Below are 56,272 nucleotides of genomic sequence, written 5' to 3' on the forward strand. Positions count from 1 at the left end.
CAACTTCTCCTTCAACTCGCAGCCACTCGTGCTCTTCAGAATAATACGTCGACATTCCTGTTCTCTCCTGACTTCAACGCTTGTAGTTTTGTTTGACGAAAGGCGTGGCCACGATCTCGGCCGGTTGCGCCTTGCCCCGAATGATCAGGTTCACCTTCTCGCCCGGCTCGCCGTGGCCTGCGGACACATAGCCCATCGCAACCGGGCCGCCGATGGTCGGACCAAAGCCACCCGAAGTGATCTGCCCGATGGTATTTCCTTCGGCACATTGGATCTCGACGCCCTGACGCGCGGGGGCACGACCGGAGGGCAGAATGCCGACCAGTTTGCGCGCGGCACCCTCTGCCAGTTCCCGTTGAACACGCTCAGCGCCAGGGAAACCGCCTTCTTCCTTGCGGCGCTTTTGAATGGCCCAGGCCAGCGACGCCTCGATCGGCGAGGTGGTCTGATCGATGTCGTTCCCATAGAGGCACAGACCGGCTTCGAGCCGCAGACTGTCGCGCGCGCCCAGACCGGCCGCTTCGCAGTCTTCGTGGGCCAGAAACGCCTTGCTGATCTCGATGGCCTTGTCCTCGGGGATCGAGATTTCGTAACCGTCCTCGCCGGTATAGCCCAGACGCGAGATACGGCATTCGACGCCGTTGATCGGGGCCATTGTGGTTTCCATGAACTTCAAATCCCGTGCCGCGGGGCAAAGCGTGCCCACCACATCCTCGGCCTTTGGGCCCTGAACAGCGACCAGAGCACGGTCGAAAATCTCGGTGACTTCGACCCCTTCCAGATGCTCTTTCATGTGCGGGATGTCCTGATGGCGCAGGGCTGCGTTGACCACGACAAAGAAATAGTCACCCGCGTTGGACACGATCAGGTCGTCCATGATCCCGCCTTCCGCGTTTGTGAAAAACCCGTAACGTGCCTTGCCGGGCTTCAGAGTGGCATAGGCCTGAGGGCAGATGGCTTCCAGCTTCTCGCCCACGTTCTCGCCACGCAGGATCACCTGACCCATGTGGCTGACGTCGAACAGCGCGGCTTTTTCCCGGCACTGAACATGTTCACCCATGATACCCAGCGGATACTGAACGGGCATCTCCCATCCGGCAAAATCCACCATCTTTCCGCCCAGTTCGACATGCAGGTCGTATAGCGGCGTACGCTTCGGTTCGGTCATCTTCTCAACCTTTCAATCAGCGGGACTGGTCGCGAACGACCATAACGGTGCAATGCGCATTGCGCACGACACGAGCCAGGTTCGGACCGATTTCATAATTCGGGAAATCGCCTTTGGTCGACGCCATGACGATCAGGTCGAAGCCTTCCTTGTGGGCAAGCTTCAGAATTTCGCGGTAGACGCTGCCTTCCTCGACATGCACGGGCACGTCGGAGGCATTGCCGTGATCCAGAATGGCCTGAACCTTGCCCCGCACGTGGTCTTTTGCGCCCGCGCCATAGTTGGCTGGCAGGTTCGGCAGCTGGATGATCTCGGGGATGACAGCGATCGCGTGCAGCTCGGCACCGTAAAATTTCGCCTGTTCCAACGCGACCGGCAAAGCCAGCTTCCACGAGTGGTCGTCGGTGTGATCAATTGGCAGCAGGATTTTCGTGGCCATCACGTCTCTCCTCGAGATATGGAAATCTGTTTCGAAGGTGGAGGGCCGGGACGGCCCCCCGTTTTTTCTGTTCGAATTACTCGGCAGGAGTGTTGCCGGGTTCTTCCGATTGGCCGCCCGAGGCGAAGAACTCTTTCGTCAGTTTGAAGACGATCGGGCTCAGCAGGACCAGGGCTATCAGGTTCGGAAGCGCCATCATCGCGTTCAGCGTATCCGCCAGCAGCCAGATGAAGCCCAGATCCGCGGTTGCACCGAAGTAGATCATGACAATCCAAAGGATGCGGTAGGGCAGCAGGGATTTGACGCCCAGCAGGAACTCGACGCATTTCTCGCCGTAGAAGGACCAGCCGAGGATGGTGGTGAAGGCAAAGATCGACAGAGCGATGGCGATCAGATACCCACCGATACCAGGCAGGGACAGTTCGAACGCCGCCGAGGTCAGTGCCGCGCCGGATTCACCCGATGTCCATGCACCCGACGAGATGATCGCCAGACCGGTGATCGAGCAGACGATGATGGTGTCGATGAACGTACCCAACATCGCGATCAGGCCCTGGTTGACCGGACCTTTGGTCTCGGCCGCTGCGTGTGCGATCGGAGCTGAACCCAAACCGGCTTCGTTCGAGAAGACACCGCGCGCCACGCCAAACCGGATTGCGGCCCAGACTGCTGCACCGGCGAAACCACCTTCGGCGGCCGACGGAGTAAACGCGTGGGTGAAGACCAGCGACAGGGCGTGACCGATGCTGCCGATGTTAATCAGCAGAACCAGCAGTCCCGCGATGATGTAGGCAATTGCCATGAACGGAACCAGTTTGCCGGCAACCGCACCAATGCGGGTAATACCACCCAGGATCACGGCTGCTGTCAGAACCATCAGGACGACGCCAGTGACCGAAGTGTTCATGCCGAAATTTGATTCCAGAACCTGCGCCACACCGTTGGCCTGCACACCGTTGCCGATTCCGAAAGCGGCCACCGCGCCGAACAGGGCGAAAGCAACACCCAGCCAGGCCCATTTCGCGCCCAAACCGTTCTTGATGTAGTACATCGGACCGCCGACAAAGTTACCCAGCTCGTCCTGCTCGCGGTATTTCACGGCGCAGACAGCTTCGGCGTATTTGGTGGCCATGCCCACCAGGGCGGTCATCCACATCCAGAACAAGGCGCCCGGACCGCCCAGGAAGACAGCAGTGGCCACACCGGCGATGTTACCCGTGCCGATTGTTGCCGACAGCGAGGTCATCAGCGCGTTGAACGGGCTGATCTGCCCTTCGCCCTGACCCTCACGGCCTTTGAACAGCAGGCTGAAGCCTGTGCCAATTCGCAGGATCGGCATGAACTTCAGGCCGACCTGTAGGAAGAAACCAGCGCCGAGGATGAGGACCAGCATTGGTACCCCCCACACGATGCTATTTATTTCCCCTACAAAGTTAGATAACGCTTCCATGGTTTCCCTCCCATTTGCGTCAGGTTTATGCCCCGTTGGCGACGGCCCGCTGGCGGGCCTGCTTAAGAGCAGCGAAATCTTCGTCCGCGTGGAACGACGACCGGGTCAGCGGTGTTGCCGACACGTGCAGAAAGCCCTTGGAACGGGCAATTTGTTCTAGCTTTTCAAACTCTTCCGGTGACCAAAACCGGTCAATCGGATGGTGTTTCGGGGTCGGTTGCAGATATTGTCCGACGGTTAGGAAATCGACATTGGCAGCGCGCAGATCGTCCATCACCTGGCGCACATCATTAATTGTTTCGCCCAACCCTACCATAAGTCCCGATTTTGTGAAGATTTCCGGTTCGGCCCGTTTGGCATCGTCCAGAAGCCGCAAAGAGGCATAATAACGGGCACCCGGCCGCACCGTCGGGTACAAATGCGGCACGGTTTCCAGATTATGGTTAAACACATCCGGCGCCGCTTCGAAGACGACATCCGGGGCTTTGCCCTTGCCCAGAAAATCAGGCGTCAGAACCTCGATTGTCGTCCCGGGGTTCTGATGACGCACGGCGCGGATCGTTTGCGCGATATGCTCGGCCCCACCGTCTTCCAGATCGTCGCGATCCACGGAAGTGATCACCACATGGCGCAAACCCAGCTTTTTGACCGCCGCCGCGACCCGGCCCGGTTCGAACGCATCCAGAGCGTCAGGTCGGCCCGTCGCCACGTTACAGAAGGAACAGCCGCGGGTGCAGACCTCGCCCATGATCATCATGGTTGCGTGGCGTTTGGACCAGCACTCTCCGATGTTGGGGCAGGCGGCTTCTTCGCAAACGGTCGCCAGATCGTGCTCGCGCATCAGGCGGCGGGTTTCGTAATACTCGGATCCTTCGATCTTTTTCTTACGTATCCACTTCGGTTTGCGCGGTATGACACTGTCGGCCTTTTTGGCCTTTTCCGGGTGGCGTGGGCGAAGCTGGATGGTCATCTGGCTGCTCCGGTTCAGGCGTGGATTACGCGGCCCATGGCGTCAAGGCAGGCTTCCTTGACAGCCTCGCCCATCGCCGGGTGCGCGTGGCAGGTTGCGGCGACCTCGGCGACGGTTGCGCCTTTGGTCATGGCCAGCACCAGTTCGGCGATCAGGTCACCGCCATGCGCCCCGCAGATATGGCCCCCCAGTATCTTGCCATCCGCGTCGGCCAGAACCTTGACCGCGCCGTCTGTTTCTCCGGTCGATCGGGCACGGGAATTGGCCATGAAGGCAAATTTTCCGACCGTATATTCCGATCCGGTCTCTTTCAGCGCTTCTTCGGTCAGACCAACGGACGCAACCTCGGGGTCGGTGTAAACCACGCCGGGTACCGTGTTGTAATCCACATGCCCGGCCAACCCGGCCAGCATCTCGACGCAGGCAACACCGTCTTCCTCTGCCTTGTGCGCCAGCATCGGACCGGGCACGCAGTCACCTATGGCGTAGATGCCGGGCACCGATGTCTGGAATGTGCTGTCGACTTCGACAAAGCCGCGCTGATTCACGGCAACACCCAGTTCTTCCAGCCCGAGACCCCGGGTAACGGGACGGCGACCGACTGCGATCAGAACCTTGTCGGCTTCCATCACCTCTTCCTTGTCCTTGCCGACGCGGTCCATGGTTAGGGTCAGGCCTGAACCGGTTTTTTCAACCGACTTCAGGGCGCGGCCCAGTTGGAACTTCAGCCCGCGCTTGGACAAGGCCCGCTGCGCCAGCTTGGCGATCTCGCCGTCAATGCCCGGCAGCACGCGGTCCAGATATTCGACAACAGTGACCTTGGCGCCCAGGCGCGCCCAGACCTGCCCCAGTTCCAGACCGATTACACCCGCACCGATTACGGCCAGATGCTCGGGTACGCTCTCCAGCGCGATCGCGCCGGTCGAACTCAGGATATCCTGCTCATCAATTTCGATACCCGGCAGCGAGGTCGGCTCGGACCCGGTGGCGATCAGGATGTTTTTGGCTTTATGAACCGCGTCGCCGACCTTGACCTGACCTGCGGCAGGGATGCTGGCCCAGCCTTCGATCAGATCGACACCATTCTTCTTGAACAGAAACGCGATGCCCTTGGTCAGATCACCTACGATCTTGTCCTTGCGCTCCATCATCGCGCCAACGTCGATGCTGGCCCCCTCGACTGCAATGCCGTGGGAGGAGAGATGGGAGAGTTCGGCATATTTGGCCGAGGAGGTCAGCAAGGCTTTGGAGGGAATGCACCCCACATTCAGACAGGTTCCGCCCAGTGCCCCGCGTCCTTCCACGCAGGCCACTTTCAGCCCCAGCTGACCTGCGCGGATCGCGGCGACATAGCCGCCGGGTCCGCCACCGATAACGATAAGATCGTAGGTATTCATGGGCTTGCTCTCAGTAGATCGGGTAGCTCGCGCACACGGCGCGGACTTGTTCGCGGGTTGCCTTCTCGACGGTTTCATCCCCATCCGGCGACTGTGCAAGCGCATCCAGAACGTCGCCGATCAGGTGGCCGATCTTCTTGAACTCTTCGGGACCGAAGCCACGGCTGCATCCGGCGGCGGTGCCCAGGCGGACTCCGCTTGTGACCGTCGGCTTTTCCGGGTCTCCGGGCACGCTGTTCTTGTTGCAGGTGAACCCGGCGCGCTCCAGCGCCGCCTCGGCCGCGTTACCCTTCACCCCGATGGGTCGAAGATCGACCAGCATCAGGTGGTTGTCCGTGCCACCCGAAACGATGTCACAGCCGCGCGACATCATCACATTGGACAATGCCTCGGCGCTGTCGACGACGCGTTGCATGTATTCCTTGAATTCCGGCTTCTGAGCTTCGCCAAACGCGACTGCTTTGCCTGCGATGACGTGCATCAGCGGGCCACCCTGAAGGCCTGGGAACACAGCGGAATTGATCTTCTTCGCCAGCGCTTCATCATTGGTCAGGATGATGCCGCCGCGCGGACCGCGCAGCGTTTTATGGGTTGTCGACGTCACGACATGCGCGTGTCCGACAGGCGAAGGGTGCAGACCTGTCGCGACCAGACCCGCGATATGGGCCATGTCGGCCAGCAGCCACGCCCCGACTTCGTCGGCGATTTCGCGGAACCGGGCAAAGTCGATCTTGCGCGAATAGGCCGACGCGCCCGCGATGATCAGTTTGGGTTTCTCTGCGCGCGCCAATTCGGCGACCTGATCGTAGTCGATCAGACCCGCGTCGGTCAGGCCGTACTGAACCGGGCGAAACCATTTGCCCGACTGCGCTGGTTTCGCGCCATGAGTCAGGTGGCCACCAGCATCCAGCGACATGCCCAGGATCGTGTCGCCCGGGCTCAGCAACGCCAGCTTGACGGCACCATTGGCCTGCGCGCCGGAATGCGGCTGCACATTGGCAAATCCGCAGCCGAAAATCGACTTCAGCCGTTCGATGGCTTCAATCTCGACCTCATCCACATATTCGCATCCGCCATAGTAGCGACGACCGGGATAGCCTTCGGCATATTTGTTGGTCAGTACTGAACCCTGCGCTTCGATTACGGCCTGCGAGACAATGTTCTCGGACGCGATAAGCTCAATTTGTTCAGCCTGACGGGAAGCTTCACGCGAAATCGACGCCGCAATAACCGGGTCGGATGCTGCAAGAGACGTTCTGAACATGATTTCCTCCTCCGAAATCCGAATCCTTAACAGGGGATTTTGTTTCCTATAGTGGAGAAAGGATGCTTGAGGCAACATTTTTTTCCGTTTTGTTATGTTGAGGGCTAATCGGGAACTATGTATCCTTGCTGAAAGTGGGGGGATTCAATATGTCAGACGATTTACAGCCTGATGGCGCGGGACTTCAGGACCAGGACGATGGAGCTGCTCTGGGTCGCTCGATCCGGGATGCACGCCGTGAAAAGGGCTGGACGCTGGAAGAGGCCGGCAGAGCCGCCGGCATTGGTCGCTCGACGCTTTCGAAGATAGAAAACAATCAGACCCGCCCCAGTTTCGATATTGTCCGCCGGTTGACTCAGGCGTTGGATATGAACCCTCCGCAGCTGTTCCTACAATCCGGTCAGACGGGGGTCGCCGGGCGGCGGGACTTCACCCCTAAAGGGACGGGCGAGATCAGGCATACCGCCACCTACATGCACGAGTTGCTGTGCCCGGAACTGACCAGCAAGCGCATGCTACCCTATGTAGCGACAATCAAGGCGCGTGAAATATCCGAATTCGACAACTGGATCCGGCATTCCGGGGAAGAGTTCATGTATGTCCTGAAGGGTGAGTTGATCTTTGTTTCGGAGCATTATCGCCCGCTGCCGATGAAGGCGGGGGATTCACTATATTATGACAGCAGCATGGGCCATGGATGCGTATCCACCAGCGAGGAAGACGCGCAGGTTCTGTGGGTGTCGCTGGAGTAGTCCTGCGTTAGACTAGAGCGGTTGAAAACCATGGGAAACGGCTGAGCAGAACCAGGATCGCTGCAACAGCCAGCAAGAAGGGCCAGAGCGATCGCAAAATGCGACCCGGTGAGGCCCCGCTCATGGAAGATGCGATGTAAAGCCCTACACCCACCGGTGGCGTCAGCAGGCCCAGAACTAGGTTCAGGCACATGACAACGCCGAACTGATAGGGGCTGATGTCGTAGTCGTTCATTGCGATGGGCAGCAGGATAGGGGTGATCAGAATGACGGCGGCGATGCCATCGATCAACATTCCGACCCCCAGCAGGATCAGGTTGACGATCAGCAGGAACAGGAATGGATCATCTGTAATGGAGGTGATCAGGACCGCCAGCTTCTGCGGCAGTGCCTCATAGATGATCACCCAGCCGAAAACACTTGCGGCCGAAATCATGAAGATGATCATAGACGCGTTGATTGCCGTGCGCCGGAACATCTGGGGCAGCGCCTTGGGCTTAAGCTCTCCGTAGATCAGCCAGCCAATCAGGAACGCGATCAGGGACGCGATAGCGGCGGATTCCGTGGGCGTGGCAATACCGAACAGAACCCCCCCAATAATGGCCATGGGGATCAATACCGCCGGTAAACAGGCAAGCAGGGCCGAAATCGATTCCTGCCGCGTAAACCAGGCGCCTTTGGGAAATCCCTGCGCGAAACCGATCAGGGCGATCACCACGGCAAACGAGATCGACAGCAACAGTCCGGGCAGGATGCCGGCAAGAAACATGTCACCGATGGGGATCTGCGCCAGAACGCCAAAGATCACGAACATCATGGATGGTGGAATGACCGGTGCCAGCAATCCCCCAGCGGCTGTGGTGGCAGCGGCAAAGCCCTTGTCATAGCCTTCCCGCTCCATCTCAGGCGTCATGGCCCGCGCCATGACGGCAATCTGCGCCGTGGCCGATCCGATGATGGCGGCCATGAACATGTTGGCCAGCAGGTTGATATAGGCCAGCCCGCCGCGAAAGCCGCCGACAAAGACCCGGGCGGCATCGATAAGCCGTCGGGTCATGCCACCTTCGTTCATCATCTCGCCGGTCAGCATGAAAAGAGGAATGGCCAGAAGCCCATAGTTCTCGAGGCCCGAGAACATCTTCTGGGCAAAGCTGTCATACAAAACGGTGTTGCCGCTTTCCCAAATGTACCAGATTGCGGTCAGCGACAGGACCAGCGCAACGGGAACCGCGATCAGCAGCTTGAAGGCAAAAATCAGAGGCGTCATGCATTGGCCTCGGGTAGAGGGGCACGGGGGGCGGTCAGATTTGCGACGCAGTGCAGCGTTGCCCCCAGCGCAAACAGCCACATGACCATCCAGACCAGGTATTTCGGAACGCCCAGCGTTGTTGTCGGTTCCGCGTAGATGAAGTTGAAGGTCGCACCCTGAAACTGCTTGGTGTCGAACCCATGCCGCGCCAGTTCCAGAGGTGAATACCAGCGCCAACAGAACCAGATCATGAACAGGGCAAAGATCAGAACGATCAGGTCAACAAGCCGTGCCGTCAGATCACGAAGCAAAGGGGGCAGGGAGTCTGTCAGGATCGTGACGGCCACCGCGTGACCATAGTGCAGCGCCGCGGATGCGCCGAGAAAGGTCATCCAGGCCATGGCATAGATCGCCAGTTCATCCACCCAGAACAGAGCGGACCCCAGGCTCCGTGTCACGACGTTCAGCAGGATAAGAACCGATATGGCGGCGGCCAGAAAAGACGCGAGCCACAGTTCAGCACGCGCCCATGCTGCAGAAATCCGCCGGATCATTGCGCTCACTCCTCAAAACAAGGGGCGCAAATCACCTGCGCCCCAATTGCATGAGTACCGTATTAGTTGGCGGTTTCCGCAGCAACCTGTCGCAATTGATCCAGCGCACCTGATTTCCCGGCCCAGGTCTGGTTCCATTGATCAATGGCATCACCAAAGAATGAGCTGTCTACCTGAACATAGGTTTTGCCGGTGCCTTTCACCTGATCCAGCCATTCCTGTTCCTTGGCAACATAGGTGTCGATGGTACTGTCCACGTGACGGGCCATCAGTTCACCGATCATGGTGCGGTCTTCTTCGGACAGACCGGCCCAGACCTTGGCCGACACAAGACCAACCATCGGGAACATCATGTGGTCCGACTGCACGACGGTGTCGGCATGTTCGTAATATTTCAGAACCCAGATCAGTTCTGCGTCCATGTCGATGGCATCGACCTGACCGTTGGCCAGCGCATCGTAAACGGCGGGCAGGGGCATCGGGGTCGGGGCCGCACCAACGGCGTTGTAGAAGTCGAGAATAGGCTCGAACGGAGTGATCCGCAGTTTGAGACCGGCCAGGTCCTCTGCCGAGTTCACGTCGCCCCGGGCAACGATCTGGCGCAGGCCGGCCATGCCGTACCCGGTGCCGACGACACCGACCTCGGCAGGAAGTTGATCCAGCATGCTGCGTGCGCCATCGCTGCGCAGGATGCGGCCCGCGTGGCCGATATCGCTGGCCAGATACGGGGCGTAGAACGCGCCGAAATCCTTGGCGCGGTTGGACACTTCGGCCACTGTCATGAACGCCATGTCCAAAGCACCTGTTTGCAGCTGTTGCAGCATCTCGGCTTCGTTGCCCAACTGACGCGCCGGGAAAACTGTCACGCTATGCGCGCCACCGCTGGCTTCCGACAAGTCTGCGCCAAATGCCTCGGCCGCCTTGGTCCAGATATGCGGCGGTGGCGTGATCAGACCCAGGCGGAACTCATCTGCCAGCGCAATCGTTGCGGAAAAAGAAGTCACAACCGCAGCAGTCGCGCCGCAAAGGGCTTTGTGAAGGTAGTTCATTGTATTCTCCCTGTTTTGTTCCGGTTCAGCTCAGAGCTGGACCCAGTCCGCAGGCGGCTTACCCTTTCCGGGATGCAGCGTTCCGCAGTTCGGACAAGTTCGAGCTTCGGTACTGTTATGGAAAGCATCGTAAATCTTTGGCAGTGCGGTGACGATCCCTTCGGGGCCATCAAGCGCAACTTCTTCGCGGTGCACAAGGCCTTCGCAGTTAAAGCAAAACCATTCGAACCCTTCTTTCATCCCCGGCTGACGTGGGGCTTCGACCACGATGCCGATCGATCCTTCCTGTGGGCGCTGCGGCGCGTGACGCACATGAGGCGGCAACAGGAAAACCTCGCCTTCACGCACCGGCACATCGTAGATTTTGCCGCCGTCGGCGATCTTCAGCATCATGTCGCCCTTTTGCTGAAAGAACCATTCTTCGACCGGATCATCGTGAAAATCGACACGTGTATTGGGGCCGCCAACAACCATGACAATCATGTCGCCTTCCTTGTGCAGCAACTGATTGCCAACCGGAGGGCGCAGTTTGTCAGCGTTGTCTTCCACCCATTTCTGGAAATTGAAGGGTTTCAGCGTCGGGTGTTGTCCCATGTGCTTTCTCCTGCCTGACCGGTGCTTGGGGCACAGCAACACTATATCGTGCCGTCAAAAAGCCTAGGACAAGCCGTATGAAAGAAATATTTGTTTCTGGGAATGTCGGTATCCATTAACCTGATATCAGATTGATCAAAGCTGAAGGCCGCAATCCTCGAACGCGGCGCTTGCGGCGGCTTTTTCGGCCTCGGTCAGTTCCAGCATGGGATGGCGTACGCGCCCTCCGACCTGTCCAAGCAGTTCCTGCCAGTATTTTCCGTGGGCTGTCGGCTTGCCACCGGGCTTGGTGCGTTTGATCGCAGCACGGACCGGATCGAGACTGTCGCGCACGCGCCGGGCCTGGTCGAGCTTTCCGGCAAAAGCCAGTTCGGTGTATTCGTGCATACGCAAGTCGTTCGCCGTCTGGATTTGGTAGGGCGGCGAGGAACACAGGTAAAGCTGCCAGCCCAGCTCCTCGATATTGTCCAGCCAGTCGTCTTCCAGAGACGTGGACACCAGGATCTTGTCACCCACCATCCGCGTCAGTTTTGCATACATGTCCCGGGGGACCGAGTATTTGATGGCCATGATGTTGGGCAGCTCCGCAATACGCGCACAAGTTTCGGGCTGCATCAGATACCCGCTGTCGGGATGGCTCCACATGGCGATGCCGATATCCAGGCGGTCGCAGATATACTTGTAGTAATTGTACAAAACCTCGTCGCGGTCGTGACAAAAGCTGAGCATCGGGGCGTGGACCACCACATAATCCGCACCGCAGTCCTGAGCATGCCGTCCAAGCTCCAGCACGGTGTCCACGTTCTGATCCGAGATCGACATGATCGTCCCGGCCTTGTCCCCGCATTCCTCGGCGGCGATGGTCATGTTGCGTTTGCGTTCGTCCAGCGACATCGACCAGAACTCACCCTGTTTGCCTGCGATGAACAGGCCCTGAATTTGCAGATCGTCGATCCAGTGCCGAATGTTCCGGCGCAATCCGGCCTCGTTCAGGCTGAGGTCTTCGTTGAACGGGTTCAACGCGGCTGCCCAAATCCCCCGCATGGTTTCGCGCGAATAGGCTTTGGCGTCGTGTTTGGCATATTTCATGGGCAGGAAGTCCGAAGGTCAGATGTTAGATCGCTAGCGTGCAAACACTCTGGTTCCGTCAAACGCACAAAGCCAAGCGCATAGGGCGGATCTGGATATTAAATATTTCGATAACAGAGAGCCTGCAGTTTCGGATAGGTTAAGGCTGCATCTGGAGGCTCTATGAAAATCGGCATTATCGGCGAAGGCGCTATCGGGCGTTACGTGGCACAACACTTGCTTGAAAAAGGCGAAGGGCCTGATGCCATACTGGTTTCACCCGGTCGGCTGCTTGACGAAGAAGCGGCCGGGCCATCCCGTGTTTCCTGCGTCTCAGACCTGCCCGGCGGGATCGATCTGATGGTCGATTGCGCGGGCCATGCGGGCCTGAAAGCACACGGAGCCGCCATTCTGGAACGGGGCATCGACCTGGTAACACTGTCAGTCGGCGCATTGGCTGACCCTGATCTTGAACAGGCGCTGGCATTGGCGGCGCGTAACGGTCATTCGCATTTGCGCCTTGCCAGCGGGGCAATCGGCGCACTGGATTGCCTATCCGCCGCAAGGGTAGGGGGGCTGACCGAGGTCATCTATCGCGGCAGCAAGCCCCCGGCAGGATGGCGTGGTTCAGCTGCAGAAGAACAATTGAAGCTGGATCAGCTGAATTCAGCGGCGATACATTTTTCCGGAACTGCCCGGCAAGCAGCCGTGGCCTATCCAAAGAACGCCAACGTGGCAGCGGCCATAGCGTTGGCGGGACTAGGATTTGACGAGACAAGGGTTGAACTGATCGCCGATCCGGCTGTTAATGCCAATATCCACGAAATCGAGGCGCGCGGCAGTTTTGGCACCTTCACATTCAGGATCGAAGGAAAGGCGCTGCCGGACAACCCGCGCAGTTCGGCTCTGGCTGCCATGAGCGCGATTGCCGCCATCGAAAGACAGCCCGCAGCGATCAGTATCTGAGGGGCCTTCATGGTCGCACATCATACCCGTATCGTTGAGCGCGCGCTGACGCGGTTGAAGCTGCGCCAGTTGCGTCTGCTGGTTGCGGTCGGCCAGCACGGCAGCATCCAGAATGCCGCGCGCGATCTGGGCATTTCGCAGCCTGCCGCCACCAAGATGATTCAGGACCTGGAGCTGGATTTCGAGGTCAAGCTTTTCGAGCGGACCAATCGCGGCGTTGTGCCCACGGTGTTTGGTGAAGCACTGATCCGCCATGGCAAGCTGATCTTCGCGCAGGTCTCAAATGCTGCTCAGGAATTGGATGATCTGAACGAAGGCAACAGCGGCCGGGTTGTGGTGGGAACCCTGCTGGCGGCGTCACCAACCTTGCTGCCACGCGCTGTCGAACGGCTGCTGAAAGACCGCCCGAAAGTCGCGGTCAAAATTGTCGAGGGGACAAACGAAGTGCTGATGCCTGCGCTTTTGTCGGGCGAGATCGACATGGTTGTCGGTCGTCTGCCAAGTCATCGCCACCGGGCACGGATCACGCAGGAAAAGTTCTTTGATGAACGAGTATTGGCCGTGACGGGAACGCAGCATCCTTTGGTCGGCAGGCCGAATATCACTTTCGAAGAACTCAGACGCTTTGGCTGGATACTTCCGCCGGTCGAAACCACTCTGCGCCGCCAGACCGACCAGTACTTCGTGCGACAGGATCAGTACCAGCCGGGTGTTTCAATTGAATCAGTTTCCTATCTTGCCAACAGGTCCCTGTTGCGATCTCACGATTTCGTCGGGCTGATGCCGGCCCATGTCGCTTCGTTGGATATCGACCGTGGTCTGCTGGCCTGCCTGGATTGGGCTGTCCCATTTGGTGCGGGCCCTGTTGGCGTGTCTCACAGAGGGGAAAGCAGCCTGTCCCCGGCAAGCAGCACATTTCTGGATGCCCTGCGCGCGGCAGCAGGTGACATCTGAACCATCCCTGCAGATATCACGCAATCGGATATCAGTATTTCTTCAATTCAGTTGAGGTGATGCCAGCGGAAATGAGACCCTGAAGCTGAATTGCAACCTGCGAGGGCGCCATGAGCACTTATCCGGACCTGAAACTCTATATCGGCGGTGAGTGGCGCAAGGCAGCAGACGACATTCCCGTGTTGAACCCTGCGACGGAAGAGGAGATCGGCAGGCTTCCCAAAGCGGGCAGGTCCGATCTGGATGACGCGCTGGTTGCGGCCGAAGCGGGGTTTCGCGTTTGGCGTCGCACGGCCCCACGCGACCGTGCGGACATCATGATCAAGGCTGCGGCGCTGATGCGCGACCGCCAGGAGGAGATTGCCCGCTCAATCACTGCCGAGCATGGAAAGCCGCTGGCACAGGCCCGGCTTGAGGTGATCCGCGGCTGCGAGTTTTTCGAATGGGACGCGGGCGAGGCCATGCGTACCTATGGCCGCGTCATCCCCTCGGCGCCCGGTGTTCGATATGTTGTGCATCACCAACCCATCGGGGTGGTTCTTGGCCTGTCGCCCTGGAATTTCCCGATGAGCCAGCCGGCACGCAAGATTGCAGGCGCGCTGGCATCGGGGTGTTCGATCATCCTGAAAGCGGCTGAGGAAACTCCGGCAGGTGCCATGCATATTGCGCGCGCCTTCCACGACGCCGGCTTGCCACCGGGTGTCCTGAACCTTGTCTTTGGCGAACCTGCGGAGATCTCAAACCATCTTATCCGGCAGAATCCTGTACGGCTTGTCGCCTTTACCGGGTCAACAGCGGTCGGGCGCCACCTGACGACGCTCGCCTCGGAGAACATGACGCGCGTCTTGATGGAGTTGGGCGGGCATGCGCCAGTCATCGTCTGTGAAGATACAGACGTTGAAAAAGCCGCACTTAGCGGAGCGGTCCGCAAATACAGGAATGCAGGGCAGGTCTGCACCTCGCCAACCCGGTTTTTTGTGCACGAAAGCATCTACAAGCCATTCCTGGATACGTTCAATGAACGGGCCGCTGCCACTGTCGTAGGGAACGGAGTGGAAGAGGGTATCGAAATGGGGCCGCTGGCAAACGACCGCCGCGTTCCCGCGCTGAGCGAACTTGTGGAAGATGCCCGTGATGCCGGTGCAACGATCTGCACCGGGGGCGGTCGGATCGGAGCCAAAGGCTATTTCTTTGCGCCGACCGTTTTGACGAATGTGCCTGACGACGCCCGCGTGATGCAGGAAGAGCCATTTGGCCCGCTGGCTGTGATCAATCCGGTCGCTTCACTGGACGAAGCCATAGCCAAGGCGAATGCGACACCTTTTGGTCTTGCCGCTTACGGGTTTTCAAACAGGGCCGACTATATTGACCGGATGACCGATGAAGTCGAAGCCGGAAACCTTTCCTTCAATACGCTGGAAGCATCATTGCCGGAAACACCTTTTGGCGGGGTCAAATCCAGTGGATACGGCCGGGAAGGCGGGACGGAGGGTTTGGAAAACTATATGATTGTCAAGAATATCTCTCACAGCACCCAGATCGTTTGATCATGCGCGGGGCAAGATCTGGTCCCGAAATATCGTTCTGACAGTAAATGGCGAAATAGCTTAAAGCACTGTCATTGTTATAATTTTTGACAAATTAAAGAATTAGTAGAATGGGCCATATTTTGGCCTCAATCAAACGTCACTTCACATAGCCACTGGCATTGACGCCGCTCACACTCAATCGCTGCGGCATGCAGTTGCTTTTCCCCCTCGTGGCAACTCAGATCCGACCTCCCACTTGAAAACGGATCTTGCCGTAGCGATTGAAAGCCAGTTTTTTCACATCTGATCTGGTTCGGGTCATGCCTATTGATGTTCTGAAAACTCCTGTTCAAGCCAGGTTTCGAACAGTTGCTTAACAGGCTCGTTTGCGCCTGTTCCGCTTGTCTCAACAAGAAAGTGGGATTGATTGATTGGGACCGCATCGCCGACAATCGCGATGCCCTGTCCGGCCTCGATTGCGGTTTGCGCGAACCTTTCCAGCACCATTGCGTACCCTCCGCCCGCGGCAACGACGCCCATCGCGGCGACGGTTGTATCGACGGAGTAGGGGGACAAGGGTTCAGAATACGCTATGCCCAATGCTTCGAAATACTTCTGCCCCATGTCCTGAAATCCCAGAATCTGCACAAGCGGCTGCTTGCGGAGTTCGGCAACCGGCATGTTTTGCCCCGATGCCGAACCCGCCGCGACAGGTACGATACGCTCGGTCGAGATTTTTCGGGTTCGCGCATCAGGCCAGTCACCAACCCCCACGCGCAACTCGACATCCACGTTTTCGCGACCAGCCGAATCCGCCCAAATGTTTGAGACCAGCCGAATGGATACATCGGGCTGGCTGCGGGTGAATTCCGGCAGCCTATGTGCCAGCCAGAGCGTCGCTGTCGAGATCGGAGCCCGCACGGTTAGAACCTGCGCGCTTCCGGACCCGAAAAGGCTGGCGGTCGATACCGTAATATCGCTTAGCGCGCGCCGCACGGAATAGGCGTAGGCCTGTCCGACCTCTGTCAGGCTCAGGTTTCTGGCCGCGCGAAAGAAAAGCTTGCACCCCAACTGCGCCTCTAGCGAGCGGACATGCAGACTGAGTGCCGTTTGCGTTATACCCAGTTCCTTCGCCGCGGCCGTAAAGCTCATATGCCGCGCTGCGCATTCAAACGATCTGAGCCAGACAAGATTTGGGGAATTGGACACGTTCAGCACCAAAGAGAATTTGTGATTATTGCTCTTTTTATTCGTTTTACTTTTTCGCTTCAACGTCGCTAAATCGGTGCGCAAACGGAAATTTCACCGGCCTGATCAGACCGGACACCCTGGGGAACGCGCTTATGAAAGTTGGATTTATTGGTCTGGGTAATGTCGGCGGCAAGCTTTCGGGTTCGCTGCTGCGCAATGGTATGGACTTGACAGTCCATGATCTGAACGAAGAACTGGTTGATGCATTCGTGGCCCGTGGTGCGAAAAAGGCGGAAGGACCGTCGCAACTGATGCGGGATTGTGATGCGGTCATTACCTGCCTGCCGACGCCTGCTGCGTCGGACGCCGTCATGCAGCAGATGTTGCCGGAAGTAACCGACGGCAAAATCTGGATGGAGATGTCCACCACGGATGAGGCTGAAGTCAAACGCCTGGGTGCCATGGTGATGGAGCGGGGCGGGGCGGCAGTGGATTGCCCGGTCTCAGGCGGATGCCACCGCGCGGCGACAGGAAATATCTCGATCTTTGCGGGATGTGATCGCGCAACGTTCGAGCGTATCGCGCCGTTCCTCAAGACCATGGGCCGCCGTATTTTGCATACCGGTGAGTTGGGGTCGGCTTCGGTCCTGAAAGTTTTGACGAACTATCTGGCCACAGCCAATCTGGTGACCTGCTGCGAGGCTCTGGTCACGGCCAAAGCCGCAGGTATGGACCTGAATACCACCTATGAAGCGATCAAGATCAGTTCCGGCACATCGTTTGTTCATGAGACCGAGAGTCAGGTCATCCTGAACGGATCACGCGATATCTCGTTCACCATGGATCTGGTCAAAAAGGACGTGAGCCTGTTTCAGCAGGTTGCCGACCGCCACAACGTCCCGTTGGAAATCTCGCCCATGCTGGTTCAGATTTTCGAGGACGGGATCGAACGTTTTGGCGAACGTGAGTTGTCGCCCAACATTATCAGGCGCCTGGAAGAGGTCACAGGCCTGGAGATCCTTGCACCCGGCTTCCCGACCGAGATGGAAGACGATGAACCCGAAGAGCCCGGCTATGAGGTGATCCCGCAAGGCAAGGCGCTGAAAGCCGCTGAATGACCTGATCACGTCGGGCGTTGAACCGGCTCAGGCATATTATAGCTGTGGCCGCCAGGGCCATTCTATCCGGCAAGCTGGTGCTGCTAAATCGCGAGTAGGGGATTGGACATGACGACAGCGGACACCAACCCAACGGAAAATGCCGCCCATCGCCCCGAGCCTGGTCCGATGAGCCGTGAGTGGCACTGGCACCCTGAATTGCCAGTGAACCACGCGCCATATTGGCATTGGCCACCGAAACCTGGTGTTCTGGCTAAGTGGCTTTGGCAGAATTACCTGCAGGTTTCCGATCGTTCGATCTATTTGGCACTGTCGTTTGTCGTGGCGTTCTGGATGCAACCCGTTGGCCCCGAACAAACGCAATTCGCGTTCGGGTGGATGTCATGGGTTTTCATCCGAAACTGGGCTCTGCTGATCATTGTCGCAGGTGGGCTGCATTTCTGGTTCTACGGAATTGACGGGCAGGGCAAGCTGCTGAAATACGACCCAAGACCCTACGTGAAGCGCAAGAATGCGCTTTATAAGTTCGGCTATCAGACCTGGGACAATATGTACTATTCGCTGGTCTACGGTGCCACGATCCTGTCGGCGCTCGAGTGCTTTTTGCGCTGGATGTATGCCAATGGTTACGTCGCGACGCTTAGCTTTGGCGCTCATCCGGTCTGGTTTATTCTACTGTTCCCGATACTCGCCATATGGCAGAGTTTTCATTTCTACATGGTGCATCTTTTTCTGCATCAACCGTTCATTTACAGACAGGTTCACGCCGTTCATCACCGCAACGTAAACACCGGACCCTGGTCGGGCATGTCGATGCACCCGGTCGAGGCGTTCGGCTATCTCAGCGCGATCCTGATCGTTCTGGTATTGCCAAGTCATCCGGTTCACATGATCTTTCTGGGATATTGGCTGATGCTGGGCGCCGCGTCATCCCATTCGGGATACGAAGCAATCTGGGCCCACGACCGCAAAGCACTCCTGATCGGTGCCTTTTTTCATCAGTTGCATCATAGATACTACGAATGCAACTACGGCAACGCGGAAATGCCCTGGGACAAGTGGTTTGGCACATATCACGACGGCTCAGAGGAGGCGACCGTACGCACGCGCAACCGGAAACGCGAAATGCATGCGTCACGGCAGTAGCTAACGTTGCTTTTTCCCGAGGTTTAATGAAAATACAACTCTAAGTGGCGTTCGTCGGGATATCCCGCATAATCATGATTATGTTAATAACATGGGTATGTATCGTTTAGGTACTCGCTTTGGCCAACGACAACGGCTTCGCAATACTTGTTTTCTGATACTTCTTATCTATATTGTCATGTATGAGATATAAGGAAACTTGTGATGTCCAGGATTCTTCATCTTTATGATGTCGCAGAAGATACCGAACGCGATCTTTCCGCGCAGGAAGCGGTTCGGCTTGCCCAAAAGGACAAATCCCTAATCCTTATCAGCGGTGTTCGGGACATGTCACCCAGGACATTTCACCTCATCGCATCCTCGGTTGCCAGACGAAAGCTGGAGCGCGCTCAGGAGCGTATTGACGCGATGATTGATGCCTATCTCGACACGGACGCGTTCGATCAGGTCGAGGCAAAGATTGACGACGACAATGCCCGGCTGCGCGCGGAATTCCTGAGCGATTTTGCGGTCCTTACAAGCGCCCAGATCCATGCCATGTCTGGCAGCACATCGAGAAACAAGTCAGCCACGGCGAACGACTGGAAAAAGGCCGGAAAGATCTTTTCGGTCAAACTGCAGGGCAAGGACCTGTATCCGGCGTTCCAATTTAATGCTGATGGGCGGCCCTATGCGACCTTGGCGGACGTGCTTGCTGCGCTTCCGCAGGATTTGACTCCCTGGCAAACTGCCTTTTGGCTTGTCGCGCCCCAAAACGCGCTGGATGGTGCTCGGCCGATTGACCTTGTTCAGGCCGGTGACGCGCGGGTTGTCGATGCCGCTGCGCGCGCGTTTGAAACGCCGGCAGGCTGACGGCGCGTGATACTTCCGAATGCGGCCGGACAGCATCCCTACTTTGCGCTGGAAAGCGGGCGAGAGGTCTTTCGCCTGCACCGAGACGTTCTGGATGGTGATCAGTTCAATCCCGGTTACGGCACGTCCCGCTTCGCCCCCTTTCAGGATCTCGAGGGCAAAATAGTTCCCACTCTTTACTCCGCTACCACATTTGATGGCGCGGCTTATGAAGCACTGTTCCGAGAACGTCCGGCCAAGTATCAGACATTCCCTCGTAACCGTCTTGATGACTATGCAGCAAGCCGGTTAACGACCAGGCGGGAACTTCAGTTGGTTCGTTTGTTTACGCCGGAACTCGCCGCTTGGGGCATCGCGGAAGCTGACCTGCTTACCTACGATGAAAGCAACTATCCCACTTGCCGGGAGCTTGCCGCCTTGATCTGGAAAGACAATCCCGCCGCAGATGGCATGATCTGGTCATCCGTGCGTGACAGTTCCGCATTGGCGATGATGCTGTTCGAAGATCGGGTAACACCCGGCGCGCTGACGGTAACAGAAACGCGGTACGTTCAGCGCGACGCGGACTTGCTGGATCAGCTGCGAACAACGGCGCGCCGCGCGGGCATCACGATCAGCCGTTAAGCTTGTTTTGAAAAGGTGTCGAACGCCTTGAGCGCCTTGGCGCTGTAGGCATAAGACGGGCCGCCCCCCATATAGGTCGCCATGGCCAACGCCTCGCACAGTTCTCCCCGGCTGGCACCGAGGCGCACCAAAGAACGGACGTGAAAGCCGATACAACTGTCACACCGCGTCGCAATTGCGATCCCGAGCGCCATGAACTCTTTGGTTTTTTCGCTGAGCGCGCCGTTGGACTTGGCGGCCTTACCCATGATGCCAAAGCCTTTGACCGTCTCGGGCACTTCTTTCGAATATGTTGCGATGTCGGCCTCAATCCCGGCCATGAAGTCATTCCAGTCCATGTCATCCTCCTTCAGCCGCGTTCGTCCGATCCCATGCGGCGTTCCAGCCAGCGCACTCCGGCGCTGATGATCAGAACCAGGATCAGATATTCAAGGATCAGCAGCGAATAGATCTCAAGCGGCCGGTATTCTGTGACCACCAGCTCGTTCGCGCGCCGCGTCAGTTCCTGCATGCCGATGACGCTGGCAAAGGCGCTCATCTTGACAATGTAGATGAACTGGTTCGCCAGCGGTGGCAAAATGCGCCGGATCGCCTGAGGCAGGATCACATAGCGCATGGTTTGAAGATAGTTCAGGCCGATGGTCTGGGCCGCCTCGGTCTGTCCCTTGGCAATCGACTGGATACCGGCCCGGTAAATCTCGGCTGTAAATGCACTATCGGACAAGGCGAGCGTGATGATCGCGCCCCAGAACGGATCAATCGGTATGTTCAGGCCCATTTCACGAAAAACGATCGGCAGGCCGTAGAAGACCCAGAACAGCATGGGCAGCAGCGGGATCGAGCGGATCAGTTCGACATAGACCCGGTTCACCAAACGCCAGCCCCTGCTTTTGGCCAGCCCCGGCAATGCCACGATCAGCCCCAGAACAATCGAAATGACAGCGGCGATCACTGAAATCAAGATGGTGTCGCCCATGCCGGAAATCAGGAATTTGACATTGATCCAGCCCGCTTCGGTCATCGGATTGATGACATACCATCCCCATGTGGAAGAACTGGAACAAGCTGCAAGCGCCAGAAACGACAGGAGAAGAAGAAGGTTTCTTTTCATCGCGTTTGGCCCCCTCAATGTTGCAGTATCTGGCTGAGAAATTTCTGGCAGCGCTCGGATCGGGGGGCGCCAAAGAACTCCTCGGGGTTGCTCTGTTCGACAATCTGCCCCGCATCCATGAACACCATGTTGTCTGCCACTTTGCGTGCAAAGCCCATCTCATGGGTCACCACGACCATGGTCATGCCTTCTTGCGCAAGTGCCACCATCACATCAAGCACTTCGGAAATCATCTCGGGGTCCAGTGCCGACGTGGGTTCGTCAAACAGCAGGACCCGGGGTTCCATGCATAACGACCGCGCGATGGCGACGCGCTGCTGCTGTCCGCCGGACAGTTGGCCGGGGCGTTTTTTGGCCTGATCCGGGATGTGAACCCGTTCCAGATAATGCCTCGCCCGAGCCTCGGCGTCGGCACGCGACATTCCTCGTGACTTGATTGGGCCAAGGGTCAGGTTTTCCAGAACGCTCAGGTGCGGGAATAGATTGAACTGCTGAAACACCATTCCGACCTCGGACCGGATGGCCGTCACGGACTTGGGGTCATTCGTCAGTTCAATTCCATCAACACGGATGGTGCCTTTCTGGTGTTCTTCCAATCGGTTGATACAGCGCACCACGGTCGATTTGCCGGACCCCGAAGGGCCGCAGATCACAACCTTTTCGCCCGACTTGATGCTGAGATTGATGTCCTTCAAAACATGGAAATCGCCGTACCATTTATTGACATTCACAAGTTCGATTGCCGTTTCGCTCACTGGCCGGGCTCCCTTGGTATGAAGTTTTCCTGGGAAGAAATATTTTTCTTGAGGTTATCGTTGCACTTGACGTTAAATCAAGCATCAAAAATGCTAGTATACAACGGCAATCAATGAACAACCAACGGGAGCACTCAGATGAAAAACCTACTCAGGACGGCCGCTGCGGCAGCCATCGGACTGGCCCTTGCCGGGGCCGCACAGGCCCAGTCAGCGCTGAACGAAATCCTTGATGGCGGTGTCCTGAAGGTTGGCACAACCGGTGACTGGAACCCGATGACCCTGCGCGACCCTGCGACCAACAGCTACAAAGGGTATGACATCGACATCATGACCGAGCTGGCCAACGACCTGGGGGTCGAGGTCGAGTTTGTTCCGACCGACTGGAAAACGCTGGTCAACGGCGTGGTCTCGGGCAAATACCACATGACCGGTTCGGCTTCGATCTCGCCGCCGCGCATGAAAGTTGCGGGTTTCTCGGAAAGCTACATCTCGGTCGAACTCTATCCTTTCACGACCAAGGACAAGGCCGACCGTTTCAGCGGCTACGACTCGATCAACCAGCCTGACGTCAAGGTTGCAACAACCCTTGGCACCACATTCGAAAAACGCGCGCGCGAATGGTTCCCGAACGCGGATATCAAGGTGGTCGAGGCCCCTGCCCGCGGATTTCAGGAGGTTCTGGCCGGACGTGCCGACGTCTTTATCACGTCAAACATCGAAGGCGCGACGCTGGAAGCCAAATTTCCGGTTGTCCCCGTTGCAGGCGCCGAGGCCCGTTCTCCTTCGCCCATCGCCATGCTGCTGCCACAGGACGATCAGGTGTGGATCAATTACGTGAACAACTGGATCAAAGTGAAAAAGGCGCAGGGGTTCTTTGAGGCCAACAAGGAAAAATGGGGGCTTTGATCCCCATATTTAGAACCGTCCGCTCCGGCCGGAGCGGACGGTCTAGCCAGGCACTGCTTTGGCCAGAAGCGAAATAAAACTGACCTTGTCGGTCTTAAGCTCAACCGCCCCATGGGTCGTACTGGAATCATAACTCAGACTGTCGCCGGGGCGCATGTGGTACAAGCCTTCGCCGCACCGAAAGATCATTTCGCCCTCGGTTACATGCACAAACTCTGCCCCTTCATGCTGATAAAGCGGGCCCGGCGGCAAGGGGCCTTCAAGCGTGACAAGAAAGCTCTCAAAGCTCACGTGGCTGGCTTCGGCACGTCCGATCAGTTTGAACGCATGCCCAAAATCGCTACCCATACGCTGAACCGTCATGCCCTCGCCGGCGGCCACAAAGGATACATCCGTCACTTCGGCAGTTCCGGCGAAGAAATTGATCAGCGGAACGCCCGTGGCCTTCGCCAACGCCTCAAGCGAATTCAGCGAAGCGGATACCTGTCCCCGCTCGATCTTGGAAATCATCGCTGGCGAGACATTGGCGCGCGCCGACAGTTCAGCGATCGTCAGGCCGGCCAGAACCCTATGGGCTTTGACCGCTGCGCCGATTACCTGATCCAGCCGGGGCTTTTCCCCTTCGATGGGTGCGGAATCTTCCATGCACGCAGCGTAACGCCCCGGTACAAAAAGGGAAAGCGCGCGTAACCGTAAGGACACCTGATGCAACTGGAACACATGACCTGGTACGAAGTTGACGACCGCCTTGGCAATGGCTGCGCGGTGATGCTTCCTATCGGCTCGACCGAACAGCACGGGCCGATCGGGCGGATCGGGACCGACACGATCTGTGCCCGGGCCGTCGCGCTACGCGCCGCTGATCTGTGTGACGCGATCGTGGCACCCGCCCTGGCCTACACGCCCGCACCTTTCAACGCTGCCTTTCCCGGCACGGTTTCCGTTTCCCCGGATGTGTTCACTCTTTATGCAAAGGAAATCATTGAAGGCCTTTTGGCGCAGGGCTTTTCTGGCATCTTCATCGTTAACGGCCATGGTGCGAACATTGCACCCCTGCGGGCCATAAGCGCCGACCTGCCCCCGAACGCCTTGATCACCCGCAGCTGGTGGGAACCTGAACCCGTCAACGCATTGCGGCGTACGCTATACGGAGAATGGGAAGGGATGCACGCCACCCCGTCCGAAGTTGCCATCACGCAATCCTTGTTGGGCGTCATAACCGACGAACGCGCCGGAGAGCCGCCGCAAAAGCTGACCCCTCAATACCTGCGTGATCACAGCGGAGACCGTCACGGGCCGCCGGATGAACACCGCGCAGAATTCCCAGACGGGCGGGTCGGATCCCATTCTGCTTTGGCCACGCCCACAGACGGAGCCCGACTGCTGGAGATGGCGGCTCAAGCCATCTCACGGGAGTTTCTTGATTTTCAACAGGCAAGGAGGCAAAGTTGACAACACTTGGTGCCAGATTTTTAGCTGTACTAAAATAAATTTTGATCTTCCCCGCATTCTTCTGTTCAATGGTCAGAACAAATGGAATGCAGGAGAGACTGGATGCAAGCTCCGACAACGCGGGCAAAAACCAAGGGGCAGCCGACCGAATTGGGTCAGGCGATCCGGCGACGCCGCAAGGCGATGGGGCTGACGCTGGATCAGGTGGCCAAGAAGGCCGATCTGACGACGGGGTTTCTGTCTCAGGTCGAGCGTGGGCTCAGCTCTCCCTCCTTAACCTCTCTCATGGCAATTGCTGCGGCTTTGCAAACAACCATCGAACAACTGCTGAGCGTTCCACAGGTCTTTTCCGAGTTTGTCGCCAAGGAGAGCAGACAGACCTATTCCCTTGGCTTGCGCGGGCGGTTTTACGAGAAACTCGGGCCGGGATTTCTGGGCGCTCTGTTCCACCCGCAGATCGTTCATCGCCCGCCGGGGCACGTATCGGAACGTATGTGCCACAGCGGTGAAGCCTTTTGCTATCTGCAAGCCGGTCAACTGGAATACCATCTGGGTGATCGTGTTTTCATCATGTCACCCGGCGATGTGGTTCATCACGACACATCGACGCCGCACTATTCCGTTGTCCTGGGCGAAACCGAGGCCGTCGAACTGTGGGTTACAACCTCTCCGATCAAGGATTCCGCGCCACCAGACAGCGGTTAGGACTGCGAAAAACTCAGTCCCGGAATGCCGCGCTCTAAAAAAGTTTCAACTTTTACTAAAAAAAACTTTAGTAAAACTAAGAATCGCTTAATGTCCCTCCGCAGGAGCAAGAAGATTTGCGGGAGGAGAAGAAGATGAAGCTGAAGACACTATTGGGCGCCACGGTCGCCGCGACGCTTGCGCTGCCCGTTCTGGCGCAAGAACGCGGGGGCACATTGAACTTTGCCCGCTATGACGGATCGCGCCTTATCGATCCGATCTACGCGGACCGCAACCCCGATATCTGGATGGTTGGCAGCCTGTTCGACACGCTTTTGCGCAGCAGCCCCGATGGCAACTCGGTCGAACCCGGGCTTGCAGAAGACTATGCAGTGTCAGAGGACGGCAAGACCGTATCCCTGACCCTGCGAGAAGGTATCCAGTTCGCTGACGGCTCGCCCATGTCGGGCGCGGATGTGGTCTTTTCGCTGGATCGCGCCCGCAACCCTGACCTGAGCCCATGGGCTGGTCTACTGGGGTCGATTGACGCGGTGTCCGCGGATGGAAACGCGATCACCATCGCTTTGAAAGACCCCGATCCCACCCTGTTGTCGATGTTGGCCACATTCAACACCGCCATCGTTTCGAAAGCCGCATTCGACGCAGCCGCAGGTGAAACGGATCAGGACAAATCCGCTGCCATTTTTGCGGCCACAAGCGCAGGCGTCGGCTCCGGCCCGTTCTATTTGTGCGGCTTTGAACAAGGGGCCAGCATGGATTTCTGCGCCAACGAGCATTACTGGCGCATGGGCGCGGATGGCAAAGCCCTGCCCTATCTGGACGGCGTCCATTTCGAGATCGTTCCCGATGATGCAACCCGCATTCTACGCCTCCAGGCGGGAGAGGTTGATGCAGCCGAGTTCATCCCGTTCAGCCGCGTGGCCGAGCTTGCGGCCGATCCGAACATCAACATGCAGCTGTATCCGTCAACACGGATCATCTATTCGCCGATCAACACCCGTGAGACACGCGCCGACGGTTCCCCCAACCCGCTGGCAGACCCCCGCGTGCGGCAGGCGCTGAACTATGGAACCAACAAGGATGCTCTGATCGGTGTGGTTCTGCACGGTGCGGGCCAACCCATGAGCTCACCGCTGATGGCCAAAGCAACGCAATATGCGGCCGATCTGAGCCCGCTCTATAGCTATGATCTTGAAAAAGCCAAAGGGTTGATCGCGGATGCCGGGGTCGCGGACGGCACGCAGGTGACTCTGACCACGCTGGCCGGATCCGCCGATGACGCAACAATTTTCGCCGCGCTTCAGCAAATGTGGGGCGAGTTGGGAATTGATCTGGTGGTCGAACAGGTCGACGGCGCCACGCGCGGGGCCAAGAACCGCTCGGGTGAGTTTGACATTCACACATGGCTGGGTCAACGATGTGAACGATCCCAGCCAGGTTGTCGGCTGGCTGGGCTACACACCGACTGCCAAGGCTGTCGGCACCGGTTGGGAGAACGCAGAGTTCAACACCCTGTTCGAAGAGGCCGCCAAAGACATGGACCCGGACTCTCGAAAGGCCAAGTTCGACCGCATGCAGGCACTTTATGCCGAGGCAGCCCCCTTGCTGTTCATGTATGAAACACCTTTCGCTGTCGCGCTGGGGACGGCGGTCGAGGGCTATGTTCAGACCCCGCTTGGCAATAACATCTTCGATGAAGCCACAGTCAGCCGCTAAGAGCTGATCCCTTGCCTCGCCGCACCCTGCGGCGGGGCCCTTTGCGGAGCGTCGAATTGTCCAGCCTGTCCTACATCTTCAAACGGCTTTTGCTGATGATCCCGACCTTCTTTCTGGTCATGATCATCATATTCATGCTGGTGCGCCTGTTGCCCGGTGATCCGGCCATCGCCATGGCCGGGGACCGCGCATCTGACGCCGATATTGCTGCAATCCGGGAAAGACTGGGTCTGACGGAGCCGATGCCAGTGCAATTCTGGCTGTTTCTGACCAATACTCTGCAGGGCGATCTGGGCCGTTCGATCCTGATGCGGACGGATGTCGTGGGCGTCATTGCCGATCGATTGCCGATCACGGTTTTCCTGACGATTTACTCGGTTGTGCTATCCCTGATCATCGCTGGTCCGCTGGCCTTTGTCGCGGCGCTCAATCGCGGCCGCTGGCCCGATGCGGTGATCCGCACTGTGTTCCAGATCGGCCTGTCGATGCCGGTGTTTTACATCGGACTGGTTCTGCTGACCTTTTTGGCGGCGCAGTTGCGCCTGTTCCCGGTGGGTGGTTATGGCGACACGTTTGGTGAGCGTCTCTATCACCTGTTTCTGCCTTCGGTGACCGTGGCGCTTTATACTTCGGCCATCATCATGCGGAACTTGCGCAGCGCGATTATCGAGGTTCTGGATGCCGAGTATGTCCAGTTCGCCCGCGCCAAGGGTCTGCCGCCGCGCCTGATCCTTGGCCGTCACGTGTTGCGCAACGCGCTGATCTCCACGGTCACCCTGCTGGGCCTGTCCATCGGCAATCTGATGAGCGGAACGCTGGTTACCGAGACTGTCTTTGCGGTGCCCGGAATGGGACGGCTGATGCTGGAAGCGATCTTTGCGCGCGACTACCCGCTGATACAGGGGCTGACCCTGACCTTCGCGCTTCTGGTTTCGCTGGTCTTTCTGATGACGGACCTGTTCCAAAGCCGCCTGGACCCAAGGATGCGCCTGCAATGAGTGACGTGCCTTTCACAGCCGACCGCCCATCCCTTGCCCGCGCCGCCTTGCGCAAGCCGGGTTTTGTGGCCGGTTTGCTGATCATCGGGTTATCGACCCTGCTGGCCATCTTTCCCGGAGCGTTTGCTCCTTACGATCCAAATGCAATTGACTATCTGGCGGTGCGTCAGCCGCCATCATGGGAGCACCCGTTCGGCACCGACCTGCTAGGCCGTGACAGCTTGTCCCGCGTGATCTGGGCTTATCAGGTCAATATGCAAATGGCGATCTTCGGCACAGTTTTTGCTCTGGTGACGGGTGTCATCATCGGAGCTCTGGTCGGATATTACCGGGGCATTGCCGATCTGATCTTCGGACGGATCGTCGATGCGGTCATCACATTTCCATTTCTGGTGCTGGTGATCGCGGTAGTCGCCGTTTTGGGGCCGGGCCTTATCAACATGTATATCGCCATATCAGTGGTCTACTGGGTCTATTACGCGCGTCTGATGCGAGCCGAGGTGATCGCGCAGATGGGCAATGACTATGCGGCCGCCGGGGTCGTCATGGGCTATTCCGACCGGCGCATCATCTTCCGTCACCTGCTGCCCAATGCCATCACCCCGGTCATTGTCTACTGGATGACTGACATGGCGCTGGTGATCTTGCTGGGTTCGTCGCTGGGCTATCTTGGGTTGGGCGCGCAGCCACCGCAGGCGGAATGGGGCGTGCTGATCGCCGAGGGGCGCAATTTCATCTCGACCGCATGGTGGCTCAGCCTGATGCCCGGTTTGGCAATCGTTTTGACGGGCCTTGGCTTTTCGCTGCTGGGCGATGGGCTGGCCGATCTGCTGAGACCACGGGGATAAGAGATGACTGAACGAACTCCCATCCTCGAGGTTCAGGGGCTTAACACCACTTTCCACCGCAACGGCCGGGAACTGCCGGCCCTGCGCGACGTCAGCTTCAGCGTGGCTCGTGGCGAGGTTCTGGGGCTGGTCGGTGAAAGCGGTTCGGGCAAAAGCGTCACCCTGCGCTCGATCATCGGACTGGCGCGGCGTTATGGCGATGTCAGCGGGCAGGTCCGCTGGCAGGGCCGCGATCTGGTGCCGCTGCCGGACCGCGCTCTGCGGCAGGTCCAGGGGCGCGAGATCGCGATGATCTTTCAGGAACCCATGACCTCGCTGAACCCATTGCTGACAGTGGGTCTGCAACTGGAGGAGACATTGCGCGCACATACGGATCTGTCCGGAAAAGCCCGGCGCGACCGGGCGGTCGAGATGCTGGATCTGGTCGGTATCCCCTCGGCGGCGCAAAGGCTCAGGGATTACCCGCACCAGTTCTCCGGTGGTATGCGCCAACGGGTCATGATCGCAATCGCACTGGCCGCCAACCCCAGGTTGCTGCTGGCGGATGAGCCGACTACGGCGCTGGATGTGACCATTCAGGCGCAGATCCTCGATCTGATTCTGCGTCTGGCGGACGAGATTGAAATGGGCGTCGTCCTTGTCACTCATGATCTGGGCGTGGTCGCCCAAACCTGTGACAACGTGGCGGTTATTTATGCAGGCCGGATCGTCGAACAGGGGCCGGTTCGGGATGTGCTGCGCGAACCCCGCCATCCTTACACAGTTGGCCTGATGCGCTCGGTTCCGGAAAATCTTACACCTCGGACGCCGCTTTATTCCGTGCCGGGTGTTCCTCCATCTCTGGACGCGCTTCCGCAGGGATGCGCCTTTGCGCCACGCTGCGAGGCCTGCATCCAGCCCTGCCAGCAGGACCGCCCGGTTCTGTCGGTGATCGCGGACAGCAGGCAGGTGGCCTGCTTCAACCCTGTGACCAAGGCCGAAGGAAACGCCGCATGAACAATGCCGTGATCGAAATACGCGACCTGCATCAGCGGTTTGCCCTGGGTCGCAGCCTTTCTGATCTTGCCACCGGCCGGCCGGGTCGCGTGGTGCGGGCGCTGAATGGCGTCAGCCTGGATCTTATCCGGGGTGAAACGCTTGGCGTCGTCGGCGAATCCGGTTGCGGGAAATCCACGCTGGCCCGCTGCATCGTTCGATTGCATAGCCCCAGTGACGGGACGATCCGTTTCGAGGGGCAGGATATCTTCGAAGATGCAGGCGGCGACCGCAGTTACAACCGGCGCGTTCAGATGATGTTCCAGGACCCCTATTCCTCGCTGAACCCACGCATGACAACGGGCCAGATTCTGTCCGAGGCGTTGGCGGTCCACGACATGCGCACCAAAGCGAACATCCCCGCCCGTGTCGCGGAACTGCTGGACCTTGTGCGTCTGCCTCAGGACGCTCAGCACAAACTGCCGCACGAGTTTTCCGGTGGCCAGCGACAGCGCATCGCCATTGCCCGCGCACTGGCGGTCGAGCCCGAAGTGCTGATTGCGGATGAACTGGTTTCGGCGCTGGATGTGTCGGTGCAGGCGCAGGTGGTCAACCTGCTGCTGGAGCTGCAGCAAAAACTGGGCCTGACCATCCTGTTTGTGGCTCACGACCTGCGACTGGTGCGGCATGTGTCAAATCGCGTGGCGGTGATCTATCTGGGCCGGATCGTCGAAATCGGCGATAGCGAGACATTGTTCTCCGCCCCTGCCCATCCCTACAGTCAGGCGCTTTTGTCTGCCGCGCCATCCCTGAACCCGGATGATCGGGGCAAGGCCATCCCGCTTGAAGGAGAGTTGCCCTCGCCCCTGAACATGCCATCGGGCTGCCCGTTCCATGTCCGCTGTCGCCACGCATCCGAGATTTGCAGGACCGATACTCCTGCCCTGATGCCGTTCGAAAATCGCGGCCGGGTCGCCTGCCACCACGTCAAAGAGATCAACGCCCATGCCTGACCGCGCTCGGATCGTTTTAGCCCTGCGCGACGAGATGCGCACCCGTGGTCTTAATGCATTTGTTCTGCCCCGCTACGATGCGCATCAGGCCGAATACGTCGCGCCGCATGACGAACGGCTGGCCTATGTGACCGGCTTCACCGGTACTGCCGGACTGGCCATCGTGACAGGTGACACTGTCGCCATGTTTGTTGATGGACGATATGTGGTTCAGGCTGCCAATCAATGCCCGGAACCTTTGTTCTCGCATCACCATCTGCACGACGAGCCGCCTGAATTCTGGCTGGCCACCGTTGCCGAACAGGGCTGGTCCGTCGGGTTTGACGCCATGCACCTGCCGCCCGTTTTGCATGACCGCTTCACGGATGCGCTGAATGGATCGCGCGCCCGTTTTGTCGCCGTTGAAGACAACCCTGTTGACGCGATCTGGCCCAATCAGCCCGCGCCGCCCAACGGCATCATCTCTGCCTTTCCGACACAATCACGGGTGTAGGCGCGGATGAAAAGATCTCTCAGCTTGTCGCAACCCTGCAAAGCGGCGAGGTCGATCTGCTGGTGGAAACACAGCCGGACAACATAGCATGGCTTCTCAATGTGCGCGGTTCGGATGTGGCTTATTGTCCGGTTCCACAGTCTTTTTTGTTGGCGCGTTCATCGGGTCAGGTTGACTGGTTCGTCGAAACCAAAAAATTCAGCCCAGAAATCTGCGATCATCTGCCCGACACCGTGACGCTGCATCCGCCAGCAGCATTTCTACCGACCCTTTCGGAGTTGTCGGGTCGTGGCGCGTGCGTGCAATGCGATGCCGAATTTTCCCCGGCTGCGGTGCGTCTGGCCCTCGACCGGTCATCTGCGCAAGGTCGAGCGGCCAGCAGTCCGCTGACGCTTTTCAAGGCCCGGAAAAATCCGGTCGAAATAGAAGGCCTGCGTGCCTGTCACCTTCAAGATGCCATCGCTTGGACCGAGTTCTGTGGTTGGCTAAATGCTGAAATCCCGGCGCGAGCCACTCTCAACAGACAAGTGACCGAGCTTGAAGCAAAAGACAAAATTCAGTCCTGCCGCCGCGACCGTGCCGGGTATCTTGAGGAAAGCTTCAATACCATTTCGGCCGCGGGTGCGAATGCTGCCATGTGCCATTACGCGACCATTCCGGAGGATGCGGCAACAATTGACCCTGAAGGGACATATCTGCTGGATTCCGGCGGCCAGTATGAGACCGGCACAACCGACGCCACCCGCAGCTTTGCCTTCGGAAAGGTCAGGCCGGATGGGTATGACCGCGCCTATACCGCCGTGTTTAAAGCGTTCCACGCCCTTGCAACACTGCGGTTTCCACCCGGCACACAGGGCCACCACATCGACGCCATCTGCCGCCGCCCTTTGTGGGATCTGGGGTTGGACTATGATCACGGAACCGGACATGGCATCGGGCATCGCCTTTCCGTACACGAACACCCGCAGCGTATAGGCAAGCCATACAACCCGGTGGATCTTGTGCCGGGTATGATCCTGTCCATCGAGCCGGGGTTTTATGAGATGGGCCGGTTTGGCATCCGTATCGAAAACCTGTTCGAGATCGTCGAAGAGGACGATGGCTTCATGGCGTTTTCCAACCTCACATGGATACCGATCCAGACTGATATGCTGCTTGCTGACAAGTTGTCCCAAGCGGAACAAAGCTGGCTGAACGCATACAACGCCGAGGTCCTGCGCCGGATCGGTTCGCAGCTATCACCCGCCGGGCGTGCATGGGCCGAGAGAGCCTGCGCAGCCATTGCTTGACGGGTTGTTCAGTACCTCGCAACGGTTCCAAATATTCCGGAATGGAACTTGTGCACAGGGCCCCGGCTCAAAACGGGTCGAAGCCATGTAAGAAACTTGCATGATGGGAAGACAAAGTTCAGGCTTAATCAGCGAAGTGACAGGACAGTCCGGTCATTTGTCCATCGGGTCGCTTTCAGCATATTCCAGAAGAGAAGTGACATCTGAAATCCGCGCGTGGTTGCGATCGATGACGACTCCGGTTGCCTTGAGGCGCGAAAATGCGCGGCTCAGGCTTTCGGGCTTCATTCCAAGGCGTCCGGCGATCAGCATCTTGTCATAGGGCAGCACCACCTCGCAGGCACCGCTGTCGCGATCGCAAAGACCCAGCAGGAATTTTGCCACCCTCTGTGCCCCGGTTTGCGCCTTCAGTTGCTCCAACTGCGCCACCAGTGAATGCAGGTGAGTAAACGTTGCCGCCAGTATCGAGATACCGATTTCGGGGTCTTCCTTCATCAGAGATATCAGCACAGGGATCGGGATATGCATCACCTGACAACGCGACACGGCCTCGGCCGAGACCGGATAGGGCATATTGCGCAACGCCACCGCCTCGCCAAAGCTTTCGCCCTTGGTGAACACGCTGACCACTGCCTCGGCACCGGACGGAGACATCCGGAACAGTTTGATCCACCCAGCCAGAACCACGTGAACGGCCTGAGCCGTCTCTTCCTGCAGAAAGATGGTTTCCCCACGGTCGTATTCGCGCCAGATGGCTTGGCTCAGTAACGTATCTACATGTTGCTCTGGCAAGCTCCTGAGCAGCAAAGACTGCCGGGCAACTGCCTTTTCGGCTTCATGGGCCACGAATATTCCCCTTTTTCAGGCCGGGTCTCCGACCGGTATTTTCCTTGCTTTATGGCTATGCCAAAGCCATCGCCCAGGCACCAGCCCTTTCCCGCCCACCAACTTGACTATTGTCATGTCACGCCTCGGCCGCAGCGATTAACCTCGCTGCAAAGCCAGCAATCCGGGGAGCACACACCATGGACTACGAGCGATTTTTCAGTCAAAGCCTCGACGCATTGCGGGATGAGGGAAACTACAGGGTTTTCATCGATTTGCAACGCCACCGCGGCGCTTTTCCAAATGCGCGGCAAACCGATGGCGATATCCAGCGCGATGTGCGGATCTGGTGCTCGAACGACTATCTGGGCATGGGTCAGCATCCGGATGTGATCAACGCGATGCAAAATGCGTTGAATCGCTGCGGCGCAGGTGCGGGTGGAACGCGCAACATTTCCGGCACAACCCACGATCATGTGTTGCTCGAGGCGGAACTGGCTGACCTGCACGGGAAAGAAGCCGCGCTGCTGTTTACGTCCGGTTACGTTTCGAACTGGGCCGCGCTTGGTACACTTGCGGCGAAAATTCCTGGTCTGATCGTGTTCTCCGACGCGCTGAATCATGCCTCGATGATCGAAGGCATTCGCCACTCACGGGCGCAAAAGGTGATCTGGAAACACAACGACCTTGCCGATCTCGAGGCCAAACTGGCCGCCGCTGATCCGGATGCACCCAAGATGATCGCCTTTGAATCCGTTTACTCAATGGACGGGGATATCGCCCCGATCAAAGAGATCTGCGACCTGGCCGACAAATACGGGGCGATGACTTACCTGGATGAAGTTCACGCCGTTGGTCTCTATGGTCCACGTGGCGGCGGCATCGCCGAACGTGAAGGGCTGATGGACCGCCTGACCGTCATCGAAGGCACGCTTGGCAAAGCGTTCGGAGTAGTGGGCGGTTATATCGCGGCGTCGGTCGCCTTGTGCGATTTCGTGCGCAGCTTCGCCAGCGGGTTCATCTTTACGACCGCCCTGCCGCCGGCGATTGCAGCCGGGGCAGCGGCATCAATTCGGCATCTGAAACAGTCGAACGCCGAGCGCGGTTTGCAGAAGGCTCGTGTGGAACAGGTCCGGGCCAGACTGGATGCCGAAGGCATCCCGCATCTTTCCAACCCCAGTCACATCATTCCGGTGATGGTGGGTGATCCGGTGAAATGCAAATTCATTTCGGACACGCTGCTGGAAGAATTCGGCATTTATATCCAGCCGATCAACTACCCGACCGTTCCCAAAGGCACTGAACGTCTTCGGATCACGCCGTCGCCCGTCCATACTGACGCGGATATCGATCATCTTGTCGGCGCACTGTCCGCGCTGTGGCAACGCTGTCAGATTGCCCGGCGGCCGATGGCCGCGCAGTGATACCGGCTTGAAAATTGTATAAAATGGCCGCCCTTTCGGGCGGCTTTTTCTATCATACCAGGTAGAGGCCAAAAACCGTGACTGAAAACCCGGTCAGTACCAGTGTAAAGCCTCGTAGCCAGCCAGCGCTGTCCGTCAGGTCGAGGTAGCGCGCGAGGATGAGGCGCGCCTTGAGCAACGCCAAAAGCAGGATTCCACCCCCTATTGTCGCAGGCGCTGCAGGCAGCAGGGTCAGAAGCGCGGATGCCAGGCTGAGCGCCAGTAGTCCAAGCCAGGCCTTTGTTAGCGGGTTCGGGAGCCTCCGGCGGGAGTATTTGGGAAAAGATGAAGAGGCGGCCATGATGTTCATCCCAGCAGGTAGATGACCGGGAACAGCATGATCCAAACCAGGTCGACCATGTGCCAGAACTGGGCGCCTGCCTCGACATTTCGGGGGTCATCCCGCCAGGCGACCAGCAGGAGGATGAAGGTTCCGGCCAGCACATGTGCGGCGTGAAATCCAGTCAGCATATAGTAGAAGAGAAAGAACGGATGGGTTTCGTAGCTGATACCCTGCGCTGCTTTGTCGGCATATTCCACCCCTTTGATGACAAGGAAAACCAGTCCCAGCAGGGACGCACCCAACAGTGCCAATCTGGCGGTATTCCGGCGGGCATCCCGCCGCCAGCGCAGTGCCTGTGCGGCCAGATAGCCAGACGTGACAAGAACGATGGTGTTCAATGCAGCTCCGGTGCGGTGAAGATGCGACTGGGCTTCGGCAAATCCTGCCGGGTCAGTCAGACGCACGCCCATGAAGGCGATCAGCCCTGCCCCGAACACCAGCAGTTCACTGATGATCAGCACCCACATCAGCAATTCGCCGGGCAGTTCGTCGATCAGGGTGGCGTCGCTCATGCGCCGACCAGTTGTCGATAAATTTGCGGCAGGGCCATTGTCAGCCGGTGCGGGTCCGGGATGACGGCAAAGCCACCCTGCCCGAACATGCGCGGGAACCAGCTTTTGCCGGTCTTGTCGATGGTGACGCCAAAGACCGAATGACCGGCACGGCGGGCTTCGCGCACAGCCATGCAGGTATCCTCGATACCGTGTCGGCCCTCGTAATGGTCCAGGTCGTTGGGTTTGCCATCGGTGATGACCAGCAGCAGGCGGCGCTTGCGAGATTGCGCGGCAAGGTCGGCGGAACAGTGGCGAATTGCGGCCCCGAGCCGGGTGTAGTGCCCCGGTCGCAGCGAAGCGATACGTTGCTCGACCTTCGGCCCCATGGGTTCGTCAAATCGTTTGCAACGCTGAACGTATACGCGTTCGCGTTTTAGCGAACTGAAGGCGTGGATGGCGAAATCGTCGCCGCACGCATTCAGGCCCCAGGCCAGCGCCGCCAGCGCCTCGCGTTCTATGTCGATCACAGCGCGGCCGGTGACGGCGCTTTCGGTTGAGCGGCTGACATCCAGCAGGATCGACACCGCCAGATCGCGGGCCTCGGGGCGGGATTGCATCCAGACGCGTTCGTTGCTTTCCCCGCTTGCGAGTCGGTCGGTAGCAGCCCGCACGGCGGCTTCGATGTCGAGTTGATCACCGTCCAGATGACCTCTGGTCATGACCCGACCGGGACGCAGGGCTTCGAACTGGCGTTTGACGGCACGAATGCGGCGGGCCGTGGCGGGGTCCTTGCCGAACTCGGCTGCATCCTCGCGGATATCGGCGTCGGACAGCAGAACGTTGACGTGGTCGGGCAGGTATTGACCGGTGCGCACGTCCCATTCAGGATAGAGGATGCGGCCTGACAGGCGTTCTCGGTTCACGTCTTCTGGCGCGAGATCGAGGTGGAGTTTTAACTTGGTCGGCGGCGCCTTGGAGATCTGACCAAGGCCGATCTCCTCCTGATCGTCGGCCGCTTTCTTCGCGTTGTCGGGGTCATCATCGTCGATACGACGGTTGATGTTCAAAAACTCGGCCCAACTGAGTATTGCTTCGAACTTGTGCAGGATGAAACTGTCGCTGCGCGAAGCCTGGTCAGATTTTCGGCGCCGCGCGCGGTGGGTCTTTTCACCGGATTCTTCGGGTGGGCCTTCTGTATCCGGGTTTTCAACCTCGTTATGTTCGGAAAACCCGACGGCGCGCAACTCGGGCCACAGCGGGACCGGGCGGAAATGCTGATAGCAGCGCGGGGCGGCGAGATCGTCACCCAGTGCCAAAAGCTCTTGGGCTTGTGGTGACAGGGGCCTGGGGTCACCCAGCATGTTGCGGACAACCTCTTCGACCGCCGCCTCGAGCGGTGGCAGGCCGGGTATGTTCCGTTGATACAGAACGCCCTTGCAGAGTTCAGCGTACAGCGGGCGCAGACCGGGGGCATTTTCCAATGTCGCCTCGACCATGTGCCGGGCAGCGACCAGTGCGCGCAGGTCGCCGCGCAGAGGATCGTCTTCGTCAATTCTTGTTGCGGCATGGGCGGCAGTTGCGGCCAGCCAGACATAAAGCGCGCCGTTTGCTTCGCGCGCGGGGAATACGGCCAGCCGGTCCGGCAGGCGCAGTACTTCCCTGTCGAACGACGCGCGCGGCATCAGTTCGGTTTCGGTCGCCAGACGGCGGCGCCAGCCGAGACGGTGGCGCGAAACTTCAGGAGAGACCGGGCGCAATTCGACGCCCGGGCTGCCCCCCAGTCCCCGGAAGAGGACTGCCAGCCGCCCCGCGACCTCAGAGAGGTCGACCGCGGCTCCAACATGCACCTCAGGTGCATCGAGGCGGCTGGCAAGGGTGTGCCACAGTTTCCCGATCGTTTCTTCGGGTTCCCATGGCTCAAAGTCGATCTTGACCATCGGCCGGCCTCACCCAAAGACAGCCGTGACAAGATCGAGGAGCCCGCGTTTGATATCCTCGTCATCAGTCAGAGGTTCGATCATTGCGGCAAGGATGGCGCGGTCGGTGGACATGCCCTGCGCGATCAGCGTTGCGGCATAAACGACCAGACGGGTGGAAACGCCTTCCTCAAGATCCTGACCCTTGAGCCCACGCAGTTTGCCGGCAAGACGCACCAGCGGTTTGCAGCGTTCCAGCGGCAGGCCGCTTTCCTGTGCAACGACTTCGGCCTCCATCTCGGGCGACGGGAAGTCGAACTCCAGCGAGATGAAACGCTGACGGGTCGAGGGTTTCAGAGTTTTCAGAATGTTCTGGTAGCCGGGGTTGTATGAGGCCACCAACATGAAGCCGGGTGCGGCTTCAAGCTCTTCGCCGGTGCGGTCGATCGGCAGGATGCGCCGGTCGTCGGTCAGCGGGTGCAGAACGACGGTGACGTCCTTGCGAGCCTCGACTACCTCATCAAGGTAGCAGATTGCACCTTCACGTACTGCGCGGGTCAGGGGGCCATTGACCCAGACGGTCTCGCCGCCTTTCAGCAGGTAGCGGCCGATCAGGTCGGCGGCAGCGAGGTCATCATGGCAGGCCACGGTGTAAAGCGGGCGGCCAAGGCTGGCGGCCATATGGGCCACAAAGCGGGTCTTGCCGCATCCGGTCGGCCCTTTCAGCAAGACCGGCAGGTTGTTGGTATAGGCGGCGGCGAACACGTCGCATTCGTCGCCTTGGGGCAGGTAGAAGGGGGCGTCAGCCGCCCCCGTTCCCAGTTGCATGGAGCCGTCCATATCCATTACTCCGCAGGAGTTTCAGCTGCGCCGGGTTCAATGACCTCTTTCCGGGGGACCCAGATCGAGTAGATGAACAGCAGCGCACCAAGCACCACGACCAAGCCAGAGCCAAGGCGCATCCAATAGAAGATCGCGATCTGATCCTGCACATCCATGAAGTAGTCACCGACCACACGTTGCATGTGTGTCTGAACAGTCCCGGCGAAGGTCAGCACGAAGGTCATGAAGACCATACCACCTGTCATCAGCCAGAAGGAAGCCATGTTCAGAACCTGATTATAAGGATCGCGGTTCTTGAGGATCGGCATTGCGTAGCTGAAGATCGCCAGGTTGAGGCAGACATAGGCGCCGTAGAAGGCCAGGTGACCGTGTGCGGCCGTGATCTGCGTGCCGTGGGTGTAATAGTTCACACCGTGCAGCGTATGCAGGAAGCCCCAGACGCCGGCCCCGAAGAAGGCCAATGTGGCGCAGCCCAGCGACCACAACAGGGCGGCCTTGTTGGGGTGGTCACGACGGCCTTTCCAGACCATGACGAATGCAAAGGCCATCATCGCGAAGAACGGGATCACCTCGAGGCTCGAGAAGATCGAACCGATCCACTGCCAGTAGGCGGGTGTACCGATCCAGTAATAGTGGTGGCCGGTGCCAAGGATGCCCGAGAACAGTGCGGCAGCGACGATGACGTAGAGCCACTTTTCAACCACCTCACGGTCAACACCGGTCAACTTCAGCATCAGATAGGCCAGGATCGAGGCCATGATCAGTTCCCACACACCTTCAACCCACAGGTGGACAACATACCACCAGTATTGCTTGTCCAGCGACAGGTTGCCGGGGTTGTAGAAAGCGAAAAGGAACAAAAGCGCCAGACCCCACAGACCCAACAGAAGGATGTTGGTGATAGCGGTCTTCTTGCCCTTAAGAACGGTCATCGACACGTTGTAAAGGAAGATCAGCGCAGCCACGACGATACCCGCCTTGACCCATTTGGGCTGTTCCAGGAACTCGCGCCCTTCTTTGCCCAGCAGCCAATTGCCTTCGAACAGGTTGAAGACATAGGTCACGACCACGCCCAGCGTGCCGACGACCAGTATGATCAGCTGCAGATAGGCCAGCTTGGGCGAATGTATCTCGCGCTCGGCCTCTTCCGGGATCAGGAAGTAAGCAGCGCCGAAGAAGCCCAGGATCAGCCAGACGATCAGCGAGTTGGTGTGAAGCATCCGCACGATATTGAACGGCAGAAGCTCACTCAGGAAGTTTGGCGATACATAGATCAGTCCGGCCAGCAGGCCGCCGATCACCTGGATCGCGAACAGGCCCATTGCCACTGCGAAGTAGGCGTAGGCGATTTTTTGGGATTCGTATTTCATTGTCCTTGTCCCTTTCTCAGCCTGCCTCGTTGGGCGGCCAGCCCTGAGCGTCGATATTGTCCGTCCAGATCAGGAAGTTGGTCAGGTCGCGGAGTTCTTCGTCGCTGAGGTTGAAATTGGGCATTTGTCGGCGACCGGGAATGCCGGTCGGCTGCGCCTCCATCCAGCCCTTGAGGGATTCAAAGGCTGCTTCCGGGTCGTCCAGCACACCCCAACGGGTCATCACGTTACCGACTTCGGGGGCGAAGTAGGCCCCTTCGCCGAGAATCGAGTGACAGTTGATGCAGGCGTGTTTTTCCCAGACGTGCTTGCCGCGAACCACACTTTCGTCAAGCTTTGCCGCGTTTTCGGAATTGACGATATACAGGTGGGAATGGGCCGACAGGGCCAGAAAGATTAGAATGAAGAACAGTGACCCGCCATAGAATATATTGCGAGCCATGCTCTTTGTCATGACTTCTCGCATCGCGCTCTCCTTTGCGCAGATTAGCTAGTTTGCTCAGAATGGCGGGTGGGTGATGGTATCGCCTTAACGAAAGTCAAGACTTGCGACAGGAAATCAGATTCAGTTTGAGTGCCCCAGCCGTGGACCCGTCAGCGCAGGCCACATGGCGATCAGATACAGCACAAAGGCGCTGACCCAGAGACCATCGGACAGCAGCACCGCAACAAGATAACCAGATTCCATATCCGCCGCGATCCAGCGCGAGATCGCTGCCGCGGCCATCAGTCCATAGGCCACGACCATCGGGCCGGGTGCGATCAGATCTCGTCCGCTGTGCCCCAGCGCAGCTCGGCTCATGACCGCAAGGGTCATGCCGCCCACACAACCAATGCCCAGAACGTGCAGCGCAGCAACCTCGTTGCCGAAGCCCAATGCCGCAAGCCCCCAAAGAATCAGCCCCAGCGCCAGCATTCCAAGCCCCAGGTGCAGCGCGAACAAGATTGGCTGCCGCGCGGACCAGATCATGCGCCAGCGCAACATGCGCAGGATTTGCACGCCGCCAAGGGTCAGCGCCAGCACTCCGGTCGCGCCTGTCGCGCCCAATACCAGAACGCCACAGGGCAGAACCAAGGCCAGAATCATGCCCGCCTTGTCTAGGCCAGCCACCGAGACCGGCCAGTTCGCCTCGGGTTCTCCGGCGCGTTTCATTGCATTGCGTGTAAAGGCGGGAGTGATCCGGCCCCCCAGAATGGCGATCATCGCACAGAGTGTCAGCAACCCTGCCCGCAGACCTGTTTGCAGTGTGTCGCTTGTAATACCAGCCCATTCCAGATGGGTCAGCAGGTTCGCGACCCAGATGAAGCTTAGCAGCAGGAGAAACACCATGTTCTGCGGCTTGGGACGGCGGATGAGCAGTGTGGCGATCTTGGCTGCCAGCATTGGCACAAAGGCCAGATCCAAAACCGCGACCACAAGCGGCGGCAGTATCCCGGAAAACCACATTGCCATCCGGCCGGCCAGCCAGACCCCTGCCGCCAGTGCGATGAAGCGAGCCCGCGCGTCGGGCGCACCGGTCCAGTTCGGCACCGCGGTCAGGAAGAACCCTCCCAAAGCTGCTGTGGCATAGCCGAAAATCATCTCATGCGCGTGCCACATAGGCGGCGTCATGCCGTAATCCGGTGCCAAATACGGCACCGCCAGCCACAGCCCCCAGACAAGGCCGACAAACAGGCCGTAGAGACCTGCAGACAGGAAAAAAACTCGGAATCCTTCACCAAAAATACGAGTGATGATCGTGGGCATTTCTGCTCTCCTAGACCGTTTTGCCACAGGTAGCAGCCCGGCGGCCCGGATGACTTAACCAAAATCAAAACCGTCGCAAAACATGACCCGGAAACACCTGTTTTATTGGGAATTATTTTTGCATTTCAGTCCGTGCACAAACCCGTTTCCGTCCCTTCCGTTGACTTTGGTCAAGGATAACATCTCTGTGATGTTTCAGTCTCCAGCCTGCCTCACCAGCAAATGGAGAGTGATCATGTCACTTGGAATCAGCTACAACAAAACTGGCCGCGCCTTTGGGGTCGGTTTGGCGATGCTGCTGGGCAGCGTCGCTGCACCAGTCTTCGCCGAAGAGCCAACATTGAGCGACGAAGCGTTTGAATCGTCCAAGCAGCTCTATTTCGAGCAATGCGCAGGTTGCCACGGCGTTCTGCGTAAAGGCGCCACAGGCAAAAACCTTGAACCCCACTGGAAGAAAACCGCAGCCGACGGCACCGTGACCGAAGGCGGCACCCTCGCGCTTGGGCAGGAACGTCTTGAAAAGATCATCGCCTGGGGGACCGAAGGCGGCATGAACAACTTCTCGGACATCATGACCGAGCAGGAAATCAAGGACATGGCGACATACATTATGATGGAGGCCCCCAAGCCGCCTGAGATGTCGCTGGAACAGATGAAAGCGACACGCAAGGTCTATGTCGAAGAAGCCGACTATCCGACCGAACCGCTGCATGGCCGCAACTGGGAGAACTTCTTTGTCGTCATCGAACGTGACGTAGGTAAAGTGGCCGTGATCGACGGCGACACCAAAGAAGTGCTGACACACATCCCGACCGGTTACGCTGTCCACGTTCTGAAAGCATCCGAACACCACAGCACTACCGAACCGGAACATCCGGGCCGCTTCTGGTACACCATGGGCCGCGACGGCAAGATGACCAAGATCGACCTCTGGCAGAAGCCTGAGAATATGTTGGTTTCCGAGGTCAAGATTGCCTATGACGCCCGCGATGTGGCCGTTTCCGGCGACGGCAAATACGTCATCGGTGGTGGTTACTGGCCGCCGCATTTCGCAATCGTCGATGCCCAGACCATGGAACCGGTCAAGGTTGTGTCGACACGCGGCGTGAACGTGGACGGGGACTATGTGGAAGAGGCCCGCGTGGCTGCAATCTACACCACACCGAACGAGCCAACCTGGATTGTCGCGATCAAGGAATTGGGTCAGCTGTGGCAGGTCGACTATACCGACCTTGAGAACCTGCGGATCGACAAGATCGACTCGGCCAAGTTCCTGCACGACGGGTTCTTTGACCCGACTGGCCGGTACTTCCAGATCGCCGCGAACGCGTCGAACAAGATGGTTGTCGTCGACACCGAAACTCACAAGCTTGAGGCAATGATCGACACGGCTGCGTTGCCGCACCCCGGCCCGGGCGCCAACTGGGTTGACCCGAATTGTGGTCCGGTTGCCGGTACAACCCACCTTGGTGTTGGTGCCGTGACCGTCTGGGGCAACGACCCAGAGAACCGTCCGGACGATGCCTGGAAGGTTTGCTACGAAGTGGAAACCGACGGCCCCGGCCTGTTTATCCGCACGCACCCGAATTCGGATTACATCTGGGCTGACCAGACCAAACATCCGGAACCGGAAATTCAGCAGTCCGTTCAGGTCATCTCGAAAGAGACCGGCGAGATCGTAAAAACCATCCAGATCACCGAAGATGAAGGCAGCGCCGCTGTTCACTTCGAGTTCAACGCGGATGGTACCGAGGTCTGGGTTTCCAAATGGAACCTGTCGGATTCGAAAGAACCCAACGGTCAGATCGTGATCTTCGACGCCAAGACGCTGGAAGAAATTGGCCGCATCGAAGGGCTTTATGCCCCGACCGGCAAGTTCAACGTCTACAACCGTTCGAACCACGTCACCTGACGGGATCGCATCCAGAACCGGAAAGGGCGGGCCCCTCGCCCGCCCTTTCCTCGTTTGACCTATCAGCCAAACTCACCGGCCTGCCACACAAGGCCTGACAAGACAGCCATAACGGAGCACGGATATGACCTCCGAACCGGATAAAAAACCACCGATCTGGCGCCGGTATTTCCTGTGGGGAATGCCCGTGGCCGGTCTCGCTGCCGCTTTTGCTGCAGGCATCATCTTCTGGGGCGGCTTCAACACTGCCATGGAAGCGACCAACACCGAGAAGTTCTGTGTCTCGTGTCACGAGATGCGCGATTATATATACACCGAATACACCGGCACGATCCACGATGTGAACCGTTCCGGCGTGGGCGCGGTCTGTTCAGACTGCCACGTGCCCAAGGACTGGACCCACAAGATCATCCGCAAAATCCAGGCCTCCAAAGAGCTTTATGGCAAAATGGTCGGGACCATCAGCACCCCAGAGAAATTCGAAGCCAAACGCATCCATCTGGCGATGAACGAATGGGAGCGGATGAAGGCTACCGACTCGCGCGAGTGCCGTAACTGCCACGATTTCGAATCGATGATGCCCGAATTCCAGAAACCCCGCGCCCGTCAGCAGCACCTGAACGCGATGGAAACCGGTCAGACCTGTATCGATTGCCACAAGGGGATTGCGCACTCGAACATCCGGGACCGTGCAACCGACGAGTATCTGGAAGAGCTGGAAGCCCCGAACCCTGCGTTTGTCCGGCCGATCCCGCCAGAATATCTAGCCAGCCTCGAGAAGATCGAAGCCCTTGAAGCTGCCGAGGCCGACGCGGAAAAAGCCGCCAAACAAGCCCAGCAAGAGGCTGTTCAGGCCCAGATTGACGCCGCTGTGGCGGAAGAACGCGCCAACGCTGCGGGAGAGGCCTCGGCCGCGCCTGCGGGCGGCGGTGGCAGCGACGTCGCTTCGAACATCGACTGGAATGCCGTGGCCAGTGCGGACCTGAAACTGTTCTACCCCGGTCAGGCGTCGTTCGAATGGGTGCAAAACGGCAAGACCCACGGCGGTGCCCGTCCGCTGACCAAGGGGGGCGATCAGTGTTCGACCTGTCACGCCAAGGAACTGGACACCATCGGAAACAAGATCGTTGCCGGTGGCGAACTGGAACCGACCCCGATCCCGGGCAAACGTGGGGTGATCGACGCAACCGTTCAGGCGGCGCATGACGATGAAAACCTCTATATCCGCCTGCAATGGCCGGATGCGGGCCATAGCCCTGCCCCGTTCGTTGATGGCGGCAAAATGGACCCCGACAACCAGATCAAGGTCGCCATGATGATCACCGGCACAGATATCGAACTGGGTGATCAAGTGGGTTGCTGGGCTTCATGTCACGCCGACAACAGCTACATGCCCTTTGACCCGGGTGCGGATGCCATTGCCGCCAATGGTGATGTTACGGGACGGCTGACCGCGCAGGACACGGTGACCAAATACATCAGCGAAAGCCGCACCGAGGTTGAAGTCAAGGGCCGCGGTGGCAAGCCCCTGGGTGGTTGGGACAAGCTGCAGTCTGCCGAGCAGATTGAGCAATACCTGGCCGACGGTGCCTATCTTGACCTGATGCGGGTCTATGCTGATGGCAGTGCAACCAACGGCTATCTGCTGGATCAGCGCGTGGTCAATGACGGTGAAATCGCCGCCTCGGCCGAGCTTTCCGGCGGAACGTGGACTGTCGTGTTCACGCGGCCGTTGAACTCCGGTGCGCCGGGTGATGTGCCGCTGGAACCCGGGCAGACCTATACGGTCGGCTTTGCAATCCACGATGACTATGCCAGTGCGAGGTTCCACCATGTGACGCTGAACACCAGCCTCGCGCTGGACGACGACAGCGCGAATATCAACGTGGTGAAACAGTAACGGTTGGGGCCGGAGGATCCGGCCCCTGACCTTTCAGAAAGGAGATTGGATCATGAAAACCCAAAGACTTCTTCCTGCACTTTTGTTTCTGGCATCACCGGTGCTTGCGGCCGACGAAGACACAGCCGCAATCTGCGCCGAGGCCGAAGAACGTTATGTCGAATTGTTCGACCAGCCATCGTCAGCCGTTGAGGACGCCGAAGTTGTGTTGATGTACAAATACAATTTCTGCCCTGCCGAACTGACGGTCAAAGCAGGAACCACGGTCCGCTGGGTGAACGTGGACAAACGCACCAGCCACAGCGTGCTGCTGAAAGACGGCAGCGAACCTGAAAGCGACCGGCTGTTTCCCGAGGAAACGGTTGATCTGACCTTCCTCACCCCGGGGCCGCAGGACTATCTGTGCGGTCCGCATTGGGAGACACAGAACATGATCGGAATGATCACAGTAGGTCCCTGAGCAGAAGCAGACATACGGGCAGAAGTAAGGAGCGCGGATGCAAATCCCGCGCTCCTTAACTTATGTCAAGGAGGTTGAACCGCGAATGCGCCAACCTGCCGTCATGACACGCCCGGTTCACCCAGCAACGTCCCGTAATCACACTGGATTCGCGCAGGAAACACCGGGTTCCGACGACATTCAGGACAAGTGAGTTTGCACATGAGCGGTAAGGTTTTTCTGATTGGTGCCGGACCGGGTGATCCGGAGCTGATGACCCTGCGCGCCCTGCGGATGCTGCAACAGGCGGATGTGGTGGTCTATGATCGATTGGTCTCGGACGAAATCCTTGCCATGCACACCGAAGGGGCACGACTCATACCTGTCGGCAAAGCCCCGAAATGCCACACTGTCCCACAAGACCGCATCAACGAAATCCTGCTGGAAGAGGCCCGCGCTGGCCAAGCTGTGGCGCGCCTGAAAGGCGGCGACCCGATGATTTTTGGCCGCGGTTCGGAAGAGGCCGCCTATCTGGTGGACCACGGCGTCGAGGTCGAATACGCGCCCGGAATTACAGCGGCACAAGGCGCGTCTTGTTCAACGGGCGTGCCACTGACCCATCGGGGCCTTGCGACCTCAGTCCAATATGTCACCGGGCACCGGCAGGCAGACAAGGTTCTGGATCTGGACTGGAAAAGTCTGGCCGACCCGGATTCGACGCTGGTGGTTTATATGGGCGTTGCCAACATCGGTCAGATCGCCATGGGTCTGATGACCGAAAACCTGCCCGGATCGACCCCTGTTCTGGCCGTCGCCAAGGCCACCACCCGCGCAGAACGCCGCCTTGTTTCCCGGCTGGATCGGTTGGCTGCGGATGTGCGTCAGGCGGAACTTGCGGCCCCTACCCTGTTCATCATCGGTCAGGTCGTTTCGCTATATTCCGAGCGACCCGTGGCTGAGTTATTGGAACAGGCTCATGGCTAGGCCAGGTCGCCAAAATACCGCGCCGGCCCGCAATAATCCGCAGTCAGGATGGGCCGGGCGCACCGTTCTGACCATGGCCGTGCTGGTGGCAACCTCGGCAATTGCCGCCGATACGCTGGACCCCAACGCTCTGAAGCGACTGGTCCATCAGGATTGCGGATCGTGCCACGGGTTGTCTTTGAAGGGAGGTCTGGGTCCCGATTTGCGTGCGGGAACTCTTGCACACTACGACGCCGAAGTTCTGACCGGCGTCATCCTTGACGGAATCCCGGACACCGCGATGCCACCCTGGCGCCCCTTGATCACCGAAGAAGAGGCCGAGTGGATCGCTCGCTACCTGCTTGAACCGGAGGCACAATGAAACAGCTCATACTCGGCCTTGCCGCAACCCTTATGATGTCCACTGCGCAGGCGGAACCCACCGCCACCGGCGACCTCGGGCTGGTGATCGAACGGGCGCAGGGTTCAGTCCTGCTGGTCGATCAATCCGAGCGCACGGCGCTGGCCCGGATCGAAGGCTTGGGCGATCTGTCCCATGCGTCGCTAGTCTATTCGCCTGACGAACGTTTTGCCTACGTGTTCGGCCGCGATGGAGGTCTGACCAAGGTCGACATCGTCACCCGCCAGATTGCCAATCGTGTTGTACAGGCGGGCAATGCCATCGGCGGCGCAATCTCTGACGATGGTACGCTGGTGGCAGTGTCCAACTATGAACCCGGCGGCGTGCGCGTGTTCGATGCCGATACGCTTGAAATGGTCGCGGACTTTCGGACCGGCAGCAAAACCATCGGCCTGGTTGACGCACCCGGTCGGCGGTTCGTGTTCACCATGTGGGACACGGGTGAGACCTGGATAGCCGATTTTTCCTCAGGTACGCCGGAAATCACCAAAATCCCCGATATGGGTGAAAACCCCTACGACGCTTTGATAACTTCAAATGGCCGGACCTATATCACCGGCCTGTTTGGCGAAGACGGCTTAACGGCGTTGGACCTCTGGGCTGACACCCCGCAACCCATCCGCGTGCTGCCCGATTACGGGCGCGGGCAAGAAGAGATGCCCGTCTACAAGATGCCCCATCTTGAAGGTTGGGCGCTGACCGGTCGTGAATTCGTTCTGCCCGCTGTTGGCCATCACGAGGTCTTGTGGATCAACGCCGATACCCTGACCGAGACCGGGCGTACCCAAACCCATGGCCAGCCGGTCTTTGCAATGGCGCGGCCCGACGGGCGGCAAGTCTGGGTCAACTTCGCCCACCCGCTGAACGATACGATCCAGGTCATCGACAGTGTCAGCAAGGACATCATCCACGAATTCAAACCCGGCCCCGCCGTACTGCACATGGAGTTCACGCCGCGCGGTCATGAGGTCTGGATCAGCGTCCGGGATGCCAACAAGGTCATGATCTACGACACGCAAACATTTGAAAAACTGCGTGAAATCGAAGCGGACAGCCCATCGGGCATCTTCTTCACCGCCCGCGCGCACAGAACAGGCCTGTAACCCATGTGCCATATCACCGACCCGATCGATCGCCACCTTCTGGATGACTTCCAGCGCAACTTTCCAGTCACCGAACGCCCTTTCCAAGTTGTGGCCGACACACTGAAGCTCAGCGAGGCCGATGTGATCGACCGGCTGGCCCGCATGCGGGCGGCAGGCCGGATCACGCGTGTCGGGGCGACCATCGCGCCCGGCGCGGTTTCCGCAAGCACGCTGGCTGCGGTTGCGGCACCTGAGCACCGCATTGAAAAGATTGCTGCCCTGATCGACGCGGAACCGGGCGTGAACCATAACTACCAGCGGGAAGATGATTGGAACCTCTGGTTCGTCGCCACCGGGCCGGATCGCGCACATGTCGACAACACGCTGGCCCGGATCAGAAAAAAAACCGGACTTCGCGTTCTCGACCTGCGGCTGGTGCGCCCCTTCAACGTAGATCTGGGGTTCCGCATGTCCGGTGGCGCGCGACGCGTTCCCAGCGCGCGTCGGATCGACCGGTCGGCCATGCAGGACGGTGACCGTGATTTGCTCCAGTCACTGAGCTCGGGCCTGTCACTTGTCGGTGACCCTTACGCGGCGCTGGCCCGGTCGCTGGGTCGGGAGCCCGAAGATGTAATGACGCGCATTCGCTGCCTGCACGAGGCGGGCATCATCTCGCGTTTGGGCGTCATCGTGCGTCACCGTGCACTCGGATGGTCTGCCAACGCGATGGTCGTCTGGGACCTTCCCGCCGATCAGATTGACACTGCTGGACCGACCCTTGCGGCCCATCCCGGGATCACCCTGTGTTACGAACGCAATCCGGTCGAGGGGGTCTGGCCCTATCGGCTCTATTCCATGATCCACGCCCGCTCGCGGAGCGAAGCGTATGAGGTGCTGGCTGGCGCGACCGAGCTTCAGGAGCTGACCGGTGCGCGGCACAAGGTTCTGTTTTCGACCCGCTGCTTCAAACAGACCGGGGCGCTGATCCAACCGAAGGAGTCCGCCGCATGACACTCGACGCAATTGATCGCAGAATCCTGAACAGGATGCAGGACGACCTGCCATTGGTATCGAACCCCTACGCCGCCGTGGCAGACGCGTTGAGCATATCTGAAAGCGATTTGCTGAATCGCCTGTCCCGGATGAAGAAAGAGCGTGTGATCACACGGTTTGGCCCGTTCTTCGACGCAGCCGCCATGGGTGGGGCTTTTTGCCTCTGTGCCATGGCCGTCGAGCCCGAGAATTTCGAAACCGTCCTGACCAAAGTCAATGCGCACCCCGAGGTGGCCCACAATTATGAACGCACGCACCGGCTGAACATGTGGTTCGTTCTGGCGACCGAAACCCCTGAAGGGATCGCAACAGCAGCCGAGGCAATCGAACGGGAAACAGGGATCGCCGTCCTGCAGTTCCCCAAACTACAGGAATTTTTCATCGGCTTCCGGGTGGCGGCATGATCGACGCAAAAGACAGAGAGATCATTGAGGCATTGCAAGGCGGCCTGCCGCTGGTCCCTGCACCATATGCCCTTGTGGCCGAAACCCTGGGCATGGACGAAGACGCCTTGCTTTCCCGGCTTGCGGGTCTGAAATCGCGCGGGGTGATCCGCCGCATCGCCGCGGCGCCCAACCACTACAAGCTGGGCATGACGTCGAACGGAATGACCGTGTGGGATGTGGACGACAACCGTGTTGCCGAACTGGGCGCTGGAATCGGCGCGCTGTCCTTTGTTACGCACTGCTATGAGCGCCCGCGCGCCCTGCCCGACTGGCCCTATAACCTTTTTGCCATGGTCCATGGTTCGGACCGGACCGAGGTCGAAGAAAAGCGGGCAGAAATCACCGCCATTCTGGGCGACGCCTGCCGCGCCAAAGACATCCTTTATTCCACGCGCATCCTGAAAAAGACCGGGTTGCGCCTGAAATCCAAAGAGCAATTGAAAGGCTGAAACATGTTCCGCCTGACCGAATACATGCATCAATTGGTCAAACCGACACCGGTGCGCAAACGGCGTCCGGGTCCGGTGAAGCCGGTGGTGATCTGGAACCTGACACGGCGCTGCAACCTGAAGTGCCGCCATTGCTACACCGTCTCGGCGGATGTGGCCTTCCCGGGTGAGCTCAGCCACGAGCAAGCCATGGTTACCCTTGAGGATCTGGGCCAGTTTCGCGTCCCGGCCCTGATCCTCTCGGGTGGGGAGCCGCTGGACCGGTTCGATTTCTTCGACATCGCCAAACGCGCCCGCGATCTGGTGCCGATGCTGGCACTATCGACCAACGGTACGCGGATTTACGACGAAACCGCTGACATGATCGCCGATGTAGGTTTCAACTATGTCGGCATCTCGCTGGACGGGATCGGGGCCACGAACGATTGGTTTCGTGGGGTCAAGGGTGCTTTTGCCGACGCCCTGCGCGGCGTACGTGAATGCAAGAAACGCGGCATCAAGGTTGGTCTGCGGTTTTGCCTGACCGAAGGGACCCAGCATCACCTGCCCGACCTGCTGAAACTGTGTGACGACGAAGGCGTTGACAAGTTTTACCTGTCCCACCTGGTCTATGCCGGACGTGGCGACAAGAACCGGGGTGAGGATGCCGAGCATCTGCGCACCCGCAAGGGATTGGACCTGTTGTTGGAGCGCGCATGGGAGGCGGCTTCGGGAGGAAGGCCGCTGGATATCGTCACCGGCAACAACGACGCGGATGCCGGGTATTTTCTGAACTGGGTGCGTTCGCGTTTCGATGCAGGGAAAGAGGCGCATGTGCGCGAACATCTTGCCGCGTGGGGTGGCAACTCCAGCGGTCTGGGTGTTGCCAATATCGACAATCTCGGTCGCGTGCATCCCGACACTTATTGGTCCGACTACACGGTCGGCAACGTGAAGACAAAATCGTTTTCAGAGCTTTGGACCAGTGATGACCCGATGCTGGCCATGCTGCGCACCCGTCCGCGACCGCTGAAAGGGCGCTGTAGCGCCTGTCAGCTGAAGGATGTGTGTGGCGGCAACACCCGCATTCGGGCCTTGCAACTGACCGGCGATCCCTGGGCCGAAGATCCGGCCTGCTATCTGTCAAATCAAGAAATCGGCGTGGACGACGCGGGCGAACGTCTGCAGGTCACGCCGTTCCGGGGGAAACGTCATGATCCGGCGCATCAGTTCTTTTGATAATGGGCGTTCTGTTCACCCAGCACCTGTGCGGGTGGTGAGTTCTGGAGCCTCCGGCGGGAGTATTTATAAAAAGATGAAGATCGGGGTCTTGTGTTCGATCCTCAGTGTCGGGGCGGCCTGGGCGGATGCGCCTTCAGACTATGCCGAGCATTGCGCATCGTGCCACGGTGAGAGCCGTCTGGGCGGTGTGGGTCCGGCGCTGATCCCCGAGACCTTGAAACGCATGCGCGGCCCCCGTGTTGCCGCAGTAATTGCCGAAGGGCGGGCGGCGACACAGATGCCGGGGTTTTCGCATGAGCTTGACGCCTTGCAGATCGAGGAATTGGCAGGTTGGCTGAAATCGCCGCTGGAGACCGACCCGGAATGGGGTGAGGCCGAGATTATGGCCAGCCGTGCCCTGGACGAGGATTACACATCGGTTGATGCCCCTGTCTGGGACAGTGACCCCATGAACATCACGCTGGTCGTTGAAACCGGCGATCACCATGTCAGCGTTCTGGATGGTGACACGTTCGAGGTTCTCGACCGGTTCGAGACACCCTTTGCCGTGCATGGCGGGCCAAAGTTTAGCCCCGACGGGCGATATGTCTTCATCATGTCGCGCGACGGCTGGGTGCAGAAATATGACATCTGGGCGTTGAAACAGGTGGGTCGTGCGCGCGCCGGCCTGAACAGCCGTAACATCGCTATGTCAGGCGATGGCAAATGGGTGGCCGTGGCAAATTACCTGCCCAACACCCTGACCTTGTTGTCGACAGAGGATCTGTCGGTTGCCAAGGTCATCGAGATCAAAGGCAAGAAGGGCAAGGGCAGCCGTGTTTCGGCCGTGTATCAGGCTCCGCCGCGCGAGAGTTTTGTTCTGGCGCTGAAAGATGTGCCCGAGATATGGGAGGTCTTTTATGGCGCCAATCCTCCCCAATCCGGGCTGGGTCATGACTTCCGCATCGAAGGGCAGTTCAAAAACCCTGACCCCTTCCCGGTGCGCAAGATCACGACGCCGGACTACCTGGACGACTTCTTTTTCGATCAGAGCTACGAATACGTCATGGGTGCGTCCCGCGATGGTAAAGGCGGGCAGGTAATCGACCTGGTCATCGGTCAGAAAGTGGCGGATCTGGACCTGCCGGGGATGCCGCATCTGGGGTCCGGCATCACATGGCAGCACGGCGATACAACCGTGATGGCCACTCCGCATTTGACCGATGGCACCGTGTCGGTGATCGACATGCAGACATGGGAAACCGTCAAGCGGATCAAGACCGAAGGGCCCGGGTTCTTCATGCGCAGCCATGAGAACTCACCCTACGTCTGGGCCGACGTGTTCTTTGGACCCAACAAGGACGCGATGCATGTCATCGACAAGCAAAGCCTTGAAATCATAAAGACTCTGCGACCTGCTCCGGGCGAAACCGTGGCCCACGTGGAATTTACCAAGGACGGCAGCCATGCGTTGGTTTCGATCTGGGAGGATGACGGCGCGGTGATCGTCTATGATGCGCAGACGCTGGAGGAAGTTCGCCGTCTGCCGATGCGCAAACCTTCGGGGAAATACAATGTCTGGAACAAGATCACCTTCTCGGAAGGCACCAGCCACTGAGGGCAGATGGCCGGTTTGGAAACTGGCCATACTGCTGTACCCGGCCACCGCACTGACCGTGGCCATCAACCTGTTTTTGCTTGGCCTGATCCTGCACAGCGCCGGGTTCGGCGCGATTGAACCAGTTCCGGCGATCCTTTGGTCGATTCCTTTAGGGATTCCAGCGACATGGCTGGCCGGGCGCTGGCTGCGCGGATTGATGGATGAGGCCGATGAATAGGTGCAAATTTTCTCGGACCTGACCTAAGTCAAGTTTCTGCGTGAGAGAATCCCATAGGGTTCGGGAAAGAACGCCGAGTTGGATTCTCAATGCCCACCTTCCGCCCTCCGCATAGCCTGTTTGATCGCGTGTCCCGCGCGGTGTGCGGTTTGGTGGGCATATTCCTGTTGCTGTTACAAATGCTTGGCCCGGCACTGGCGAGTTCCGGCGACAGCATGTGGATCGAGATCTGCTCGGAGGCAGGGGCGGTCTGGGTTGAGGTTGATCTGGAAGAAGATACCGACGACCCGACCGCGCCCTGTCCGAAATGCGCCGATTGTGCGCTTTGCGCGGTGACGACGGCAGCGCCGCTGCCAGACCTGCCGCTTGTCGCGCAGGCCGGAGATGTGCGGCTTGTACACGTTGCGAACCAGAGCCTGTGCGATTTGCACAGCCCGAAATGGCTATGGCCCGAAACCCGGGGTCCCCCGTATTTGACCAAAGAAGAATCTGAACGCGCCCTGCGCGCGTCCATGGCATCCACCCAAGTAATCGGAGGTGCGCCATGGTCGTAAGTCGCGCAATCCATTTCCTGCTGGCCTTCACCCTGTCTTGCCTGATGGCGATCAGCGCGCATGCCGACAGCCTCGCCAGCTTTCTGCCCGAAATTGCTCCTGCCGATCTGGTTCCAGCAGCCGATGCCTTTGGTCCGGTCCGCGATGACATACCCGTTGCCCCGGTTTTGAAGGGGGGCGAAACGGTTGCCTGGGCTTTCCTGACGTCTGACTTCGTCGGCACCACCGGTTATTCCGGCAAACCCATTCACGTGGTGGCGGCCATCGACAGTGACGCGGTTCTGACCGGTGTGAAACTGGTCAAACACTCGGAACCGATCGTTCTGATCGGCATCCCCAATTCGCGCATGGTCGAGCTGACCGAAGGCTATGCCGGCCTGGACCTCAAGCGTGAGGCCGAAACCGGCGGTGAAGGGCATGACCTGGACATCATCTCGGGCGCGACCGTGACGATCATGGTGATTGACGACAGCCTTGTGCGTGGTGGTATCAAAGTGGCGCGCGCGTTGGGGCTGGGTGGACTGTCTCCGGTAAAGGCCGATGGACCGAAACGCGAAGTCGACATGGCGCAGAATGCTGTTTTCGACTGGACGACACTTTCGGGCGACGGTTCGGTCCGGCGGATGACGCTGGATATCGGCCAGGTGAATGCCGCCTTCGAGGCCACCGGAGATCAGCGCGCCATCAGACGCCCCGAACCCGGCGAACCCGATGATACCTTCATCGACATGCACGTGGCACTGGTTTCGGTGCCGTCCATCGGCAAGTCGCTGCTGGGTGAGGCTGAATACCAGAACCTGATCAACTGGCTGGACGAAGGCGAGCAGGCCATTCTGGTATTGGGGCGCGGCGCCTATAGTTTCAAAGGCTCGGGCTATGTGCGTGGCGGAATCTTTGACCGTATTCAATTGATCCAGGGTGACAGATCGGTCCGCTTTTTCGACCGTCAACAACGGCGTTTGGGGGAAGTTGCAGCCTCTGACGCGCCCAGTTTCACCGAGCTGGACATCTTCAAGATCCCGGCCGACGCCGAGTTTGACCCCGCCGCACCCTTCCGACTGCAACTGCTGGTGCAGCGCGCCGTGGGTGCGGTCGAAAAAACCTTTCTGACCTTCGACCTGGGCTACAAGTTGCCGGAACAGTACCTGCTGCCCGTCGCTGCCCCCGTTGTTGTCGATGATGCCACCGGCGAAGCCGCTGCCAAGGCCGCCTTGTGGCAACGCATCTGGAAGGACCGCACCGTTGAGATCGGCGTTCTGATCGTCATGCTGCTGGTGCTGACCGCGACTTTCTTCTTCCAGTTCCACGCCACCATGAACGCGCGCGTCTTTTACTGGTTCCGCATCGGATACCTGACCATGACGCTGTTCTTCATTGGCTGGTACGCCAATGCGCAGTTGAGTGTGGTGAATCTGATGGCACTGGCCGGAAGCTTGCGGACCGGATTTTCCTGGGACGCGTTCCTGTTGGACCCGCTGGTCTTCATTCAGTGGTTCGCTGTCGCCGCTGCGCTGCTGTTCTGGGGGCGCGGGGCCTATTGCGGCTGGCTGTGCCCGTTTGGTGCACTACAGGAGTTGACCAACAAGATTGCGCGCGCGTTGAAGGTTCCGCAATGGACCCTGCCTTGGGGCCTGAACGAACGGCTTTGGCCTGCGAAGTACATGATCTTCCTCGTTCTCTTCGGCATCAGCTTTGTCTCGATCCCGCTGGCCGAGAAATACGCCGAGGTCGAGCCGTTCAAGACCGCGATCATTCTGAAATTCATGCGTGACTGGCCCTTTGTGGTCTTTGCGCTGGCCCTGCTGGGGATTGGGCTGTTCATCGAACGGTTCTATTGCCGCTACCTCTGCCCGCTGGGCGGAGCGCTGGCGATCCCTGCCCGTATCCGCATGTTCGATTGGCTGCGCCGTTACCCCGATTGCGGCAGCCCCTGTCAGACCTGCGCCAACGAATGCCCCGTTCAGGCGATCCACCCCACAGGTGAGATCAACCCGAACGAGTGCGTCACCTGTCTGCATTGCCAGGTGCTCTATCAGTCCGAGACGAAATGTCCCGTCGTTATCCGCCAGCTAAAACGGCGGGCCAAGACAGGGTCGGTCAACCTCAAGACCCCTCTCGGACAACCACCGGCGAACCATCCGAACGCCAAACCGCAATCCGTTTCCTAAAAAAGGAGGAACGATCATGTCGGACAATGAAAACAAACTGAACATCACACGCCGCGGGATGCTGGGGGCAACCGCCACCGGCGCGGTGATTGCCGGGACCGGCCTGGGCTCGACCTTGATGACGGCCAAGGAAGCCAGTGCTGCCGCCAATGTCGCGCTGGAACCGGGCGAACTGGACGAGTATTATGGCTTCTGGTCTTCGGGCCAGACCGGCGAACTGCGCATTATGGGCGTGCCGTCCATGC

General features: G+C 58.8%; 58 protein-coding genes (1 of these 58 cut by a window edge). 34 read left to right on the plus strand and 24 right to left on the minus strand.

Annotated features, from left to right (window positions below; genetic code table 11):
- Nucleotides 1–73: 73 nt before the first annotated feature.
- From gcvT to glyA, 6 genes are all read right to left on the minus strand, one after another.
- Nucleotides 74–1,168, minus strand: coding sequence for a glycine cleavage system aminomethyltransferase GcvT (gcvT, locus tag ACR0FE_RS21115; RefSeq protein WP_480915082.1), 1,095 nt, complete (start codon nt 1,166–1,168; stop codon nt 74–76).
- 16 nt (nt 1,169–1,184) lie between these two features.
- Nucleotides 1,185–1,607, minus strand: a complete 423-nt coding sequence (locus tag ACR0FE_RS21120) for a universal stress protein (RefSeq protein WP_170613945.1) — start codon at nt 1,605–1,607, stop codon at nt 1,185–1,187.
- A 76-nt stretch (nt 1,608–1,683) separates the two neighbouring features.
- On the minus strand, nt 1,684–3,057 hold the full coding sequence (locus tag ACR0FE_RS21125; protein ID WP_480915083.1) for an alanine/glycine:cation symporter family protein: 1,374 nt from the start codon (nt 3,055–3,057) through the stop codon (nt 1,684–1,686).
- 25 nt (nt 3,058–3,082) lie between these two features.
- Nucleotides 3,083–4,027: a lipoyl synthase gene (gene lipA, locus ACR0FE_RS21130; protein WP_170613947.1), complete on the minus strand. Its 945-nt coding sequence runs from the start codon at nt 4,025–4,027 to the stop codon at nt 3,083–3,085.
- A gap of 14 nt (nt 4,028–4,041) precedes the next feature.
- Complete coding sequence (gene lpdA / locus ACR0FE_RS21135) at nt 4,042–5,424, minus strand: dihydrolipoyl dehydrogenase (RefSeq protein ID WP_480915086.1); 1,383 nt, start codon at nt 5,422–5,424, stop codon at nt 4,042–4,044.
- Nucleotides 5,425–5,434: 10 nt separating this feature from the next.
- On the minus strand, nt 5,435–6,688 hold the full coding sequence (gene glyA / locus ACR0FE_RS21140; protein WP_480915088.1) for a serine hydroxymethyltransferase: 1,254 nt from the start codon (nt 6,686–6,688) through the stop codon (nt 5,435–5,437).
- Nucleotides 6,689–6,837: 149 nt separating this feature from the next.
- Between glyA and ACR0FE_RS21145 the strand changes: the two genes are divergently transcribed.
- Nucleotides 6,838–7,440, plus strand: a complete 603-nt coding sequence (locus tag ACR0FE_RS21145; protein WP_480915090.1) for a helix-turn-helix domain-containing protein — start codon at nt 6,838–6,840, stop codon at nt 7,438–7,440.
- Nucleotides 7,441–7,447: 7 nt separating this feature from the next.
- On the opposite strand, the gene ACR0FE_RS21150 is transcribed toward ACR0FE_RS21145, so the two are convergent.
- The 5 genes from ACR0FE_RS21150 to ACR0FE_RS21170 all read right to left on the minus strand — a co-directional run bounded on the left by ACR0FE_RS21150 (nt 7,448) and on the right by ACR0FE_RS21170 (nt 11,975).
- Nucleotides 7,448–8,707, minus strand: a complete 1,260-nt coding sequence (locus tag ACR0FE_RS21150) for a TRAP transporter large permease (RefSeq protein ID WP_170613951.1) — start codon at nt 8,705–8,707, stop codon at nt 7,448–7,450.
- On the minus strand, nt 8,704–9,243 hold the full coding sequence (locus tag ACR0FE_RS21155) for a TRAP transporter small permease (protein ID WP_480915092.1): 540 nt from the start codon (nt 9,241–9,243) through the stop codon (nt 8,704–8,706). The genes ACR0FE_RS21150 and ACR0FE_RS21155 overlap by 4 nt, the downstream gene beginning before the upstream one ends.
- A gap of 62 nt (nt 9,244–9,305) precedes the next feature.
- The gene (locus ACR0FE_RS21160) at nt 9,306–10,292 is read right to left on the minus strand and encodes a TRAP transporter substrate-binding protein (protein ID WP_170807975.1); all 987 of its coding nucleotides are present in this window, start codon (nt 10,290–10,292) and stop codon (nt 9,306–9,308) included.
- Between the two features lie 30 nt (nt 10,293–10,322).
- Entirely contained in the window at nt 10,323–10,886 is a 564-nt protein-coding gene (locus tag ACR0FE_RS21165) for a 3-hydroxyanthranilate 3,4-dioxygenase (protein ID WP_170613954.1), read from the minus strand.
- A 135-nt stretch (nt 10,887–11,021) separates the two neighbouring features.
- Nucleotides 11,022–11,975, minus strand: coding sequence for a dihydrodipicolinate synthase family protein (locus ACR0FE_RS21170; protein WP_480915094.1), 954 nt, complete (start codon nt 11,973–11,975; stop codon nt 11,022–11,024).
- Between the two features lie 162 nt (nt 11,976–12,137).
- Here ACR0FE_RS21170 and ACR0FE_RS21175 point away from each other — a divergent pair, with 162 nt between their 5' ends.
- From ACR0FE_RS21175 to ACR0FE_RS21185, 3 genes are all read left to right on the plus strand, one after another.
- Nucleotides 12,138–12,920 (plus strand): aspartate dehydrogenase, encoded by a 783-nt coding sequence (locus tag ACR0FE_RS21175; protein ID WP_480915096.1) that lies wholly within the window; start codon nt 12,138–12,140, stop codon nt 12,918–12,920.
- Nucleotides 12,921–12,929: 9 nt separating this feature from the next.
- Entirely contained in the window at nt 12,930–13,874 is a 945-nt protein-coding gene (locus ACR0FE_RS21180) for a LysR family transcriptional regulator (RefSeq protein ID WP_170678632.1), read from the plus strand.
- Between the two features lie 110 nt (nt 13,875–13,984).
- On the plus strand, nt 13,985–15,421 hold the full coding sequence (locus ACR0FE_RS21185) for an NAD-dependent succinate-semialdehyde dehydrogenase (protein ID WP_480915098.1): 1,437 nt from the start codon (nt 13,985–13,987) through the stop codon (nt 15,419–15,421).
- Nucleotides 15,422–15,727: 306 nt separating this feature from the next.
- Here ACR0FE_RS21185 and ACR0FE_RS21190 read toward each other — a convergent pair whose 3' ends face one another.
- Nucleotides 15,728–16,621 carry a LysR family transcriptional regulator gene (locus tag ACR0FE_RS21190; protein WP_480915100.1) on the minus strand — a complete coding sequence of 298 codons (894 nt, stop codon included), beginning with the start codon at nt 16,619–16,621 and terminating at the stop codon, nt 15,728–15,730.
- Between the two features lie 125 nt (nt 16,622–16,746).
- Here ACR0FE_RS21190 and ACR0FE_RS21195 point away from each other — a divergent pair, with 125 nt between their 5' ends.
- The 4 genes from ACR0FE_RS21195 (at nt 16,747) to ACR0FE_RS21210 (ending at nt 20,334) form a co-directional block, all read left to right on the plus strand.
- Nucleotides 16,747–17,712 carry an NAD(P)-dependent oxidoreductase gene (locus ACR0FE_RS21195; RefSeq protein WP_480915102.1) on the plus strand — a complete coding sequence of 322 codons (966 nt, stop codon included), beginning with the start codon at nt 16,747–16,749 and terminating at the stop codon, nt 17,710–17,712.
- Nucleotides 17,713–17,820: 108 nt separating this feature from the next.
- Complete coding sequence (locus ACR0FE_RS21200) at nt 17,821–18,858, plus strand: sterol desaturase family protein (RefSeq protein ID WP_480915104.1); 1,038 nt, start codon at nt 17,821–17,823, stop codon at nt 18,856–18,858.
- A gap of 204 nt (nt 18,859–19,062) precedes the next feature.
- A complete protein-coding gene (locus ACR0FE_RS21205) occupies nt 19,063–19,710 on the plus strand; it encodes a hypothetical protein (RefSeq protein ID WP_480915105.1) in 648 nt (215 codons plus the stop codon).
- Nucleotides 19,711–19,716: 6 nt separating this feature from the next.
- Nucleotides 19,717–20,334: an RES family NAD+ phosphorylase gene (locus ACR0FE_RS21210; protein WP_480915106.1), complete on the plus strand. Its 618-nt coding sequence runs from the start codon at nt 19,717–19,719 to the stop codon at nt 20,332–20,334.
- On the opposite strand, the gene ACR0FE_RS21215 is transcribed toward ACR0FE_RS21210, so the two are convergent.
- From ACR0FE_RS21215 to ACR0FE_RS21225, 3 genes are read right to left on the minus strand one after another with little or no spacing between them, the layout of a single operon-like run.
- Nucleotides 20,331–20,672, minus strand: coding sequence for a carboxymuconolactone decarboxylase family protein (locus ACR0FE_RS21215; protein ID WP_480915108.1), 342 nt, complete (start codon nt 20,670–20,672; stop codon nt 20,331–20,333). The genes ACR0FE_RS21210 and ACR0FE_RS21215 overlap by 4 nt on opposite strands.
- 11 nt (nt 20,673–20,683) lie before the next feature.
- Nucleotides 20,684–21,445, minus strand: coding sequence for an amino acid ABC transporter permease (locus ACR0FE_RS21220; protein WP_170678648.1), 762 nt, complete (start codon nt 21,443–21,445; stop codon nt 20,684–20,686).
- Between the two features lie 14 nt (nt 21,446–21,459).
- Nucleotides 21,460–22,200 carry an amino acid ABC transporter ATP-binding protein gene (locus tag ACR0FE_RS21225; protein ID WP_480915110.1) on the minus strand — a complete coding sequence of 247 codons (741 nt, stop codon included), beginning with the start codon at nt 22,198–22,200 and terminating at the stop codon, nt 21,460–21,462.
- Nucleotides 22,201–22,338: 138 nt separating this feature from the next.
- On the opposite strand from ACR0FE_RS21225, the gene ACR0FE_RS21230 reads away from it, so the two are divergent.
- On the plus strand, nt 22,339–23,109 hold the full coding sequence (locus ACR0FE_RS21230; RefSeq protein ID WP_480915112.1) for a transporter substrate-binding domain-containing protein: 771 nt from the start codon (nt 22,339–22,341) through the stop codon (nt 23,107–23,109).
- 42 nt (nt 23,110–23,151) lie between these two features.
- Here the strand turns inward: ACR0FE_RS21230 and ACR0FE_RS21235 are convergent, their stop codons facing one another.
- Nucleotides 23,152–23,754, minus strand: coding sequence for a helix-turn-helix domain-containing protein (locus tag ACR0FE_RS21235; RefSeq protein WP_480915114.1), 603 nt, complete (start codon nt 23,752–23,754; stop codon nt 23,152–23,154).
- Between the two features lie 60 nt (nt 23,755–23,814).
- Here ACR0FE_RS21235 and ACR0FE_RS21240 point away from each other — a divergent pair, with 60 nt between their 5' ends.
- The 9 genes from ACR0FE_RS21240 (at nt 23,815) to ACR0FE_RS21280 (ending at nt 32,598) form a co-directional block, all read left to right on the plus strand.
- Entirely contained in the window at nt 23,815–24,561 is a 747-nt protein-coding gene (locus ACR0FE_RS21240) for a creatininase family protein (protein ID WP_480915115.1), read from the plus strand.
- A 102-nt stretch (nt 24,562–24,663) separates the two neighbouring features.
- A complete protein-coding gene (locus ACR0FE_RS21245) occupies nt 24,664–25,266 on the plus strand; it encodes a helix-turn-helix domain-containing protein (RefSeq protein WP_480915117.1) in 603 nt (200 codons plus the stop codon).
- A 134-nt stretch (nt 25,267–25,400) separates the two neighbouring features.
- Nucleotides 25,401–26,885 carry an ABC transporter substrate-binding protein gene (locus tag ACR0FE_RS21250; protein ID WP_480915118.1) on the plus strand — a complete coding sequence of 495 codons (1,485 nt, stop codon included), beginning with the start codon at nt 25,401–25,403 and terminating at the stop codon, nt 26,883–26,885.
- 153 nt (nt 26,886–27,038) lie between these two features.
- On the plus strand, nt 27,039–27,980 hold the full coding sequence (locus tag ACR0FE_RS21255; protein ID WP_170807990.1) for an ABC transporter permease: 942 nt from the start codon (nt 27,039–27,041) through the stop codon (nt 27,978–27,980).
- Nucleotides 27,977–28,828, plus strand: a complete 852-nt coding sequence (locus ACR0FE_RS21260) for an ABC transporter permease (RefSeq protein WP_170807991.1) — start codon at nt 27,977–27,979, stop codon at nt 28,826–28,828. Before ACR0FE_RS21255 ends, ACR0FE_RS21260 begins: the two co-directional genes overlap by 4 nt.
- Nucleotides 28,829–28,831: 3 nt before the next feature.
- Nucleotides 28,832–29,824: an ABC transporter ATP-binding protein gene (locus tag ACR0FE_RS21265; protein WP_480915121.1), complete on the plus strand. Its 993-nt coding sequence runs from the start codon at nt 28,832–28,834 to the stop codon at nt 29,822–29,824.
- The gene (locus ACR0FE_RS21270) at nt 29,821–30,816 is read left to right on the plus strand and encodes an ABC transporter ATP-binding protein (RefSeq protein ID WP_480915123.1); all 996 of its coding nucleotides are present in this window, start codon (nt 29,821–29,823) and stop codon (nt 30,814–30,816) included. Before ACR0FE_RS21265 ends, ACR0FE_RS21270 begins: the two co-directional genes overlap by 4 nt.
- Nucleotides 30,809–31,309 (plus strand): aminopeptidase P family N-terminal domain-containing protein, encoded by a 501-nt coding sequence (locus ACR0FE_RS21275; RefSeq protein ID WP_480915125.1) that lies wholly within the window; start codon nt 30,809–30,811, stop codon nt 31,307–31,309. The genes ACR0FE_RS21270 and ACR0FE_RS21275 overlap by 8 nt, the downstream gene beginning before the upstream one ends.
- Before the next feature lie 14 nt (nt 31,310–31,323).
- Nucleotides 31,324–32,598: an aminopeptidase family protein P gene (locus tag ACR0FE_RS21280; protein WP_480915170.1), complete on the plus strand. Its 1,275-nt coding sequence runs from the start codon at nt 31,324–31,326 to the stop codon at nt 32,596–32,598.
- 153 nt (nt 32,599–32,751) lie between these two features.
- Here the strand turns inward: ACR0FE_RS21280 and ACR0FE_RS21285 are convergent, their stop codons facing one another.
- On the minus strand, nt 32,752–33,444 hold the full coding sequence (locus ACR0FE_RS21285; RefSeq protein WP_170613974.1) for a Crp/Fnr family transcriptional regulator: 693 nt from the start codon (nt 33,442–33,444) through the stop codon (nt 32,752–32,754).
- A 179-nt stretch (nt 33,445–33,623) separates the two neighbouring features.
- On the opposite strand from ACR0FE_RS21285, the gene hemA reads away from it, so the two are divergent.
- Entirely contained in the window at nt 33,624–34,847 is a 1,224-nt protein-coding gene (gene hemA, locus ACR0FE_RS21290) for a 5-aminolevulinate synthase (protein WP_480915127.1), read from the plus strand.
- A gap of 52 nt (nt 34,848–34,899) precedes the next feature.
- Here the strand turns inward: hemA and ACR0FE_RS21295 are convergent, their stop codons facing one another.
- The 7 genes from ACR0FE_RS21295 to ACR0FE_RS21325 form a co-directional block, all read right to left on the minus strand.
- Nucleotides 34,900–35,187 carry a cytochrome C oxidase subunit IV family protein gene (locus ACR0FE_RS21295; protein WP_480813150.1) on the minus strand — a complete coding sequence of 96 codons (288 nt, stop codon included), beginning with the start codon at nt 35,185–35,187 and terminating at the stop codon, nt 34,900–34,902.
- A 5-nt stretch (nt 35,188–35,192) separates the two neighbouring features.
- Complete coding sequence (locus tag ACR0FE_RS21300) at nt 35,193–35,741, minus strand: cytochrome c oxidase subunit 3 (protein ID WP_480915129.1); 549 nt, start codon at nt 35,739–35,741, stop codon at nt 35,193–35,195.
- Nucleotides 35,738–37,660: a nitric oxide reductase activation protein NorD gene (locus ACR0FE_RS21305; protein ID WP_480915130.1), complete on the minus strand. Its 1,923-nt coding sequence runs from the start codon at nt 37,658–37,660 to the stop codon at nt 35,738–35,740. Before ACR0FE_RS21305 ends, ACR0FE_RS21300 begins: the two co-directional genes overlap by 4 nt.
- 9 nt (nt 37,661–37,669) lie before the next feature.
- On the minus strand, nt 37,670–38,479 hold the full coding sequence (locus tag ACR0FE_RS21310) for an AAA family ATPase (RefSeq protein WP_480915132.1): 810 nt from the start codon (nt 38,477–38,479) through the stop codon (nt 37,670–37,672).
- 5 nt (nt 38,480–38,484) lie between these two features.
- Entirely contained in the window at nt 38,485–39,852 is a 1,368-nt protein-coding gene (locus ACR0FE_RS21315; protein WP_170678681.1) for a cbb3-type cytochrome c oxidase subunit I, read from the minus strand.
- A 16-nt stretch (nt 39,853–39,868) separates the two neighbouring features.
- A complete protein-coding gene (locus ACR0FE_RS21320) occupies nt 39,869–40,318 on the minus strand; it encodes a c-type cytochrome (RefSeq protein ID WP_480915134.1) in 450 nt (149 codons plus the stop codon).
- A gap of 99 nt (nt 40,319–40,417) precedes the next feature.
- Nucleotides 40,418–41,599, minus strand: a complete 1,182-nt coding sequence (locus ACR0FE_RS21325; protein ID WP_480915136.1) for an NnrS family protein — start codon at nt 41,597–41,599, stop codon at nt 40,418–40,420.
- A gap of 235 nt (nt 41,600–41,834) precedes the next feature.
- Between ACR0FE_RS21325 and ACR0FE_RS21330 the strand changes: the two genes are divergently transcribed.
- The 15 genes from ACR0FE_RS21330 to nosZ form a co-directional block, all read left to right on the plus strand.
- A complete protein-coding gene (locus ACR0FE_RS21330; protein WP_170613995.1) occupies nt 41,835–43,511 on the plus strand; it encodes a cytochrome D1 domain-containing protein in 1,677 nt (558 codons plus the stop codon).
- Nucleotides 43,512–43,635: 124 nt separating this feature from the next.
- Complete coding sequence (locus ACR0FE_RS21335; RefSeq protein ID WP_480915138.1) at nt 43,636–45,411, plus strand: NapC/NirT family cytochrome c; 1,776 nt, start codon at nt 43,636–43,638, stop codon at nt 45,409–45,411.
- 52 nt (nt 45,412–45,463) lie between these two features.
- Nucleotides 45,464–45,871, plus strand: coding sequence for a plastocyanin/azurin family copper-binding protein (locus tag ACR0FE_RS21340; RefSeq protein WP_170613997.1), 408 nt, complete (start codon nt 45,464–45,466; stop codon nt 45,869–45,871).
- A gap of 201 nt (nt 45,872–46,072) precedes the next feature.
- The gene (cobA, locus tag ACR0FE_RS21345; protein WP_480915140.1) at nt 46,073–46,834 is read left to right on the plus strand and encodes a uroporphyrinogen-III C-methyltransferase; all 762 of its coding nucleotides are present in this window, start codon (nt 46,073–46,075) and stop codon (nt 46,832–46,834) included.
- 73 nt (nt 46,835–46,907) lie between these two features.
- Nucleotides 46,908–47,195: a c-type cytochrome gene (locus ACR0FE_RS21350; RefSeq protein ID WP_170825200.1), complete on the plus strand. Its 288-nt coding sequence runs from the start codon at nt 46,908–46,910 to the stop codon at nt 47,193–47,195.
- Nucleotides 47,192–48,337, plus strand: a complete 1,146-nt coding sequence (locus tag ACR0FE_RS21355; protein ID WP_480915142.1) for a cytochrome D1 domain-containing protein — start codon at nt 47,192–47,194, stop codon at nt 48,335–48,337. Before ACR0FE_RS21350 ends, ACR0FE_RS21355 begins: the two co-directional genes overlap by 4 nt.
- A 3-nt stretch (nt 48,338–48,340) precedes the next feature.
- A complete protein-coding gene (gene ahbB / locus ACR0FE_RS21360) occupies nt 48,341–49,330 on the plus strand; it encodes a siroheme decarboxylase subunit beta (RefSeq protein WP_480915143.1) in 990 nt (329 codons plus the stop codon).
- Nucleotides 49,327–49,776: an Lrp/AsnC family transcriptional regulator gene (locus tag ACR0FE_RS21365; RefSeq protein WP_480915145.1), complete on the plus strand. Its 450-nt coding sequence runs from the start codon at nt 49,327–49,329 to the stop codon at nt 49,774–49,776. Before ahbB (ACR0FE_RS21360) ends, ACR0FE_RS21365 begins: the two co-directional genes overlap by 4 nt.
- A complete protein-coding gene (gene ahbB / locus ACR0FE_RS21370) occupies nt 49,773–50,267 on the plus strand; it encodes a siroheme decarboxylase subunit beta (RefSeq protein WP_480915147.1) in 495 nt (164 codons plus the stop codon). The genes ACR0FE_RS21365 and ahbB (ACR0FE_RS21370) overlap by 4 nt, the downstream gene beginning before the upstream one ends.
- Before the next feature lie 3 nt (nt 50,268–50,270).
- Nucleotides 50,271–51,485, plus strand: coding sequence for a heme d1 biosynthesis radical SAM protein NirJ (gene nirJ / locus ACR0FE_RS21375; RefSeq protein WP_480915149.1), 1,215 nt, complete (start codon nt 50,271–50,273; stop codon nt 51,483–51,485).
- 76 nt (nt 51,486–51,561) lie between these two features.
- Nucleotides 51,562–53,085 carry a cytochrome D1 domain-containing protein gene (locus ACR0FE_RS21380; RefSeq protein WP_480915151.1) on the plus strand — a complete coding sequence of 508 codons (1,524 nt, stop codon included), beginning with the start codon at nt 51,562–51,564 and terminating at the stop codon, nt 53,083–53,085.
- Nucleotides 53,042–53,305: a hypothetical protein gene (locus ACR0FE_RS21385; RefSeq protein ID WP_170678703.1), complete on the plus strand. Its 264-nt coding sequence runs from the start codon at nt 53,042–53,044 to the stop codon at nt 53,303–53,305. Before ACR0FE_RS21380 ends, ACR0FE_RS21385 begins: the two co-directional genes overlap by 44 nt.
- A gap of 89 nt (nt 53,306–53,394) precedes the next feature.
- Complete coding sequence (locus ACR0FE_RS21390; protein WP_480713644.1) at nt 53,395–53,859, plus strand: DUF2946 family protein; 465 nt, start codon at nt 53,395–53,397, stop codon at nt 53,857–53,859.
- On the plus strand, nt 53,850–56,027 hold the full coding sequence (locus ACR0FE_RS21395; RefSeq protein WP_480915154.1) for a 4Fe-4S binding protein: 2,178 nt from the start codon (nt 53,850–53,852) through the stop codon (nt 56,025–56,027). Before ACR0FE_RS21390 ends, ACR0FE_RS21395 begins: the two co-directional genes overlap by 10 nt.
- Before the next feature lie 16 nt (nt 56,028–56,043).
- On the plus strand, nt 56,044–56,272 hold the beginning of the coding sequence (nosZ, locus tag ACR0FE_RS21400; protein WP_480915155.1) for a TAT-dependent nitrous-oxide reductase. It continues 1,679 nt past the right edge of the window; only the first 229 of its 1,908 coding nucleotides appear in the window; its start codon is at nt 56,044–56,046; the stop codon falls past the right edge of the window.

Source organism: Ruegeria sp. K7 (assembly GCF_056531785.1).

Coding starts and splice junctions, on each gene's coding strand:
- gcvT (WP_480915082.1), bottom strand. CDS start 1,168: ATGACCGAACCGAAGCGTACGCCGCTATACGACCTGCATGTCGAACTG.
- ACR0FE_RS21120 (WP_170613945.1), bottom strand. CDS start 1,607: ATGGCCACGAAAATCCTGCTGCCAATTGATCACACCGACGACCACTCG.
- ACR0FE_RS21125 (WP_480915083.1), bottom strand. CDS start 3,057: ATGGAAGCGTTATCTAACTTTGTAGGGGAAATAAATAGCATCGTGTGG.
- lipA (WP_170613947.1), bottom strand. CDS start 4,027: ATGACCATCCAGCTTCGCCCACGCCACCCGGAAAAGGCCAAAAAGGCC.
- lpdA (WP_480915086.1), bottom strand. CDS start 5,424: ATGAATACCTACGATCTTATCGTTATCGGTGGCGGACCCGGCGGCTAT.
- glyA (WP_480915088.1), bottom strand. CDS start 6,688: ATGTTCAGAACGTCTCTTGCAGCATCCGACCCGGTTATTGCGGCGTCG.
- ACR0FE_RS21145 (WP_480915090.1), top strand. CDS start 6,838: ATGTCAGACGATTTACAGCCTGATGGCGCGGGACTTCAGGACCAGGAC.
- ACR0FE_RS21150 (WP_170613951.1), bottom strand. CDS start 8,707: ATGACGCCTCTGATTTTTGCCTTCAAGCTGCTGATCGCGGTTCCCGTT.
- ACR0FE_RS21155 (WP_480915092.1), bottom strand. CDS start 9,243: ATGATCCGGCGGATTTCTGCAGCATGGGCGCGTGCTGAACTGTGGCTC.
- ACR0FE_RS21160 (WP_170807975.1), bottom strand. CDS start 10,292: ATGAACTACCTTCACAAAGCCCTTTGCGGCGCGACTGCTGCGGTTGTG.
- ACR0FE_RS21165 (WP_170613954.1), bottom strand. CDS start 10,886: ATGGGACAACACCCGACGCTGAAACCCTTCAATTTCCAGAAATGGGTG.
- ACR0FE_RS21170 (WP_480915094.1), bottom strand. CDS start 11,975: ATGAAATATGCCAAACACGACGCCAAAGCCTATTCGCGCGAAACCATG.
- ACR0FE_RS21175 (WP_480915096.1), top strand. CDS start 12,138: ATGAAAATCGGCATTATCGGCGAAGGCGCTATCGGGCGTTACGTGGCA.
- ACR0FE_RS21180 (WP_170678632.1), top strand. CDS start 12,930: ATGGTCGCACATCATACCCGTATCGTTGAGCGCGCGCTGACGCGGTTG.
- ACR0FE_RS21185 (WP_480915098.1), top strand. CDS start 13,985: ATGAGCACTTATCCGGACCTGAAACTCTATATCGGCGGTGAGTGGCGC.
- ACR0FE_RS21195 (WP_480915102.1), top strand. CDS start 16,747: ATGAAAGTTGGATTTATTGGTCTGGGTAATGTCGGCGGCAAGCTTTCG.
- ACR0FE_RS21200 (WP_480915104.1), top strand. CDS start 17,821: ATGACGACAGCGGACACCAACCCAACGGAAAATGCCGCCCATCGCCCC.
- ACR0FE_RS21205 (WP_480915105.1), top strand. CDS start 19,063: ATGTCCAGGATTCTTCATCTTTATGATGTCGCAGAAGATACCGAACGC.
- ACR0FE_RS21215 (WP_480915108.1), bottom strand. CDS start 20,672: ATGGACTGGAATGACTTCATGGCCGGGATTGAGGCCGACATCGCAACA.
- ACR0FE_RS21220 (WP_170678648.1), bottom strand. CDS start 21,445: ATGAAAAGAAACCTTCTTCTTCTCCTGTCGTTTCTGGCGCTTGCAGCT.
- ACR0FE_RS21230 (WP_480915112.1), top strand. CDS start 22,339: ATGAAAAACCTACTCAGGACGGCCGCTGCGGCAGCCATCGGACTGGCC.
- ACR0FE_RS21235 (WP_480915114.1), bottom strand. CDS start 23,754: ATGGAAGATTCCGCACCCATCGAAGGGGAAAAGCCCCGGCTGGATCAG.
- ACR0FE_RS21240 (WP_480915115.1), top strand. CDS start 23,815: ATGCAACTGGAACACATGACCTGGTACGAAGTTGACGACCGCCTTGGC.
- ACR0FE_RS21245 (WP_480915117.1), top strand. CDS start 24,664: ATGCAAGCTCCGACAACGCGGGCAAAAACCAAGGGGCAGCCGACCGAA.
- ACR0FE_RS21250 (WP_480915118.1), top strand. CDS start 25,401: ATGAAGCTGAAGACACTATTGGGCGCCACGGTCGCCGCGACGCTTGCG.
- ACR0FE_RS21260 (WP_170807991.1), top strand. CDS start 27,977: ATGAGTGACGTGCCTTTCACAGCCGACCGCCCATCCCTTGCCCGCGCC.
- ACR0FE_RS21265 (WP_480915121.1), top strand. CDS start 28,832: ATGACTGAACGAACTCCCATCCTCGAGGTTCAGGGGCTTAACACCACT.
- ACR0FE_RS21270 (WP_480915123.1), top strand. CDS start 29,821: ATGAACAATGCCGTGATCGAAATACGCGACCTGCATCAGCGGTTTGCC.
- ACR0FE_RS21275 (WP_480915125.1), top strand. CDS start 30,809: ATGCCTGACCGCGCTCGGATCGTTTTAGCCCTGCGCGACGAGATGCGC.
- hemA (WP_480915127.1), top strand. CDS start 33,624: ATGGACTACGAGCGATTTTTCAGTCAAAGCCTCGACGCATTGCGGGAT.
- ACR0FE_RS21295 (WP_480813150.1), bottom strand. CDS start 35,187: ATGGCCGCCTCTTCATCTTTTCCCAAATACTCCCGCCGGAGGCTCCCG.
- ACR0FE_RS21300 (WP_480915129.1), bottom strand. CDS start 35,741: ATGAGCGACGCCACCCTGATCGACGAACTGCCCGGCGAATTGCTGATG.
- ACR0FE_RS21305 (WP_480915130.1), bottom strand. CDS start 37,660: ATGGTCAAGATCGACTTTGAGCCATGGGAACCCGAAGAAACGATCGGG.
- ACR0FE_RS21310 (WP_480915132.1), bottom strand. CDS start 38,479: ATGGACGGCTCCATGCAACTGGGAACGGGGGCGGCTGACGCCCCCTTC.
- ACR0FE_RS21315 (WP_170678681.1), bottom strand. CDS start 39,852: ATGAAATACGAATCCCAAAAAATCGCCTACGCCTACTTCGCAGTGGCA.
- ACR0FE_RS21320 (WP_480915134.1), bottom strand. CDS start 40,318: ATGCGAGAAGTCATGACAAAGAGCATGGCTCGCAATATATTCTATGGC.
- ACR0FE_RS21325 (WP_480915136.1), bottom strand. CDS start 41,599: ATGCCCACGATCATCACTCGTATTTTTGGTGAAGGATTCCGAGTTTTT.
- ACR0FE_RS21330 (WP_170613995.1), top strand. CDS start 41,835: ATGTCACTTGGAATCAGCTACAACAAAACTGGCCGCGCCTTTGGGGTC.
- ACR0FE_RS21335 (WP_480915138.1), top strand. CDS start 43,636: ATGACCTCCGAACCGGATAAAAAACCACCGATCTGGCGCCGGTATTTC.
- ACR0FE_RS21340 (WP_170613997.1), top strand. CDS start 45,464: ATGAAAACCCAAAGACTTCTTCCTGCACTTTTGTTTCTGGCATCACCG.
- cobA (WP_480915140.1), top strand. CDS start 46,073: ATGAGCGGTAAGGTTTTTCTGATTGGTGCCGGACCGGGTGATCCGGAG.
- ACR0FE_RS21350 (WP_170825200.1), top strand. CDS start 46,908: ATGGCCGTGCTGGTGGCAACCTCGGCAATTGCCGCCGATACGCTGGAC.
- ACR0FE_RS21355 (WP_480915142.1), top strand. CDS start 47,192: ATGAAACAGCTCATACTCGGCCTTGCCGCAACCCTTATGATGTCCACT.
- ahbB (WP_480915143.1), top strand. CDS start 48,341: ATGTGCCATATCACCGACCCGATCGATCGCCACCTTCTGGATGACTTC.
- ACR0FE_RS21365 (WP_480915145.1), top strand. CDS start 49,327: ATGACACTCGACGCAATTGATCGCAGAATCCTGAACAGGATGCAGGAC.
- ahbB (WP_480915147.1), top strand. CDS start 49,773: ATGATCGACGCAAAAGACAGAGAGATCATTGAGGCATTGCAAGGCGGC.
- nirJ (WP_480915149.1), top strand. CDS start 50,271: ATGTTCCGCCTGACCGAATACATGCATCAATTGGTCAAACCGACACCG.
- ACR0FE_RS21380 (WP_480915151.1), top strand. CDS start 51,562: ATGAAGATCGGGGTCTTGTGTTCGATCCTCAGTGTCGGGGCGGCCTGG.
- ACR0FE_RS21385 (WP_170678703.1), top strand. CDS start 53,042: ATGTCTGGAACAAGATCACCTTCTCGGAAGGCACCAGCCACTGAGGGC.
- ACR0FE_RS21390 (WP_480713644.1), top strand. CDS start 53,395: ATGCCCACCTTCCGCCCTCCGCATAGCCTGTTTGATCGCGTGTCCCGC.
- ACR0FE_RS21395 (WP_480915154.1), top strand. CDS start 53,850: ATGGTCGTAAGTCGCGCAATCCATTTCCTGCTGGCCTTCACCCTGTCT.